Annotated in this window: 48 protein-coding genes and 1 riboswitch (2 of these 49 cut by a window edge); of the genes, 22 read left to right on the top strand and 26 right to left on the bottom strand. The window is 43.6% G+C overall.

Going from position 1 to position 57,671, the window contains the following annotated elements; translation table 11 throughout:
- The 3 genes from RAH45_RS08115 to pncB form a co-directional block, all read left to right on the top strand.
- Positions 1-34: the end of an ATP-binding cassette domain-containing protein gene (locus tag RAH45_RS08115; protein ID WP_198329178.1), read on the top strand. The gene continues 878 nt to the left of window position 1, outside the view; 34 of the gene's 912 nt are visible here — the last part of the coding sequence; its start codon lies beyond the left edge, outside the window; its stop codon occupies positions 32-34.
- Between the two features lie 400 nt (positions 35-434).
- Positions 435-2,285 carry a bifunctional peptide-methionine (S)-S-oxide reductase MsrA/peptide-methionine (R)-S-oxide reductase MsrB gene (msrAB, locus tag RAH45_RS08110; RefSeq protein ID WP_306495127.1) on the top strand — a complete coding sequence of 617 codons (1,851 nt, stop codon included), beginning with the start codon at positions 435-437 and terminating at the stop codon, positions 2,283-2,285.
- A 427-nt stretch (positions 2,286-2,712) separates the two neighbouring features.
- Positions 2,713-3,954, top strand: coding sequence for a nicotinate phosphoribosyltransferase (pncB, locus tag RAH45_RS08105; protein ID WP_306495126.1), 1,242 nt, complete (start codon positions 2,713-2,715; stop codon positions 3,952-3,954).
- 12 nt (positions 3,955-3,966) lie between these two features.
- Here the strand turns inward: pncB and xseB are convergent, their stop codons facing one another.
- The 3 genes from xseB to RAH45_RS08090 all read right to left on the bottom strand — a co-directional run bounded on the left by xseB (position 3,967) and on the right by RAH45_RS08090 (position 6,506).
- The gene (gene xseB, locus RAH45_RS08100) at positions 3,967-4,212 is read right to left on the bottom strand and encodes an exodeoxyribonuclease VII small subunit (protein ID WP_144297620.1); all 246 of its coding nucleotides are present in this window, start codon (positions 4,210-4,212) and stop codon (positions 3,967-3,969) included.
- A gap of 196 nt (positions 4,213-4,408) precedes the next feature.
- A complete protein-coding gene (gene xseA / locus RAH45_RS08095) occupies positions 4,409-5,935 on the bottom strand; it encodes an exodeoxyribonuclease VII large subunit (RefSeq protein WP_193030599.1) in 1,527 nt (508 codons plus the stop codon).
- Positions 5,936-6,137: 202 nt separating this feature from the next.
- Positions 6,138-6,506, bottom strand: a complete 369-nt coding sequence (locus tag RAH45_RS08090) for a hypothetical protein (RefSeq protein WP_144297622.1) — start codon at positions 6,504-6,506, stop codon at positions 6,138-6,140.
- Between the two features lie 184 nt (positions 6,507-6,690).
- Between RAH45_RS08090 and RAH45_RS08085 the strand changes: the two genes are divergently transcribed.
- From RAH45_RS08085 to purF, 11 genes are all read left to right on the top strand, one after another.
- Positions 6,691-7,356: an alpha/beta hydrolase gene (locus tag RAH45_RS08085; protein WP_201541388.1), complete on the top strand. Its 666-nt coding sequence runs from the start codon at positions 6,691-6,693 to the stop codon at positions 7,354-7,356.
- Between the two features lie 74 nt (positions 7,357-7,430).
- A complete protein-coding gene (gene zapE, locus RAH45_RS08080; protein WP_191692056.1) occupies positions 7,431-8,537 on the top strand; it encodes a cell division protein ZapE in 1,107 nt (368 codons plus the stop codon).
- 45 nt (positions 8,538-8,582) lie between these two features.
- Positions 8,583-9,257: a nitroreductase family protein gene (locus RAH45_RS08075; RefSeq protein WP_198328780.1), complete on the top strand. Its 675-nt coding sequence runs from the start codon at positions 8,583-8,585 to the stop codon at positions 9,255-9,257.
- A 213-nt stretch (positions 9,258-9,470) separates the two neighbouring features.
- Complete coding sequence (locus tag RAH45_RS08070; RefSeq protein WP_198328781.1) at positions 9,471-10,757, top strand: NAD(P)H-dependent glycerol-3-phosphate dehydrogenase; 1,287 nt, start codon at positions 9,471-9,473, stop codon at positions 10,755-10,757.
- Between the two features lie 90 nt (positions 10,758-10,847).
- Positions 10,848-11,306 carry a SixA phosphatase family protein gene (locus RAH45_RS08065; protein ID WP_193030591.1) on the top strand — a complete coding sequence of 153 codons (459 nt, stop codon included), beginning with the start codon at positions 10,848-10,850 and terminating at the stop codon, positions 11,304-11,306.
- A 120-nt stretch (positions 11,307-11,426) separates the two neighbouring features.
- On the top strand, positions 11,427-12,719 hold the full coding sequence (gene gspL / locus RAH45_RS08060; protein WP_193030589.1) for a type II secretion system protein GspL: 1,293 nt from the start codon (positions 11,427-11,429) through the stop codon (positions 12,717-12,719).
- A gap of 2 nt (positions 12,720-12,721) precedes the next feature.
- Complete coding sequence (gene gspM / locus RAH45_RS08055; protein ID WP_306495125.1) at positions 12,722-13,285, top strand: type II secretion system protein GspM; 564 nt, start codon at positions 12,722-12,724, stop codon at positions 13,283-13,285.
- A 127-nt stretch (positions 13,286-13,412) separates the two neighbouring features.
- A complete protein-coding gene (locus tag RAH45_RS08050; protein ID WP_102076389.1) occupies positions 13,413-13,838 on the top strand; it encodes a DUF4870 family protein in 426 nt (141 codons plus the stop codon).
- A 239-nt stretch (positions 13,839-14,077) separates the two neighbouring features.
- A complete protein-coding gene (locus tag RAH45_RS08045) occupies positions 14,078-15,112 on the top strand; it encodes a quinone-dependent dihydroorotate dehydrogenase (RefSeq protein ID WP_102076526.1) in 1,035 nt (344 codons plus the stop codon).
- A 70-nt stretch (positions 15,113-15,182) separates the two neighbouring features.
- Complete coding sequence (locus RAH45_RS08040) at positions 15,183-15,680, top strand: CvpA family protein (protein ID WP_068408192.1); 498 nt, start codon at positions 15,183-15,185, stop codon at positions 15,678-15,680.
- 245 nt (positions 15,681-15,925) lie between these two features.
- Positions 15,926-17,461, top strand: a complete 1,536-nt coding sequence (purF, locus tag RAH45_RS08035; RefSeq protein WP_200661945.1) for an amidophosphoribosyltransferase — start codon at positions 15,926-15,928, stop codon at positions 17,459-17,461.
- Between the two features lie 243 nt (positions 17,462-17,704).
- Here the strand turns inward: purF and RAH45_RS08030 are convergent, their stop codons facing one another.
- The 6 genes from RAH45_RS08030 to yajC form a co-directional block, all read right to left on the bottom strand.
- Complete coding sequence (locus RAH45_RS08030) at positions 17,705-18,076, bottom strand: branched-chain amino acid transport AzlD family protein (RefSeq protein WP_306495124.1); 372 nt, start codon at positions 18,074-18,076, stop codon at positions 17,705-17,707.
- A complete protein-coding gene (locus RAH45_RS08025) occupies positions 18,066-18,797 on the bottom strand; it encodes an AzlC family ABC transporter permease (RefSeq protein ID WP_306495123.1) in 732 nt (243 codons plus the stop codon). Before RAH45_RS08025 ends, RAH45_RS08030 begins: the two co-directional genes overlap by 11 nt.
- A gap of 108 nt (positions 18,798-18,905) precedes the next feature.
- Entirely contained in the window at positions 18,906-20,300 is a 1,395-nt protein-coding gene (locus tag RAH45_RS08020; protein WP_306495122.1) for an MATE family efflux transporter, read from the bottom strand.
- A 183-nt stretch (positions 20,301-20,483) separates the two neighbouring features.
- Positions 20,484-21,746, bottom strand: coding sequence for a protein translocase subunit SecF (gene secF / locus RAH45_RS08015; RefSeq protein ID WP_193030585.1), 1,263 nt, complete (start codon positions 21,744-21,746; stop codon positions 20,484-20,486).
- 9 nt (positions 21,747-21,755) lie between these two features.
- On the bottom strand, positions 21,756-23,633 hold the full coding sequence (secD, locus tag RAH45_RS08010) for a protein translocase subunit SecD (protein WP_102076529.1): 1,878 nt from the start codon (positions 23,631-23,633) through the stop codon (positions 21,756-21,758).
- A 309-nt stretch (positions 23,634-23,942) separates the two neighbouring features.
- The gene (gene yajC / locus RAH45_RS08005) at positions 23,943-24,272 is read right to left on the bottom strand and encodes a preprotein translocase subunit YajC (RefSeq protein WP_068408182.1); all 330 of its coding nucleotides are present in this window, start codon (positions 24,270-24,272) and stop codon (positions 23,943-23,945) included.
- A gap of 512 nt (positions 24,273-24,784) precedes the next feature.
- Here yajC and RAH45_RS08000 point away from each other — a divergent pair.
- The 3 genes from RAH45_RS08000 to RAH45_RS07990 all read left to right on the top strand — a co-directional run bounded on the left by RAH45_RS08000 (position 24,785) and on the right by RAH45_RS07990 (position 30,089).
- Positions 24,785-26,095 (top strand): hemolysin family protein, encoded by a 1,311-nt coding sequence (locus RAH45_RS08000; RefSeq protein ID WP_193030583.1) that lies wholly within the window; start codon positions 24,785-24,787, stop codon positions 26,093-26,095.
- Positions 26,096-26,381: 286 nt separating this feature from the next.
- A complete protein-coding gene (locus tag RAH45_RS07995; RefSeq protein WP_191692031.1) occupies positions 26,382-26,876 on the top strand; it encodes a nuclear transport factor 2 family protein in 495 nt (164 codons plus the stop codon).
- 171 nt (positions 26,877-27,047) lie between these two features.
- A complete protein-coding gene (locus tag RAH45_RS07990; protein WP_306495121.1) occupies positions 27,048-30,089 on the top strand; it encodes a LysM peptidoglycan-binding domain-containing protein in 3,042 nt (1,013 codons plus the stop codon).
- Positions 30,090-30,226: 137 nt separating this feature from the next.
- Here the strand turns inward: RAH45_RS07990 and RAH45_RS07985 are convergent, their stop codons facing one another.
- Both RAH45_RS07985 and RAH45_RS07980 read right to left on the bottom strand, forming a co-directional pair.
- Entirely contained in the window at positions 30,227-31,450 is a 1,224-nt protein-coding gene (locus RAH45_RS07985; protein WP_306495120.1) for a transglycosylase SLT domain-containing protein, read from the bottom strand.
- Positions 31,451-32,512: 1,062 nt separating this feature from the next.
- A complete protein-coding gene (locus tag RAH45_RS07980; RefSeq protein ID WP_306495119.1) occupies positions 32,513-33,394 on the bottom strand; it encodes a Nif3-like dinuclear metal center hexameric protein in 882 nt (293 codons plus the stop codon).
- 416 nt (positions 33,395-33,810) lie between these two features.
- On the opposite strand from RAH45_RS07980, the gene RAH45_RS07975 reads away from it, so the two are divergent.
- A complete protein-coding gene (locus tag RAH45_RS07975) occupies positions 33,811-35,145 on the top strand; it encodes a S1C family serine protease (protein ID WP_306495118.1) in 1,335 nt (444 codons plus the stop codon).
- Positions 35,146-35,263: 118 nt separating this feature from the next.
- Here the strand turns inward: RAH45_RS07975 and yfaE are convergent, their stop codons facing one another.
- The 15 genes from yfaE to RAH45_RS07900 form a co-directional block, all read right to left on the bottom strand.
- Complete coding sequence (gene yfaE, locus RAH45_RS07970) at positions 35,264-35,530, bottom strand: class I ribonucleotide reductase maintenance protein YfaE (RefSeq protein ID WP_068408173.1); 267 nt, start codon at positions 35,528-35,530, stop codon at positions 35,264-35,266.
- Positions 35,531-35,691: 161 nt separating this feature from the next.
- Entirely contained in the window at positions 35,692-36,825 is a 1,134-nt protein-coding gene (gene nrdB / locus RAH45_RS07965) for a class Ia ribonucleoside-diphosphate reductase subunit beta (protein WP_144296877.1), read from the bottom strand.
- 77 nt (positions 36,826-36,902) lie between these two features.
- Positions 36,903-37,274 (bottom strand): hypothetical protein, encoded by a 372-nt coding sequence (locus RAH45_RS07960; protein WP_306495117.1) that lies wholly within the window; start codon positions 37,272-37,274, stop codon positions 36,903-36,905.
- A 22-nt stretch (positions 37,275-37,296) separates the two neighbouring features.
- Positions 37,297-37,584 carry a type II toxin-antitoxin system RelE family toxin gene (locus tag RAH45_RS07955; RefSeq protein ID WP_306495116.1) on the bottom strand — a complete coding sequence of 96 codons (288 nt, stop codon included), beginning with the start codon at positions 37,582-37,584 and terminating at the stop codon, positions 37,297-37,299.
- Positions 37,574-37,825, bottom strand: a complete 252-nt coding sequence (locus RAH45_RS07950; RefSeq protein ID WP_306495115.1) for a type II toxin-antitoxin system Phd/YefM family antitoxin — start codon at positions 37,823-37,825, stop codon at positions 37,574-37,576. The genes RAH45_RS07955 and RAH45_RS07950 overlap by 11 nt, the downstream gene beginning before the upstream one ends.
- Positions 37,826-38,070: 245 nt before the next feature.
- Positions 38,071-38,940: a DUF2806 domain-containing protein gene (locus RAH45_RS07945; protein WP_289048418.1), complete on the bottom strand. Its 870-nt coding sequence runs from the start codon at positions 38,938-38,940 to the stop codon at positions 38,071-38,073.
- A gap of 93 nt (positions 38,941-39,033) precedes the next feature.
- Positions 39,034-41,310 carry a class 1a ribonucleoside-diphosphate reductase subunit alpha gene (gene nrdA / locus RAH45_RS07940; RefSeq protein ID WP_306495114.1) on the bottom strand — a complete coding sequence of 759 codons (2,277 nt, stop codon included), beginning with the start codon at positions 41,308-41,310 and terminating at the stop codon, positions 39,034-39,036.
- Between the two features lie 551 nt (positions 41,311-41,861).
- On the bottom strand, positions 41,862-42,173 hold the full coding sequence (locus tag RAH45_RS07935; protein WP_286797783.1) for a YbeD family protein: 312 nt from the start codon (positions 42,171-42,173) through the stop codon (positions 41,862-41,864).
- A gap of 221 nt (positions 42,174-42,394) precedes the next feature.
- The gene (locus RAH45_RS07930; RefSeq protein WP_306495113.1) at positions 42,395-43,093 is read right to left on the bottom strand and encodes a class I SAM-dependent DNA methyltransferase; all 699 of its coding nucleotides are present in this window, start codon (positions 43,091-43,093) and stop codon (positions 42,395-42,397) included.
- Between the two features lie 86 nt (positions 43,094-43,179).
- Positions 43,180-43,827, bottom strand: a complete 648-nt coding sequence (gene tenA, locus RAH45_RS07925) for a thiaminase II (protein WP_306495112.1) — start codon at positions 43,825-43,827, stop codon at positions 43,180-43,182.
- 122 nt (positions 43,828-43,949) lie between these two features.
- Positions 43,950-44,067: riboswitch (TPP riboswitch) on the bottom strand.
- 125 nt (positions 44,068-44,192) lie between these two features.
- The gene (locus tag RAH45_RS07920) at positions 44,193-44,783 is read right to left on the bottom strand and encodes a TetR/AcrR family transcriptional regulator (RefSeq protein ID WP_306495111.1); all 591 of its coding nucleotides are present in this window, start codon (positions 44,781-44,783) and stop codon (positions 44,193-44,195) included.
- On the bottom strand, positions 44,770-46,017 hold the full coding sequence (locus tag RAH45_RS07915) for a multidrug effflux MFS transporter (RefSeq protein WP_306495110.1): 1,248 nt from the start codon (positions 46,015-46,017) through the stop codon (positions 44,770-44,772). The genes RAH45_RS07920 and RAH45_RS07915 overlap by 14 nt, the downstream gene beginning before the upstream one ends.
- Positions 46,018-46,281: 264 nt before the next feature.
- The gene (rpoD, locus tag RAH45_RS07910) at positions 46,282-48,201 is read right to left on the bottom strand and encodes an RNA polymerase sigma factor RpoD (protein WP_193029956.1); all 1,920 of its coding nucleotides are present in this window, start codon (positions 48,199-48,201) and stop codon (positions 46,282-46,284) included.
- 619 nt (positions 48,202-48,820) lie between these two features.
- On the bottom strand, positions 48,821-51,010 hold the full coding sequence (locus tag RAH45_RS07905) for a DNA primase (protein WP_198328797.1): 2,190 nt from the start codon (positions 51,008-51,010) through the stop codon (positions 48,821-48,823).
- Positions 51,011-51,185: 175 nt separating this feature from the next.
- Positions 51,186-52,349, bottom strand: coding sequence for an outer membrane protein assembly factor BamD (locus RAH45_RS07900; protein ID WP_198328798.1), 1,164 nt, complete (start codon positions 52,347-52,349; stop codon positions 51,186-51,188).
- A gap of 745 nt (positions 52,350-53,094) precedes the next feature.
- Here RAH45_RS07900 and RAH45_RS07895 point away from each other — a divergent pair.
- The 4 genes from RAH45_RS07895 to RAH45_RS07880 form a co-directional block, all read left to right on the top strand.
- A complete protein-coding gene (locus RAH45_RS07895) occupies positions 53,095-54,303 on the top strand; it encodes an RluA family pseudouridine synthase (protein WP_227678251.1) in 1,209 nt (402 codons plus the stop codon).
- Between the two features lie 91 nt (positions 54,304-54,394).
- A complete protein-coding gene (locus RAH45_RS07890) occupies positions 54,395-55,267 on the top strand; it encodes a purine nucleoside phosphorylase YfiH/LACC1 family protein (RefSeq protein ID WP_227678250.1) in 873 nt (290 codons plus the stop codon).
- A gap of 57 nt (positions 55,268-55,324) precedes the next feature.
- A complete protein-coding gene (locus RAH45_RS07885) occupies positions 55,325-55,954 on the top strand; it encodes a flavodoxin family protein (protein WP_198328800.1) in 630 nt (209 codons plus the stop codon).
- 1,062 nt (positions 55,955-57,016) lie between these two features.
- Positions 57,017-57,671 carry the 5' end (the start) of a cytochrome c gene (locus tag RAH45_RS07880; protein WP_305935576.1) on the top strand. It continues 800 nt past the right edge of the window, so only the first 655 of its 1,455 coding nucleotides appear in the window; it begins with the start codon at positions 57,017-57,019; its stop codon lies beyond the right edge, outside the window.

Below are 57,671 nucleotides of genomic sequence, written 5' to 3'. Positions count from 1 at the left end.
TTATGTGGCGCAATTTATGGGTGCTAAAAGTTAACTACCTTATATTCTTAACCTAACTGATATTGACTATTAAATGTCTTATTAAGTGATTGATTAGTTTCGTAATATTGATTTTTTATTATTTTATCCTCATATGAATATAATCGCCCATTAATAATTGCTCACATCATTTCTTTGTGCTCACTTGTGTATATCATTACTCTTACGACGTTGTTAAAGAAGTGTAGCAACCGCTTATTTACTATTAAAGTAGACTCCACTAGCTATGTATACTATTAAGATAGTCTAATGTCTTTGTCATTCTTTTTATTTTCATATATCTCGCAATCTATTTGCTTTCACTAACATTCATTCTGCTTTATTGATTTTGAATACGCTTGACAATTATTAATCATTAAGCGGGTGCACGTAATATTTTGTGAAAAGGATACTTCATGCTACCTGATAAACAAGATAATAAGTCTTATCATACAAATCGCTCTGATAAGGGCAGCAACCCTCATGATTTAGCGACACAGTCCCCACGAACAGCTGCGCGTTGGTTAAAAAGCGTCAGTGCTTTTGGGGTAACGACGGTGTTAAGTGCAGGGATTTTGGTTGCTTGCGGGCAAATGAGTAGCGCAGAAAATAATGCTAAGAACAATGCTAAGAGCAATGCTAATGCCAGTAGCCAAAACAGCGGTGTAAAAAATTTACGGGATATGCTGCCATCTGACATGCTCGGGCAAATGCAAGCGTTGCCGCAATTGACCAAGGGTTTGGGCGATACAGGCGCGGCCGTCATTGACCCGAATAAACCTACCTTAATTAAATTTTGGGCAAGCTGGTGCCCGTTATGTCTAGGCACGCTTGCAGAAACCGAAGAGTGGCGTACCGATCCTAAGTTTGCCGGTTTAAACCTTGTCACCGTTGCCAGTCCCGGTCATCTCAATGAAAAAGCAGAGAGCGACTTCAGGACTTGGTATGCAGGTGTGCAAGCTGATTATCCTAAACTACCCGTATTATTAGACGCTTCAGGCGAGGTGATTAATAAGCTTGGCGTGCAAGTGTATCCAAGCTGGGCGATACTCGATAAAAAAGGCAATTTGGTGCACTTAGTAAAAGGAAATATATCAGCAGAGCAAGCCTATGCCCTTGCTGAAAATGCTGATAATGACTTTGCCGAGCTAAAAGCGGGTAATGCCAAACCGGCAAACGCCCAAGCATTGAATAACAACAGTAAAATTGAAACCATCAAACAAAAAGATGGCGTTTATTATAACGATAAAGGTAAGGCGATTAATACGCGCTCAATCTATTTAGCAGGTGGCTGCTTCTGGGGCGTTGAAGCTTATATGGAGCGTGTCGAAGGTGTGGTCGATGCAGTCTCAGGCTATGCCAATGGCGACACGGCCAATCCAAGCTATGAGCAAGTGATTCGCGGCTCAGGTCATGCCGAGACGGTTAAGGTTACTTACGATGCCGATAAAACCGATCTTGTTACGATTCTAAAATACTACTTGCGCGTGATAGATCCAACTAGCCTCAATGAGCAAGGCAATGATCGCGGCGTCCAGTATCGTTCGGGCGTTTATTACACTGATAAAGCAGACAAAGCGGTGATTGATGCGGCGCTCAAACGTATCCAAAGCCAGTATAAACAAAAAGTCGTGGTAGAAAATAAGCCTTTAGATAACTTTTATCTGGCTGAGATGTATCATCAAGATTATTTGGCAAAAAATCCAAATGGCTATTGTCATGTCGATTTAAGCTTGGCCGATGATAAACCAGAAGGCACGGCGCGAACCAAGCTTGCACCGGTCAGCACGGTTGCTGAAACTTTAGATCCCAAACGCTATGCAAACTTTGATAAAGGTGCGCTAAAAAACACTCTAACCAAAGCCCAGTACAATATCACTCAAGAGGCGGCGACAGAACGTGCGTTTAGTCATGAGTATGATAATTTATTTGCGCCAGGGATTTACGTCGATGTGGTGAGCGGTGAGCCGTTATTTTTATCCACCGATAAATACCAATCTGGCTGCGGTTGGCCAAGTTTCACCAAGCCGATCGATAAACAGGTGATTACTCAGCATGAGGATACTGCCTTTAACATGGTGCGTACTGAGATTCGCTCACGGGTAGCAGACTCGCATTTGGGGCATGTATTCCCTGATGGCCCAAAAGACCGCGGCGGACTGCGCTATTGTATTAATGGCGGTGCACTACAGTTTATCCCAGTTGATGTGATGCCACAGTCTGGCTATGGGCCGTTGGTAAAATTGGTAAAGCCTGCAAAATCTTAATGATTAACATTGATGATTAAACTCATAAAGAAACGTTAAGCTGATGCTTGGCGTCTTTTTTATGGCTGTTATTCCAAACCTATAGGTCAGAGTAAAAGGATGAATACGTTTATTATCGTTGTATTTTTGCTGTTATAAGCGTTGAGTTATGAAAAACAAGGCAAACTTCGTTATACTCAAAATCTGAACCTTTTCTATTATTAAACGCCAATCTCAACTTATCGTAGGCTTTTGATTTTTATAGAATTTAAAATTCTAATTGTTTTAACTGAAATTTTAAAAACTAAGTAAACCAATACCTTAGAAAAATAAGTTGAGAGTGGGGTTTATTAACATTTTGATAACTTTGGCATCTTGATAACTATTGCTACCTATTTCGTCGCTATATTTTTTAGCGGCTTTTCATTTTTGCATTTAAGGCTGTAACATGACCGTTACTCAAACTTCTAAACCTTTTGAACCTATTATTACCTCGTTATTGGATAACGACTTATATAAATTTACCATGCTACAAGCCATGCTGCATCAGTTTCCGCAGACACATGGCGTGTACCGTTTTCGCTGCCGCAATAACGAAGATACGCTGTATCCATTGGCGGATATCAAAGACGATTTAGAGCAACAGCTAGACAGCTTGTGTGAATTGCGATTCTTAGAAGATGAGCTGGAGTATTTACGCGGATTGCGCTTTATGCGTTCAGACTTCGTTGATTATCTAGAACTATTTAAGCTAAAGCGCCGTTTTATAACCGTTAGCACCGACGAAAAAGGTCGCTTGTTTATTGATATCGAAGGGCCGATGATTCAGGCAATGTTTTTTGAAGTATTTGTCCTATCCATTGTTAATGAGCTATATTTTAGTGCCTTATCTAATGCCAGCGTCATTGAGGAAGGGCAGCGTAGGCTAGATGAGAAAGTTGAGTTATTACACCAATATGCCGTAAAGCAGGAAAGATATGATAATAATATACCGCCACTTATCGTAGCCGATTTTGGTACTCGTAGACGTTTTAGCAAAGTCTGGCAAGCGCATGTGGTTGAGACTTTACATAACGCTGAACCGAAAATCGTTAGCGGTACATCAAACGTTTATTTAGCAAAAAAACTCGGCATGACGCCGATAGGAACGATGGCACATGAGTTTATGCAGGCATTTCAGGCATTGGATGTGCGTTTGCGTGATTCACAAAAAGCGGCACTTGAAGCGTGGGTACATGAATATCGTGGTGATTTGGGTATTGCGCTGACCGACGTCGTTGGGATGGATGCATTTTTACGCGACTTTGATTTGTATTTTGCCAAGCTGTTCGATGGTCTGCGTCATGACAGCGGCGACCCGTATGTTTGGGGCGATAAGGCCATTGCGCATTATAAGAAATTAAAAATAGACCCAAGAACCAAGATTTTGACCTTTAGTGATGGATTGGATTTAAATAAGGCGTGGAATTTACATCAATATTTTAAAGGTCAAATAAGAACCAGCTTTGGCATTGGCACCAATTTGACCAACGATATGGGTATCACCCCGATTAATATCGTCCTAAAATTGGTTGAGTGCAATGGGCAGCCGGTTGCCAAATTGTCAGACAGCCCAGGCAAGACCATGATCAATAATGATACCTATCTTGCCTATTTGCGCCAAGTCTTTGAAGTCGATGAGCCAGAGTAAAATTGGTTTAACTTAAATGTCGCTTTTCTCGATGCTATCTTCTTCGGCGAAAGCGGCATCTAATGCTTGCTGCACGGCATTAATACGAGTTTCGCAAACACGATAAGCGGCAATCGACTCTTCCACTGTCGTCATCAGATTATCGATATCAGGCTCGTCTTGTTGCTGTAGTTCAGCGGCATTGGTTTTTAAAATATCATAAGCTGCCTTAAAGGTCTTTGGGGCGGCTTTTTTACGTTTACGAGTAGGGGTTGTCATAAGGTTTCCTAATATTCACATTAGTTTAAGAAAAAATCATAGAAAGAAAAGTAGGTAAAAAGTTATTAAATGTTTTAGTTTCAGAAGTCTGCTGCTGGTATAAATTTTCCTTGCTTGCTGTGTGACTTCGTCACTGTTCGAGGCTACGCAAAATTTATCTCAGCAGCTGTGTATTTTTATGGCAAATAGACTATAACTAATTGGTCTTCACATCAATAATCTGTGCTTTTGCTTTACCATCTTTTAAGACGATATGTAGCGTTTGCTCAGCATAAAGTTGCATACTGCTGGTTAGTATTTTTTTATCTTTTGCATCAGTCAGCATGGTATAGCCTTGCTTAAGCACACGAGAAGGACGATGCAAGAGTACAATATCGCGCAGATATTCGCTATCACGTCGTGCTTGTAGCAACTGCTGCTGGGCACTATGTATAATCGTCTTTTTTTGGTTTTGGCTATAACTTGATGCAATGGTTAATTGCTGATAAGCAGAGTTTTGAGTTTGGACTCGCAGCTCACTGGTTCGTCTGGCTGCTTGTTTGACTTGGCGCTGGGCACTTTGCTGAATACTCTGCCAAGCATAATCACTGTCTTTTTGCAGGGCGGTCAATTGACCAATCGTTTGCGACTGAATGTGACTCAACTGGCGTGACGTTTGTTGCTCAGCGATATTCAGTTGACGCTGCGCTGCTTGTTTGATTTGCGCTTGGTATTGCAGGGTTTGCGTGACGAGCTGGGCCAAATGCGTCATGATAGCAGCAATCACTTTTGATGGTGTATCAAAGCTGCTATGCGCCACTTCATCTAAAATTACTTTATCACGCTCATGACCGATACCAACCCAGACAGGGATAGGTTGCTCGGCAACAAGAGCGGCAAGCTCGTAATCATTGAGATATGCTAAATCACCAACGGCGCCACCGCCACGGATAATGACTAACAAATCTGGCAGGCGCTGATAGGTGTCATAAAATTGCTGCTGGGCGTTAACGATAGCTTGACGGATTTCGCTTGGTGCGTGATTGCCCTGAAAGGTGGCGTGATGATAATGAAAATGACAGGCACCTGTACGAGCTAAGCGGTCCGCATCGGCTTGAAAATCGCCCAATCCCGCCGCTTTTTCAGGGGCAATGACTAAGACATGCTCGATATCAAATGGGGCGGGTAGCTGCTGATTTAGGTTTAATAAGCCTTCGCCCGTCAAGCGGTCGACCATCTCCGCATATTGCCGTGCCAAGTCGCCTAAAGTGTAGCTTGGGTCAATATCTTCAATCGTCAGTGAGAAACCGTATTGTGCATGAAAGCCTGCCGATACTTTGAGTAAGACGGTCAAATCACGGTCAAGCGGCATGCCGGTTGCGCGCTCAAACTTTGCTAAGACGCGCGCCGCTTTAAAGCGCCAAAGATTACCACGGCAGCTGGCAATAACTTTGCCGTCGTCATCTTTTTCTGCTAGCTCAAAGTAATAATGCCCACTTTTACTTGATAGGTTGCGAATCTCAGCTTTTACCCATACGCGGTGATTAAAGGTCTGTTTGATGACCATATCGACCGCCGATAAGTAATCACTTAGGCGCAAAACCGTATCTTCTAAACTGACTTCCAGACTGTTTTCTTGCTCAGCCAGTTCCGCCTCCAAGGTCGCTAAATCTTTGGCAGGCACCAATACTTTGTCTTTTTTGGAGCTGACTTGTTTCATATTTGCTAGATTGGGTTTGCGCATAAGAGGAGACCAAAGGTAATCGAGGCTGAAAGGCTGGTGGCGTTAGATTAACTCATCAAAGTAAAGGTTGCAGGTATAAAAGACCAGACAGGATAGTTTACCCCAAAAGTGCCGCGACAAAAAGTAAAGCCAATAAGCTGCGATGAATATAATAGCTATCTCGCAAACTTATTGGCTAAGAGCTTTGTTAAATTATCATTTTTTATTGGCAACGAAAATTAATCATATACTCATAATCATCTTTACGTGATAAATCTGGCGTGCCCGTCCCAAAGATTGAACCGATGACCGCGCCTGCTTGTCCGACCATACGACCCGTTTGCTCATTTAAAATACCGTTATATTTTACTTTGTCATCAACGATAATCACTTGTTTTCTTCCACAGGTTTTTTGCGCACTGTCTATTGCATTTTGCTGAGCTTTGACCTTGCTCTCAGCGATGCCCGTCGTTTCATAAATCGAGTTAGCGCGCTGAATCACCGGTGAAGAAGGCGTGCTTTGACAGGCACTCAAAGCCAGAGCCGAAGCCAGTGTTGCTGTTAAAGTAGCGGTTTTATTAAAAATATTCATAATAGTTTCCTTTTTCCTATAAGTTCAATATATTACTCGACAACTTGTATGAATCTAACGTATTGCGACAAGTAGTGTCTAGGCGGTTATTGTGTGCAACGTTGCAGGTACACAGCAAATTACTTGAAATATAAACCATATCTAGGATAATTGAGGTATTCACTTTTAACCAATAAGTAAATTTATGCAACTGATTCCTGCTCCTGCTGGCGTGCTCGAAGTCGACGCGCTATGGCAACAAGACAATCCTAAAGATGCGAATACCGATACAGTGGCGCTGCTTTGTCATCCTAATCCGTTATTTGAAGGCACAATGAACAATAAAGTGGTCACGACCATGTATCGTTTTGCGCGTGATAGCGGCATGCATGTGGTACGTTTTAACTTTCGCGGCGTCGGCCAGTCAACCGGCGAGCACGACTACGCAGATGGGGAGGTAGTCGATGCGATGACCGTGCTACAATGGATTGCAGAGCAAACCAACGCTCGTAAGCTATGGCTAGGTGGCTTCTCCTTTGGTGGTTATGTGATAGCGCGCGTCGCTGAGCAAATCATGTTATCGCCACACATTTGGGGATTGAGTGATTTTGAAATAGCAAACGTTGCTCTTATCGCACCCTCCGTTGAAAAAAACGCCACCGATGATTTGAGCTTACCGATTGAGAAAACCTTTGAGATATATGGCAATGAAGACAATGTGGTTGCGCCTGCTAGCATGCAGGAGTTTGCTGAGCGTCTCGGACTGCCGGTTAGTATCGTTGATGGCGCTGGGCACTTTTTTCACGGACGTTTATCTGAGCTAAAAGGTTTGTTGGAAGAGCATAGTTTTGGGTCTAAAGATTCGCACTAAAAGCATTGTCAGCCCGTTTAGCTAACAATGCTTTTAGTTTTTTATATTTATTTTGTCTAATGATGAGTCGTATTATGAGTTTATCTCCCTTGCAACGTTATGAGCAGGCCATTAGCACTGATGAGTTTACTCGAGATGAGCAGCAATATCAGGCGATGAGCTATTTAGATGGGTTGTATCATCAGCTCAATGATAGCGTGGCACAAAAAAAAGGCTTTTTTAGCTTTTTAAAGTCGAAACCTGCAGCGCCCAAAGGTTTGTATATGTGGGGCGGGGTAGGACGCGGTAAAACATGGATGATGGATATGTTTTACGACTCTTTGACCATTGAGCGTAAGATGCGCCAGCATTTTCACCACTTTATGCAGCGCGTCCATCAAGAATTAAATAATCTGCAAGGTCAAAGCGATCCGCTAGAAAAAGTCGCGGATATCATTTATGCAGAAGCAGTGATTATTTGTTTTGATGAGTTTTTTGTCTCCAACGTCTCAGATGCGATGATTTTGGGTGATTTGTTTACCATGCTATTTAATCGCGGCGTGACTTTGGTCGCCACATCAAACATTGAACCAGCAGGGCTTTATAAAGATGGTCTACACCGTGATCGCTTTATGCCAGCTATCGCCGAAGTTGAGCGTCACACCACAGTGATGAATATTGACTCTGGTATTGATTATCGCCTGCGTGTCTTACAGCAAGCGGAGTTATATGAGTCGCCGTTGACTAAGGCCAATCACCACTGGCTTGCCAACCGTTTCGCTAGCTTGTCTAACAATCAAAAAATCAGCAACGCGCCTATTACCATCAATGGTCGCGAAATCAAAATCAATGCCCGTACCGAAGATATTTTATTTTGTGACTTCCGTCATTTGTGTATGGAGCCACGCTCAGCGTCTGATTTTATCGAGATTGCCAAAGAATTTAGCACGGTGTTAATCAATTCTGTGCCCGCTTTAGATGATGATTTGCGCGATCCGACCCGCCGTTTTATTTATCTGGTTGATGAGTTTTATGATCGCCGTGTCAAACTGTTGGTAAGAGCAGAGCAGCCAATTCTCGAGCTCTATCAAGGACAAAAATTGGCCTTTGAGATTGAGCGGACGCGCTCACGCCTGCTTGAGATGCAGTCAGAAGATTATTTGCGCATGGACCATCGCATCGAAGGCTCAGAAGCGGCGTAAGGCATATCGCTAATGCATTTACATAATAATAAATAAGGATAAAATATGAATAGTTCTGAAGATAATATGGATAATAGCAACGAACTGAACAGTGATAGTGAAGAAAATCAAGCCGAAAGCCCGAGAGGGGCAAACGCGCAAGTAACCGATGAGCAACTGATTAACTGGATTAAATCAAGACGTAGTATCGGCAATTTGAGCATTCCTGCACCGACAGAAAGCCAGATTAGAGCAGCTATTGATTGTGCGGTTACCGCGCCTGATCATAAAAAACTGCGTCCGTGGCGCTTTATCGTTACCCAAGGTAATGCGCGTCACGACTTGGGCCGTGCTTTTTTAGCAGCTGCTGAAGCACAAGCGGCGCAAGAGGGCGAAGAGCTGTCTGAGAAATCACGCAAGAAAACCTACAATATGCCGCTGCGTGCGCCCGTTATTATTACAGTCGTCACCCACATGCAAGTGCATAAAAAAGTGCCACCTTTTGAGCAAATGCTCAGTGCAGGTGCAGCAGTGCAAAACCTTATTTTGGCACTACAAGCTCAGGGCTTTAGTACGGTTTGGCGTACGGGATTATTGGCCAATGAGCCTGCCGTCAAAGCCTATTTTGACGTTGGCACAGATGATTATGTCACGGCTTTTGTTTATACTGGCAGCAGTCCTTGCGATATGCCAACGCGCAAGCCGATTGATATTGAGCCATTACTGCGTTTTGAGTCATAGCGTCGAGACAGGTCTATGATTACGGCGATGTTTCAATAAGGTAATGGCTGTCATAACGCGACACAGCAAAGCAAAACAATGACCAAACTGGTCACGTTATTTCAATAAAATAACGGTTCTATATCAATAATTGTTGAAACATACCGTCAATCTCACTGTATACTCAGCACAAATTCTAATCATAATTCAGTCAGTCAATACGGATAAAATAATATGACCAGCGCTAATGATAAAAAGACAGATGCAAATATAGAGGACAGTCAAACAGATGACAAAGGGGCTGAAAAACAAAACAGTTTGCTATCCGGTATCATTGAGCGTGCCACCAAATCTGGGCTTGGACGTAAGAAGTTAAATCCTAGCGCGGTTGAATCTGCGGTGGCAAAAAATATGGCAGAAATCCATAACAATCCAACCAAATTGCGTTTGGCATTTTTAGGTGGCGGTAGCTTTGGTACGGCGATGGCAAACTTGGCTGCTCGTAATGGCTGTGATACCACGCTGTGGGTACGCAATAAACGTACTGTTAAGGCTATGGCAAAGACGCAGACCAATAAAAAATATCTGCCCGGTTATAAGCTTGATGATCGCCTCAAATACAGCCACGATTTACAAGCGGCGGTCAAAGATACCGATATTATTTTTATCGCTGTCCCAGGCCTCGCGTTTCGCGAAACCCTTAAAAGCATCGCGCCCTTTATTAGCGGGCAATCTATTGTCTCTTTAACCAAGGGTATGGAAAAAGATACCTTTGCTTTGATGAGTGATATTATTAAAGATGAGCTGCCGGAAGTAAATTTTGGCGTGATGTCAGGGCCAAATCTCGCCATTGAGATCATGAAAAATATGCCGTCTGCTACGGTCATTGCCAGTGACTCTGAGCCACTACGCCATGCGGTACAAGCAGCATTACATAGTGCTTTCTTTAGAGTGTTTGCCAGTGATGATGTTCGCGGTGTTGAGCTTGGTGGCGCGCTAAAAAATATTTATGCCATTGCCATGGGAATGGCGGCAGCTTATGAAGTCGGTGAAAATACCAAAGCCATGATATTAACGCGCGGTTTAGCGGAAATGAGCCGTTTTGGTGTCCATGCCGGTGCCAATCCGCTGACCTTTTTAGGTCTGTCGGGTGTCGGTGATTTATATGCCACTTGTAGCTCAGAGCTGAGCCGCAATTACCGTATTGGTAATATGCTCGGTCGCGGTATGACCATTGATGCGGCGGTCAAAAAATTGGGTCAAACCGCTGAAGGCGTCAACACCATTCAGCAAGTACATGAAAAAGCCACCAAAGAAGGCATTTATATGCCGATTACCCATGCGCTTCATGCAGTCATTTATGAAGACAAAGCGGCACTTGGCGTTGCTTTACATCTTATGGAAGCGGGCTTCCGTAGTGATGTTGAGTTTGTCATGGAGCATGACCATAGTAATGCGGCACTAACGGCGCAAATGCAAACAGCAAGCAAGACTAAGCATAAAAAAGACGAAAATAAGTAAAGCGTTTAGCAGAATGTAGCTATTTCATTGTTAACATTACTTTATCATCAAAATAGTCAGGTAAACGTAACACACAAGGTGGTTAAGATTATGAAAATTATCTTAGTACGTCATGGTCAAGCAGAAGATGGGACGCGCCCAGACAGTGCACGGCAGTTGACAGATTTTGGTCAGAAACAAGCGGCGGAAACGGCAGAATATATTACCACTCATTATCAACCTGATTGTTTTGTTGTGAGCCCTTATAAGCGGGCGCAGCAGACGCTGGCAGAATTACAGTTGCGCGCTCCTAACGTGCCCTCACAAATACAAGAGAATATCACGCCATCCGACGATGCCCATCAGGCGCTCATCGATATTGGTAATGTTGAAGCGGAGTGTCTGGTGGTCGTCTGTCATATGTCTATCGTTGCTCACATCGCAGGCCTGCTAACGGGTGATTATCCTGAATCCTTCTCTTTGGCAGAAGCGCGCGTGTTTGAGATGGATTTTGTGATGATGGGTATGGCAACCGAGATCGACCGCTTTGTCCCAGAACAACCTTATTAGTATCAATCATACACATGCTCATAAGACATTTAAATGCTTGCTAGACCATAGCTTTAATAAATGACAGCTTTAATCAGCAATGACTCTAAACAACAGCTTGGATAATTAAGGACACATTTGGTGTTACATGTTTGGTTAAGAGCGCAGCACAGTCCTCTAGCGGTCTGGCACGAAGATATAAAACAATGGCAATTGGTCGATGGCTGGCAACAGCTGCATGATATCTATGGTAGCTATAAAACCAATAGCCAAAAATCGGTTTGCCTGTATTTCCCATCAAGCCATGTCTTACAAGTAGAGTCTGAGCTAAATACGGCTCAGCTTAAACAATTAGGTATGAGCGGTAAGCAGTATTTATTTGAAGAAACTTCTCTGACGCCGGTTGAACAATTAGCCATTCGCCAAATGACTGAAAATACCAGCCATCATCTCTATGCTTTGGCTCAAAGCGATATCGAAGCATGGCAGCAAAGCGCTAAGCTTGTTGGCATGAACATCGTAGCGTTATTGCCTGATTTTTTATTACTGCCAACGCCAGAAGAGGGCGCAGGTCAGCAACTTGTATTGTACCAAGATAACCACACCATGCTACTGCGCCAATCCTTACATCAAGGCATGGCCGTCAGTTATCTGCCTTTAATCTTTGAGCGTTTTCCACATTTAAGCGAAGTGCTGCTATTACCAGCTATTGATGACGCCTTTGTAGATTCGAGCCACGCTACTGATATGGTTAATGAGCCTGCGTTCGATGATATTGATTTAACCAAGCATGAAACTACCGTCAAAGTAACTACTCAAACGGCGGCAATGATTGCCGAGCATCAATTACTATTAACCACGCTACCAGTTGCTCCTAAACCGCTTGAAATTCCTGAGCGTCATGCGCTGAACTTTTTTATTAAATCGACCGATTCGCAATTATCACCATATCTGCGGGTGGCGATGATGGTGGCGCTGTCAGCACTGATATTACAGATGGCGACCGATGGGGTACAATTCTACCAGTATCAGGCGGCAGCAGCAGCGACCAAAACTGAGATTGCCACCCAGTACCAGTCTTGGTTTCCTAATGAGCCGCTTAGTACGCGCACGAAATTGCAAGTGCAGTTGCAACCAAAACTGCGTAGTGATAGCCAAGCGCCTAACGCTCACATAGCGGTATTATCACGTATATCACCGCTGATTAAACAGTCGTCATTACGCGCGCAGGCGTTAGTCATGCAGCCAACTGCACTTAGCTTTACACTGATTGCACCAGACCGCGGCAGTCTTGATCAATTTACCAATACGCTAGTTGCTCAAGGATTAAATGCTAAGTTGGAACAAGTGAACGGCAATGAGCAAGGGCAGTTTAGTGGTCAAGTGACCGTTGATGTGGTAGAAAACAATAGTAGCGTTAGCAATAAAGGGTAACCATGAAAAGATTACAACGCCTTGCCAAACGCAGCACTATGGTGACTGACCCTAAAAGCAGCGCATTATCAACGCGCATGAGTAGCTATCAAAATATTTTAATGACACGTTGGCAAACATTGTCTGCGCGTGACCAATTAGCCTTACTGCTATTGTCGGCGTTTTTGCTGTTATTTGTCGGTGGTTATGGCGGCTATAGCGTCCATCAAGCAGCAAAAGCGAGAAAAAATGAGTATCAAGAGCAGGTTGCTGACTATTTTTGGTTGCGTGCCCAAGCTGGTAATATTGATAGCAATGCGTTAAATGCTACCAATTCAGCAGATGGCGCTGAAGCGATGCCGCCGGCTAGCCGTATCAGTGCGCTGTTAAATAACTCAGGGATTGCTGATGCGCAGGTCATTGCAGCAGGCGATGCGGTGCAGCTGAGCTTTACCCATCCAAGCCAAGCGGTGGTGAGCGGGGCGCTGGGTAATCTTGAGCAGCAAGGTTGGCAATTTACTCAACTGTCGATGCAACAAGATTTGGTTACCAAGGCCATTCAAGTACAGGCAACCGTCAGTTCTTAATATTTTTAGTCAATTATGTAAGAAAAATATTTAACCACATTAACGCTTTAAAAATTACCACATTGAAAACCTGATAATTTGCCACAATAAAAATAACTACAGACCACAGAACATAACGAGTGACAGCATGATAAATAATTCTAATAATACGATGAGTGATGATAAACGCCGCTCTTTGACGATGTATAACCACATCACCTATTTGCTCTATGTGCTCAGCTATTTTACCGCTGGGCTATTGTGGATTGTGCCTATCTTTATGAACTATGCCAAACGCCGTGATGCTGACGGTACTTGGCTCGCTACCCATTTTGACTGGCAAATCAAGACGTTTTGGTACAGTATTGTCCTGTTCGTCATTGGGGTGCTTATTGTCACCTTTGCCTTAGGCGGTTTTGGTGTCAGTATGTTCGCTGAAACCAACAACATTGCCATCGGCTCAGTATTAATGGCCATTTTAGGTTTTATGGTGATGGGCTTTACTTTTATTTGGCATCTGTACCGTATTGTGCGTGGTTGGATTGCGCTTGCTGATGGCCGCCCAGTGCCTTAATCTGAAAATATGAATATCAATAAGTGGTAGATGTGAATAAAAATGCTGTCTGATAGGGGTTTCTTTACTAGGTTTAGTCAGTCAATTGACAGTATTAACGCTTACTTATTGGCAGGATATGGCGTAATTTTCCTGATGAAACTTTGGTCTTATTTCAGTTAAGCTGATATAATCGCAGCGCTTGACCGCATTCGTTTTTCTCATTCATTATTTCTTTTTAAGCAGGGTCTGTCATTACTATGTCTTACGCCTTACTTCGCCCTTTTTTGTTTAATATGGACCCCGAGCACGCGCATGAGATGACCTTATCTTTATTGGATAAAGCTCATAAAGCGCGTGTGTTAGGCTTAGTGTATGGTCAGTCAATGCAGCCAACCGACTGTATGGGCTTGCAATTTGCCAATCCTGTTGGGCTTGCCGCCGGTTTGGATAAAAACGGCGATTATATTGATGCATTAGCAGAGTTGGGATTTGGTTTTATCGAAGTAGGTACGGTCACCCCAAAATCGCAAGTTGGCAATGACAGACCTAGACTATTTAGAATCAAGCAAGCCGATGCCATTATTAACCGCATGGGTTTTAATAATGAAGGCGTCGACTACCTGATTGAAAACGTCAAGCGCTGTAAATACCAAGGCAATATCGGCATCAATATCGGTAAAAATGCTGCGACTCCGGTTGAAAATGCGGCTGATGATTATGTCTATTGCTTAGAGCGTGTCTATCCGCATGCGTCTTATATTACGGTTAATATCTCCTCGCCGAATACCAAAAATTTGCGCGACCTACAAAGCGGTGAAGCGTTAACCCAATTATTAGATACCATTAAAAATCGCCACAATCAGCTGGCAACCGAGTATGGTTTTTATGTGCCTTTGGTCCTAAAAGTCGCCCCCGATTTAGAGCCATTACAAGTGGATTACATCTCTAAGCAGTTGCTGGACTTTGAGATTGATGGTTTGATTGCCACCAATACCACGTTGAGCCGCGTAGGTGTCGAAGATTTGCCCGATGGTGAGCAAGCAGGCGGCTTATCCGGTCGTCCGGTCAGCCACATTAGTACGCAAATTCTACAACAATTCTCTGACCAGTTGGGTGGTAAGGTCACGTTGATTGGCGTTGGTGGTATCGATAGCGGTGACAAAGCCGTCAAAAAAATTGAAGCAGGTGCAGATTTGGTGCAGCTATATTCAGGACTTATCTATAAAGGGCCGGGACTGGTACAGTCTTGCATTCAATCTATCGGTGGCTATTACGATGCGATGGAAGGTTAAGATTGTTAAAACTGCAAGCTTTTCACCTTCACTGAAGTACACCAAATAAGATGCAAATGAGGCGATAAACATGAGTGGTTTAGATATTGTAATTGCTGTGGTTGTCCTGATTGGCTTATGGCGTGGTTTTCAGGTAGGTCTGATTAAGACAGCTGTCGGTTTAGTCGGTTGGTTTATCGCACTTATTGCTGCCACGCGTCTGGCAGGTTCGGTCGCGCCGCAATTATCAAGTATGGTAGAGAATCCTGTTTTACAAATGGCGCTGGCGTTTTTAGTGATTGTGATTGCTATTTTAGCCATTATGCATCTGGTTGCGTTTGTGTTTTCTGGCGTACTTAAAACCTTACGTCTTGGCGTCCTTGATAAAATGGCGGGCGGGGTACTTGGCGCGGCAAAAAACGTGCTTATGGTTTTGGTGGTGCTTAGCGTCAGCGCGCCATTGTTGGTACAAATGCCGCAGTGGGAAACCTCAGTGCTCGCGCCTGAATTACTGCCTTATGCGCCCATGGGTAAAGAGCTGGTCTCAGATATGTTTGGGATGGCATGGGATCAGGTCAATCAGTCTTAAATTTTATAGATCCAAAGGCATGCTAAGCACTTAAAAAAACTATTCAAGCGTCTTTAATATTCGTAAAATATACCTCTATTTGTCATCATTAACTTGTCTTATGGATAATTAGCCTTATCTATTGTCCGTAAGACGTTATTCTCAGCAAGATCATCAGCTTTGCGGCAAAAGATAGGCAAACATTTAAGACACGCTTATCAGCCGTTATTGTGTTATCAATGTGTGGTACAAAATAGGATACAACTATGTGTGGAGTCGTTGGGGTCGCAGCTCATGAGCCGGTCAACCAAATTCTTTATGATGCCTTAACCATGTTGCAGCATCGCGGGCAAGATGCGGCAGGTATTGTGACTTTACAGGATGGGCGTCTTTATTTACGTAAAGAAAATGGCATGGTACGTGACGTGTTTATGAACCGTCATATGCTAAAACTGGTGGGTAAGTTTGGTATCGGTCACGTTCGTTACCCGACCGCTGGTACCTCAAGTAGCGCCGAAGCACAGCCTTTTTACGTCAACTCGCCTTATGGTATTACCCTTGCGCACAATGGTAACCTAACCAATGCTGAAGGTCTGGCAAAATCTTTGTATCAAGAAGATCGCCGTCATCTCAATACCGATTCAGATTCTGAGGTGTTGCTAAACGTGCTTGCGCATGAAATGCAAAATATCAATAAAACCCACCCGACGCCTACGGATATCTTTGCAGCAGTGACAGCGGTTTATAGCCGTATTGAAGGCGCTTATGGCGTGGTTGCCATGATTACGGGTCATGGGTTGCTAGCATTCCGTGATCCAAACGGTATCCGTCCGCTGATTTTTGGTAAGCGTATGGCAGCTAACGGTGGCACAGAATATATGGTCGCGTCAGAGTCAGTTGCGTTGACAGGTTCAGGCTTTAGCATTGTCCGTGATGTCAAACCAGGCGAAGCGATCTTTATTGATTTGGACCATAAACTGCATACGCATCAGTGCGTTGAGCAAAAAGAATACACGCCTTGTATCTTTGAATATGTGTATTTTGCCCGTCCAGATTCTATTATGGATAATATCTCGGTTTATAAATCACGCCTACGTATGGGTGAAAAACTGGCTGATAAAATCCTTGCTGAATGGGGTGAGGACCATGATATTGATGTGGTTATTCCTATTCCTGATACCTCGCGTACTTCAGCGATGGAGCTGGCGCTAAAAATGAACGTCAAATATCGTGAAGGGTTTATGAAAAACCGCTATATCGGTCGTACCTTTATCATGCCAGGTCAGCAGCAACGTAAAAAATCTGTGCGTCAAAAGTTAAGTGCGGTACCGCTTGAGTTTAAAGGCAAAAACGTTCTTTTGGTCGATGACTCAATCGTTCGCGGCACGACTTGTCATGAAATTATCCAAATGGCACGTGATGCCGGTGCTCGTAAGGTATTCTTTGCCAGTGCTGCGCCGCCGGTTAAATATCCAAACGTCTATGGTATCGATATGCCAGTGCGTAGCGAGCTGATTGCTTCAGGTCATAGCGTTGAAGAAGTACGCGAGATTATCGGCGCTGACCGCTTGATTTTCCAAGATTTGGACGATTTGATTGAAGCGGTTAAAGATACTAAGCATAGTAAAGTTGAAGGCTTCGATTGCGCGGTATTTAATGGCTGCTACATCACTGGGCAAATCAATGAAGCGTATCTCGATCATCTACAAGAGCAACGTAACGACACCGCCAAAACAAGCAAAAAAGGCGTGCAAATCGTTGCTGATACCCCAGTCGATATGATGGGCGTAGAAGAGTTATAATAGAATAAGTAACTCAAAAATGGTAGTAAGTAAAAAGGCTGGATTCGTAAAGATTCCAGCCTTTTTTATTAGCACAAATAAACGTAGTCAGTATGAAATAAAATGATGAATAAACAGCCATAGGCGGCTGGTATAAATTTTCCTTGTTTGCTGTTATCACAGAGGTTACGAAAAATTCATCCCAGCCGCGCTGTATCTTTTTTAAAATTAATCTACTATATAAAACGAACCTTTAACGTTTAATCAGCCTAAAAAACGCGTAAATAACCACAAAAAGCCATTAATCGCCGCGATACCGACGATCATGCTGACCAGCAATTGACGACTAAGATGATAGATAAGTAGCACCAATAATAACGCGCCAATTTGTGCCATAAATAAATGTACTTCGGCACTATTTAAGCCAGCTTGGAAGCCAGCATTGTCTGACAAACCTTGATAAGAAAGGCTGGTTAAAATCAGCAGTACCATCACCGACAGCGGCAGACTTTCATTTAAGCGATGTAGCCACGGCGTATCTAGCAGCTTTTTAGGTATTAAAGCGGGCAGGGCACGGGTAATAAAGGTCACGGCTGCCATCGCCAGTGTGGCAAGAATCAAATAACTACTGCTCATTGCCGCCTCCTTGTACACTGCGCTGTAACCAAAAACCACGCGCTAAAATCAGCAGCATACAAATCGTAATCGCGACGAGTAACAACCAATTACTGGTAAATAATGAGGCAATCATCAAAGCAATCACAGCAATACCGATGGGGAAGTAACGTTCGATGCTTTGAAACTGCTCATAAGCTAAAATCGCAAACAGACACACCAAAGCAAAATCTAAATGCGGTATTAAATCGCTTAGAGTGCTACCAATCATCACACCAATAGCGCTGGCAAGTACCCACCAGCTTTGGTTAAATAAACTAACCGGCAGTATGAGTGATTGGCGCGACTCGTTTGGCAAACTGGTCATTACCGAAAACGTTTCATCGGTGAGGGCAAATAAACAATAGGTTTTCGCTATTTTATTTTTTGGCAAATACTGCAATAACGGCATACCATAAAAGACGTGACGCAAGTTAATAGCGGCAATGTTGGTAGCAATATTTCCAATCGGTAGCCCAGCACTTAGCATCGGTAGACACGCATATTGCGCCGCGCCTGCATATAATACCACGCTTAGCATAATAGTCGCCCACACTGGTACACCGGCTACTTGTGCGAGCACGCCAAAGGCGATGCCTGCTGGCAGATAACCCATGGCGACTGGCAAGCTTTTTTTAAAGCCTTCTGCCCAATGGTAATAATAGGCTTGATTTTGGTTTATCTCATTTGATTGAGTAGTCACGTGATATCCTAATTTTTCTTAATCTCTAATTTTTCTTACTTTGATGTGTCGTTGATTATCTCTTTTCTTCTTTTTAAAACGCCTCATGTTAGCTAATTACTTTAATGGTCAAGCTTCAGGCTGCAATTTTTCATAGCTGCCTGTTTGATGGGCACGGTATAAAAACCCACCAAGAATCATCAATCTTAATAATAATAAGCACCAAACGCTAAGCCAAATACCGGTCATATCCCATTGCTGGTAGAGTATCCAACTTAAAGGGAAAAAGATAAGCGCCAATATCAGCGCGGCATTACGAATGACGCTACCAGCCGTTAAACCAAAGAATATTCCATCGAGCCAATAAGCGCCAACGCCAACGAGTGGCAATAATACCGCATAAAGGTGATAGTCATAAGCTAGCGCAAAGACGGGTTTGATATTGGTCATAAAATCCAAATAAGTTGGCATCGCCAGCCACCAAATCGCGCTTAGCATCATGGCAAGGCCGTAACTGACCACGCCTGTGCGTTTGACGATAATACGAAAGCGCGGCCAATCGCGTCGTCCTGCTGCTTGTCCGCTTAAGGTTTCTGCCGATACCGCCACGCCGTCAAGGGCGAAGGCTGAGATGCTTAATACCTGCAATAAAATAGCATTGGCGGCCAAAATAACATCGCCGCTTTGGGCAGACAGTCGGGTAATCCAAGCAAAGCTTAAGGTTAAAATAAGCGTACGGATAAAAATATCTTTATTTAACGAAAATAGCCTAAGCATCTTATCTTTAGTAAAATGTTCCTTATTAGCATTAAATAACGCGCGCCAAGAGATTTGCAAATGTCGACGGCTAAGCCACAATGCTAAGACCACCCCAAGCCAAAAGGCAATGGTCGTCCCTAATGCTACCCCAACCAAGCCCATCTGCAGCACATAAACGAAAAATAAGGTCAGAATAATATTAAGCATGGCGATAAAGCCTTGCTGATAAAGCATATAGCGGGTTTTGCCTTGACCAGCAAACCAGCCGATAAAGGCAAAATTCATTAGCTCTGCGATAACGCCCCAAAAACGGACATCTAAATAAGTCTTGGCTGCACGACCGCTATCAGGATTGGCAGAAAGCGCCTGCAAGCCAAAATCAATGAGCCAAGGTTTTGCAATAAGTAGCACTGCGCCAATCATTAACGCAAGTAATAAAGCTCGCTGCAAAATTGATAGCAGCGGCGATTGCGTTTGCTTAGAAGGGTTATTGTTAGCAAGCTGACCGAGTGCTTGTGCAGAAAGACCAGAGGAGGCATATTGCAAAAAGTTAAAGCTGACTAATATCAAAGACAGCAGCTGAATAGCCAAACCCATGCCAGCAAGCTTGGCAGTGTCATTCATATTACCGACAATCGCCGTATCAATGACGCTTTGTAGCGGCATTGCTAGATTGGCTAACAACACAGGCAAGGCAATCGCGATGATACGCGCATAGCGAGTATCAATAGGTGGCATAGCACTTGGCGGCAGGGTAGATGACATAGCGTAGTCGCTTATATAACCATATAATAAGACAGAAAAGTTTAGTGATGACTTATCGAATAACATTAAAAGATGAATAAAAATAGTATAAAGACAAAAGCACCTAGAGTTTAGGTGCTTTTATCGTGATAACGTTTGTGGGCTGAATAACTAAAAGTCTAGTTATTGGCTTCTATACAAGCGTTAGTCTTGCTCATACATTTTTGGATCATTAAACGTGACGATTTCTTCTTCAAACTCAGGTTTTACTTTCACGATAAAGTCGTCACGTGATAAGCCCATTCTTAAAGGAATAGAGCTTGCGATATAAGTTGAAGAATAAGTACCCGCAAGTAAACCAATAAACAGCGCCACTGAGAACCAGTATAGACCATCACCGCCTAAGAATAACATCGCTAGTACAACCAAAAGTACCGTTGAGATGGTCATAATCGTACGGCGTAGCGTCTCTGTTAATGACAAATCAATTGTTTGACGCGGCGTGATACCACGCACGCGGCGGAAGTTTTCGCGGACACGGTCATAAACAACAATCGTATCGTTTAGCGAGTAACCAATCAGCGCCAGTACAGCAGCTAGGACGGTTAAGTCGAACGGAAAGCCAAATAAGGCAAAGACCCCGATGGTTACCACCGCATCATGGAATAGCGACAGTACTGCGCCAAGCGCCAACTTAAACTGGAAGCGTAGGGCGACATAGCCAAGCATACAAGCCAATGCTAGTGCCAACGACATAACTGAGCTTAAGTAGATTTCGTTACCGACTTGGCTACCGATGATATTAACGTTACTGATTTCAACGTTATTATTAGGCAATGCCAATGCTTTACTCAAGCTTGTGCTTAGACCGTCGACGTTATCTGATTGGGGTGGCAAGCGTACTAAAAGCTCTTGGCGCGTACCTAGATACTGTACGACCGCATCGTCAAAGCCATTATCGGCTAGCGCGTTTACCACGTCGGCTTGCTCAGCAGGCTGCTCATAACGCACATCTGCTGACACCCCGCCGGTGAAATCAAGACCTAGGTTCAGTCCATTGACCGCAATCGCGATAATACTACCAATGACCAAAAGCAGCGATAAGATGGCCATCGGCTTTTCTATCTTCATAAAGGGGATGATACGCTGATCCCCAATCGCTTTGATACCACCTTCTGCGTAAGCAGCGGCATCTTCGGCAGAATCACCTAACATCAAATTAGGATCAACCGCTGCTGTGTTACCAGATGCTTGGGTCGCCAAGGCTTGATTTTCTTTCCCACCGCGGCGTGTTTTTGAACCGGTCGATTTAGAGCTTCTAGGATTATTGGTTTGCGTATTACTGCCTTTGCCATCACGGCGCGGTTTTTTACGGCGGCGCGTACCAGTAGTATTTGCTTCACCGTTTGAGCCATTTCGATCTGGGTTATTTTCTTGTTCTAGCGGATTGTTATTATCGATAGCCATAGTTTTCTCCTAACCGATGCTCAGACGTTTGATAGATTTGCGCTTGCCGTAAGCAATTTGTATCAGCGCACGCGTCACCAAAATGGCGGTAAATAGCGAGCTGACAATACCAATCGCGAGGGTAATCGCAAAGCCTTTAATCGGACCTGTACCTATCGCAAATAAGATAAAGGCGACCAGTAAGGTTGTGATATTGGCATCGAAAATACTACTAAAAGCACGGTCAAAACCTGCGACGATGGCGGATTTTGGCCGGACACCATTTGCCAGCTCCTCACGTATCCGCTCAAAGATCAGCACGTTGGCATCGACCGCCATACCAATGGTCAAGACAATACCAGCAATACCCGGTAGGGTGAGTGATGAGCCTAAGATTGACATGATGGCAATGATAATAATGACGTTAATTGCTAGGGCCACGTTGGCAATGACACCAAATAAGCGATAAAAAACAATCATAAACGCGAAAACTAATAAATAACCAACTTGGGTAGAGAATAAGCCTTTTTCAATGTTTTCTTGACCGAGTGATGGACCAATCGTCCGCTCTTCCACGAAATACATCGGAGCTGCTAATGCACCTGAACGTAGTAAAAGAGCAAGCTCAGCCGCTTCAGCGCTACTATCAAGTCCAGTAATACGGAATGATGAGCCCAGTACCGCTTGGATATTGGCACGGTTAATCACTTTGGTCTCTGCATACGGTGTACGTACTTCAACCGTCTCACCAGTCGCTGGGTCTTCTTTATAAGCGATACGTTGTTTGTTTTCAATAAACAGCACCGCCATTTGTTTACCGACAGCAGTACGGGTAGCATTTTGCATGAGCTTACCACCAGCACTATCTAGAGTAATACTGACTTCAGGCGAGCCATTTTCATCGATGCCTGTCTGAGCATTGGTGACTTTATCACCGGTGACAATCGCTTGACGCTCAAGCAATACTGGCGGACCATCGAGTGTTTCAAAGGGAAACGCTTCAGTGCCAGCAGGCGGAATACCGCCCATATAGTTTTCAGCACCTTCAGCAACCATACGGAACTCAAGGTTGGCCGTACGACCAAGGACACGTTTTGCCTCAGCGGTATCTTGTACGCCCGGGAGCTCAACGACGATACGGCTAGCACCCTGCGATTGTACCAAAGCTTCAGTCACCCCAAGCTCAGCAATACGATTACGTAGGGTGGTCAAGTTTTGGTTGACGGCGTAGCTATTGATTTCATCTAAAGTGGCATCGTTATACGCTAAAATTAGCGCTGGGCCTTGCTCATCAATCGAAGACTGTAGCGTGAAAGTATTACCCATCGAGCCTTGTAAGATGTTTTGCGCGCGGTTACGGGTATCAGTATCAGCGAAATGCAGCACCACGCCACGTTTTTCGGTTTTGATACCTTTAACCGCAATACGCTCAGCACGTAAGTCACGGCGCATATCACGACTGGCGCTGGTCAAACGCTGCTCGAGCGCTTTATCCATATCCACTTCTAGTACAAAACGTACACCGCCGCGCAAATCAAGCCCGAGTTTCATCGGTTTTGCACCGATATCACGCAACCACTCTGGGGTCGTTTGTGCCAAGTTTAGCGCGACCACATAGTCCTCGCCCAAATTCTGACGCAGCACTTCCTGAGCTTTTAGCTGATCGACTGGATTGTCGAGACGCACCAGCGCACTGTTGCCCTCAAAGGTGCCATCATGATTATTGATGCCAGCCTCTTCAAGTAAGCGTTTAGACTCAGTTAAGATGCCTTCAGACAGCTGCGTACCTGCTGCGGCACTGGTAATCTGTACGGCAGGTTCATCAGGATAGAGGTTAGGGGCCGCATATAGACCGGCAATGATAAGCACGACGGCGATGAGTAAGTATTTCCAAGCGGGATATTGCATAATCACTTCTTTAAGTTGATAAACTACTGGCGACGCAGGCCACAAGTTAGCAGATGGGAAGTTAGCGATAACAATGGCAGGTGATTAAATGGAGAGCTACTGTTGTATAGTAGTAGTCGTACTAAATTCTGCACCACTGCGATCATCCGCGATGATAGTAAAGCAAAAAACGGTTAAGCGTAAACAGTTAATCGAAAAATGACCGTACATTATTTACGGTCATTTTACAGTCATTACAACCAATAATTGATAACTAGTAGCAATTAAGCTCAATAAAAGTTTGTCAATTATTAAATTTCTAAATGACAATTAAACGCTTTCAATCGTGCCAGCTGGCAATACTGAAATCACTGACGCACGTTGTACTTTAACGTCGGTATGGTTGTTTAAGCTCACAACCGCATAATCGCCTTCCAATGCCTTGATACGGCCCATAAGACCACCAGCAAAAATGATTTCGCTGCCAACGGTCAAGGCGTTAACCATCGCGCGGTGCTCTTTGGTACGCTTAGACTGTGGGCGAATCACCAAAAAGTAAAAAATGGCAAAAAAGGCAACCGGCAACAAGATTTGACCAAACATTGACGCAGCGCCGGCAGTTTCTGGTGCCGCATGGGCCGCTTGAATGAATAAGCTCATAATTTCTCTCAGTAAGTCATAGATAAGAATAAATTTACACGCATAGTAACAAAAAATCTCAGGCTTGGTAACTGTTAATCATAGGCTGAGAGCGTTTTTGTTAAAACTCACGGACTAACCATGACCGTTATAATGGTGGGCGTTTTCTTATTATAAAGGATATAAGGATAAGTTACTGAGCAGACAAAAAAGCCAAATGTTAAGTTAACATAAAGCTATGATAAATTTATATTAACTTTATCAGTTTAAAATTTCGTGGGCATAAATTTATAAGTAACTGATAAGTATGGTAATTTATTGCGAAACACTATTATTAACATTGATATTAAACAAGCTCTTATCATAAACCAAATGGCTGTATAATAGAGTTGTTTGAGCGCGTTTTTAGTGATTGGATAGAAATGCATTCGCATTTATCGGCTATTATTTTCTATCTGCTGGCGCTTGCGCATGATATATTGTGATTTCCTTTTTCTTCTTTGTTTAGGTTACCTAACTTGTTTACCTTTTTTATGTCTGTACCTCGCTTATACCGTCCGCGCGCTTGCCGCAAAGACGCTTCTGCTGAACCTCCCCCGACGATGGGTGGCAATGGTCGCTCTTATGTGATCAGATTTAATAGTAAATCGTTTTTCGCGTTTATTCTATTGCTAACCTCTTTGCTACCACAAGCGGTTTGGGCGGCGGGCGAGGTAGCAAATCCTACTGCTAGTAGCGTTCTACTGCTTATTTTATTTGTGCTCATTGCCATTGGCATCTCGTTCATTTGTTCGCTCGCCGAGGCGGCATTATTGAGTATGACGCCGTCATATATTGCTGACTTGCAAGAAACGAACCCAAAAAAATCCAACATGCTAAAACGCCTAAAGGTCGATAATATCGATCAGTCGTTAGCAGCTATCTTAACGTTAAATACCGTGGCGCATACTTTAGGCTCGATTGGGGCGGGTGCGCAGGCGACGATTGTCTTTGGTAGTGCTTGGTTTGGACTTTTTTCGGCGTTCATGACCTTGGCTATTTTGTTTTTATCCGAAATCATGCCAAAAACCCTAGGCACTATTTATTGGCGTCAATTGGGCGGCATGGTTGCTTATTTTGTCCGCGGTATTATTTTGCTGCTCTATCCTTTGATTTGGTTCTCAGAAAAATTAACCAAACTACTGGTACGCGGTAAAGAGCCGCAAGCGTTTAGCCGCCGTGAATTCGCGGCACTCGCGAGCATTGGCGAAGAATCAGGACAAATCGATCCCTTAGAGTCACGTATTATTCGTAATCTATTGGCATTTGGGGCGATTAAAGTTGAAGATATCATGACTCCGCGTTCGGTAATGCTTGCATTTGAAGAGCATAAAACCGTCGCTGATTTATTGGTTGATCGGCCAAAACTGACCTTTTCGCGTTTGCCAATTTATGATGGCGATTTGGACAATATCACCGGTTTTGTCTTAAAAACTGACATGCTTTTGGCAAAATTTAATCATGCTGCTCATAAACCGCTGACCCAGTTTAAACGCGACATTACCTTTGTATTTTCAAAGATGAAACTGTTTGATTTATTAGAGCTGATGCTAAAAAACCGTATTCATATTGCTATCACCGTTGGTGAGTACGGCGAAGTTAAAGGCTTGGTAACTTTAGAAGATGTGTTTGAAACTTTATTAGGGCTTGAAATTGTCGATGAGATAGATCGCGTCGAAGACATGCAAGCCTTAGCTCGGCAGATGATGGACAGACGCGTTGAGCGTTTAGGCATGAAGCTCAGCGATGATGAAAGTTATGAAGACGGCCATAATGAACACAAGCATGAGAAAAATGGTCATTAAAAATTGGACTGAGCAGATAAATGCACAGCACTGTTTTGCGTGAGATTCGCAATAATCACACAGGGTGTCACATAGCTGTGAGAATTGGGTGATAGGCTAAAACTAACATAACAATGTGTCGTTAATTAACCTAAGTTTTACACACAAATAGCCTTAAAACAAAAGAATTATAAGCGCCTGATAAATTTAGGTCTTAAGTCAATGTATGACCATAATCTATCGCCATAACATTATTTGGCTTTAACGACACACGACGATAATGATAATAGTATTACTAAGGAATATCATGAAACGACTATGGGGAAAAGGGCTAATTGCTCTATTGATAAAAAGTGCTGGCGTGACAGCGGTAGTGGCCGCTGCTGGCGCTATTAGTATCAACGCGCAAGCGGCGACCATGAGCAATGCGCTGGTACAAAACTACGCCGCTGCCATGAAATCAGCTGCCAATAGCCAAAACACCAATCAAGTTGCGCGCTTGGTGTCTGATGATGCACTGATTTCGATGTCCAGAAAAGGCAAAACCACCAGCCTTGATAAAGACGCTTATCTGCAACTGCTGCAAAGAAGCTGGCGTGATACGTCAAATTATCGCTACGATATTACGGTGGATAACATTGTGATTACGGGCGACCAAGCCAAAGCCAATGTCACCACCAATGAAAGCTGGGTAAAAGACGGTCAAAAAGTTTCATTTGTCACTTCATCGCGGGTCACACTGACTTTATCTACAGGTAATGCGGTGCTTTTACGCGCGGTCTCACAAGTGACCATCAACTAAAAATTAGTCATATATCAAGTTCTGTATAATGAAGTAAGCCATCAAAAGATAGGACGGATGACTTTTTGCGCATTATCTTTACGATTAGGCTGGTTTTTGTCTGATATTGCGTACTATACTGTCGATTAACTTTATTTTATCACTTATTGTTGTTAGGAAACTTCCACTATCATGTCTACTGTGTCATCAAAATCTCGCTCCTTTATCGCTTTACCATTGACGCTGGCGGTGTCGACTTTACTTATCAGTGCTTGTAGTAATACCTCAGCGGTAAAAAAGACGGGTGCGACCGGCAGCTCAGCTGTGGTTAACAAACGTCCCGCTACTCAAGTGACTAAACCAAGCACGGGCGCTGATTATTCAACGGCTTTTTTGGATGCTGAGAGCTTAGATGAGCTGGCAGATTTATTAGAAGCGACTGATATGACGATGGTTGAAGGCAATAAACTTGCTATTCAACAATATGGTGATTTGTGGAATCGCTTGCGTGCAGGCTACCGTATGAATGGTGGACGCCCTGTTTATAATCAGCGTATTGAAGCGCAAAAAGGTTGGTTTACCAGTCGCCAAGACTATCTAAACCGTTTAACCGCCCGTGCCAGTCGCTACCTTTACCATACGGTGCGAGAAGCTGAGCGCCGTAATATTCCAACCGAACTTGCGTTATTGCCAGTGATTGAGAGCTCCTACGATCCAAGTGGTACCAGTAGTGCCGCCGCCGCAGGTTTATGGCAGTTTATTCCAAGTACTGGGCGTATCTATGGTCTAAATCAAAGTAGTACCTATGATGGTCGCCGTGATGTGATTGAATCAACGCGTGCCGCTTACGACTTTTTGACTGCGCTGCATAATCAATTTGGCAGTTGGGAGCTGGCACTAGCTGCTTATAACGCCGGTCCTGGTCGCGTACAAAAAGCCATTGATGCCAATGCGGCGCGCGGTTTGCCGACCGATTATTGGTCGCTCAGACTACCGACTGAAACCATGAACTATGTACCGCGCTTTTTGGCGGTTGCCGAAATCGTTGCCAAGCCTGAGCAATATGGCGTCTATCTGCCTGCTATTGCTAACCGTCAGCATTTCCGTAGTGTACCGGTCAATTATGGTGTAAGCCTAGCTGAAGTGTCGCAAGTGACAGGGGTCAGTTACGATGAGTTAGAAAGGCTGAATACGGCGCTGACATCAGCGCGCGTCGACGCATCAGGCCCGCAGCGTATTATCATTCCAAACGATGTCAGCTTGACGACAGATGCTAAGCTTAGCTCGTTAAGAGGTAATGGTAGTAGTAATGTCATTGCTTCTAGCAATACCAGTATTAGCACGACGCCTAGCTATTCAGGCTCAACCACACCAAGCTACAATAATAAACCATACACCAGTAGTGGCTCATTACCGACTACCGGCAGCGCCCTTGCAGAGTATGCCGCGAGCGCAAGCGTACCGCAGCAGACCACCAGTTATATTCCGCCGACGGCTTCACCGACCAGCAGCTCCGTTTATAGTAACAACAATACCGTCCGTACTGAGCCACCGCTGACGTCTGCTGAAACCAAAAAGATTAACGCTGAACTAAAGAGCAGTAACAGCTTACCGACCACATCGGCGCAAATTACGCAAAACAATACCATCATTCAAGAGCCGCCATTAAGTAAAGCGGAACGTGATTACATTGCCAATCAGATTCGTATTAGTACGCCTGAAACCAATATCGTCAATGCCGATGGTAATATCAACCTATCAGCTGTTCAGACGCAGCAGTCGATTTTAGAAGCGACTGGGCAAGAGAAGAAACTGAGCTTCCCGAAAAAATCGGCTAGCAAACCAAAACCACAAGGCACGCGTAGCACTTATACCGTCAAGCGCGGCGATACCTTGGCGAATATTGCTAGTCGTGCTGGTGTTAGCTGGCGTGATATCGCTGAATGGAATCAGATAGATGCGAGTGCCAATCTGCTAGCAGGCAGCACATTATACTTATATAACGCCAAATCTATCGAGCCATTGAGTAGTGCGAGCAATACCGCCGCAAGCCAGCCTGAAAGCTATATCGTTCAAGGCGGTGATACGCTAATCGGTACCGCCAATCGCTTTGGTTTGTCAGTGACTCAGCTAGCCACCTACAATAATCTGAGCAGTAGAGCAGACTTGCTACGTGGGCAAAAACTGTGGTTGGTACCTGGTAAAGTCATCGCGCCTGCGGCCACGCCTGCTGCGCCATCGACCAAACCTAGTAAATCCAGTACGGCTACCAAAAATTATAAAGTCAAACCGGGCGATGGTTTGATTGCGCTATCTCGTCAATTTAATGTACCGACCACCACCTTGGCAAATTTAAATAATATGGGTACGATGGACTCACTATACGTCGGTCAAATCTTAAAAGTGCCTGCCAATGTAGACTTTACTGCCGCAAATACTAGCTCTAGCAGCGCTAGCAATCCTGTGAAAACCAATAGTCCTACAAGCACAGTGGCAACGACTAACTATAAGGTTAAATCGGGTGATACTTTAATTGGTATTGCAAATAGTGTTGGTATCAGTCCTGAAGAGCTAGCAGCCGTCAACCCTAACTTTGATGCCAAAGCGCGCTTACAGCGTGGTCAGACAATCAAAGTGCCTGTCACCAAAGATTTGGTCGATCGTCAGCTTAATGACAAAGCGGTTAGCTATAAAGTAAAATCAGGCGATACGTTAACGGGCGTTGCTCAGCGTTACAATATTGGCTTAAGTGATTTGGCCGCTGCCAATAATTTAAAAACCAATTCTAATCTGATATTGGGTCGGACGATTACCATTCCTGCAAACGGTACGGTCAGTGTTGCTAGCACGTCTAACAATACTAGTAACAATAGTAAGAGCAGCACCGCAAGTACAGAAACAGCCAGTAGCACCAGCGCTGGTAAAAAACTTGGTAATACCGAAAGCTATAAAGTAAAAGCGGGCGATGGTCTGATTGCGCTAGCGCGTCAGTTTGGGATATCGGTAGAGGATTTGGCGGCGACCAATAATTTGGCGACCAACGCCCAGTTACAACGTGGGCAGACCATCAAAGTACCAAAAGCAACGGTCAGCTATACCGTGGGCTCGGGCGATAGTTTGATTGGCCTAGCACGTAAGTATGGCGTATCCACCAAAGAGCTTGCCGATATGAACAATATCGCTGTCGATACCATGCTACAACGCGGTCAACGTTTAACCGTACCGAATCGCTAATGTAGAATGTAATCGCATTTGACAAATTTTAAGCATTAAAAAAAGCTGCTCTTTTATAAGAGCAGCTTTTTTATTGGCATTACTTTGTTCAAGATTTAAGACTTTATTCAAGGTTTAGAGCCTTTAGCACGACCATATTAAACCGTTTGGGTTTTAATGGTTTCAAGATAACTTCTAATATTACTCACATAATGCATTGCCTGACCATAACGGCTGTTCGACGCTCTATTTTCCGACAAATAAGCATATATGTTTGCCCAGCTTTTATCATCGATGCCATTGGCGCTTAATTTACGCTGGATACTTTTTATAGCATTTGGACCCATATTATAAGCGGCGAGGGCAAACCAGATGCGATCGGTTTTTGGCACATCAGCGAAATCGGCTTTCATTTGCTCCAGATAACGCGCGCCGCCGCCAATACTTTGATAAGGGTCAACGCGATCAGAGACGCCCATGGCCTTAGCGGTATTATTGGTCAGCATCATGATACCGCGCACGCCAGTCGGAGAGACGGCATTGGCATTTAAATGCGACTCTTGATAGCCCATGGCGACCAGTAGCTCCCAGTCGTGATTATAATTACGCGCTTGCTCTTGAAACGATGACTGATAGTCAGGCAACTTTTCTGTCAAGGTCTTTTTAAAATGGTCTTGGCTATAAGCATCTTTTAATAAGTTCTGATTATAAAACGCCGCCAATTTTTGCGTGTGTTCAAGCTTAATACTATCACATAAAAAGTAACTGGCTTTTTGTGATAACGGGTCATTAGCGGAATTAAACGTCCAACTAACTTTAGGGTGTAAACCGTTCTTAGTTAAGCTGGCATCATAGCCGCAGCTCACATTAATCGAGGCTAAATCTAGCTGGCTTTTTAGCTGGGTGCTGGCGGTGGTCAAAGCCATATCGGCATCGCCTGATTTTAAGGCTCTGAGCGCGGCCTCTTCGCTAGCATAGGCTTTGAGATTGATGTTGACGCCAAGCCCATCTGCATAGCTACGCACTAAATCATAGCCAAAACCGTGCTGAAAACCGTCGGTTGCAAAGTAGGTACTATCACCCGGTACAGCAGCAACCGTTAGAGTGTTTTCTAACATAACATGTGCATAGGCGGGCACGGGCGCGTTCATCGTGGTCAAGCTCTCAGCCGGTAAAGAGAGCAGAGCGATGCTTGATACTTGTGCCAATTTCTTGGTTTTGGAAAATTTGGTTTTGGCGAAACCAGTCACTTTGATAGGTGCAACTGCTGGAACGAAGTTACTTTTGGTGTGCAGTAAGCGCTTAGATGGACGCAGTAAATAAGAAATACGGCGTTTGGCCCCTTGCACAGATACTTTCACACGGTAAGTAATACGCTGCATGGATGTCTCCTGATTTTAGCCATCCTGCATACCATAAAAATGCTTGATCAATTTATGCGGCTTATATAGTTATAAAAAGCGTATGGCTATATAAGTGGCATAAACTGGCGTTACATTCTAGATCACATCAGCCTGATAAATAGCATAAGGTCGCTGTCATCTTGTTTACATATGGCGCTGCTAACATCAAATATATAACCGTTAGCGCAACCGTCTTTTTATCATTTAACGCATAGGTAGCTATTTTTTAGAAGATAAAACACGCACTTCAAAAATCATTCTAGAAAAAAGACGCACCACAGCGCGAAGGCTATAAATCGGATGATTCCTTCATCGCTATAAAACGAGTTATTGATTAAAAGACTGCCTATAAAACCATATGAAACATAGGTAAGGTCATGAATAAATTATTGAGACAAATACGCAGCATAAGCGCCGTACAACTGCACTTAATCGTTGCTGCATTTATATTAATCACGAGCTACTCTTTAAATCGATTGTAGTAGAGGAACTGGCTAATAATATGGTTTGCTCAGCGATAAAGATGAGTAATATCCCTTGTCTGCTAGCGAGTAAGAAAACACCATCAGAGAGATTTTGCTCTAATCTTATCGCGACGCTAAAATAAAAATACTGTTTCAAAACCACTGTCGCATCAGCTAAATAAGGCAAAGAGAGTATTTAAATGATCACCGTTAAAAACCTTATTAATTCATTAAAAAATAGAGCTTTAAGCGATGAAACAAATTTTAGCGCCATAACCGGAAGCTATAAAAATGGGAAGTCTCATGACAAGACATTCTTTCTTCAGGAACTAATATGCGGATATTCATTATATTATTCAAGTGTAGTTAATAAATTAGCGATAAAACTTAACAATAGCACTATAAACGGTAAAAAACGCCCTTGTTTTGGCTGAGCCAGTGACAAAAAGCGCTATAAGAAAAGATTGCGCTTAAGCAGCATTTTCTGTATTTAATGAAAAACTCTAAAATTAGCGCTTAAAATAGTAAGAGAATAATTGCAAGTAGATAAAACCGCTTAATTATTAGGCATTAATGATTAGGCTGGGTTGTCAATATCAATAAAAGTCACTGGCAGGCCAAATTGCTCAGCCAGCAGTTCGCCCAACGCTTGAATACCGCCGCGCTCGGTCGCATGGTGACCGCAGGCAAAATAATCAATGCCAAGCTCGCGGGCGCTATGGGTAGTGCGCTCTGATATTTCACCAGAAATATAAGCATCACAGCCCATCAGCGCTGCTTGCTCAATCATATCTTGCGCGCCGCCTGTACAGATACCCACGCGTTCAATCAATCTGCTGTCCGCTTGCGTAGGCTCAGCGTTGGGTGCGGCGTTGTAGGCAGCGGGAATATGTAACGGTATTCGTCCGAGGGCAGCGGTAATCTGGGTAATAAGGTTTTGAGCGCTTTGCGGCTGGCAGCTGGCAATATTGCCAACCGGATGCGACTCATGCGGATAAAGCGCGCCGATGATATTCATATCGAGTAACTCAGCAAGTTTGGCATTATTGCCAATAATAGGATGGGCATCGAGTGGCAGGTGGTAGCCAATCAAAGAGATGCCATGCTGCATCAGTTTGCGGATACGCTGTCCTTTCATGCCTGTGATGGTCTCAGGCTCGCCTTTCCAAAAATAGCCGTGATGCACCACGATAGCATTGGCGTTATCAGCAATCGCGGCGTCAATCAACGCCTCACAGGCGGTGACACCAGTAACAATACGCCCGATAGGTCGCCCGCCATCTACTTGCAAGCCATTTGGCGCATAGTCTTTAAAGGCTGCTGCTGATAAGTAGTCGTCACAAAAATCCGTCAAAGCTTGCGCGCTAATCGTCTTATTTGACGTTTGGCTTAAAAACTGACTTGAGAACTGATTTGAAAGCTGGTTTAAGGTTTCGGTCGAGCTATTGTGTTCGGTCATGGTCTTTCCTTATAATTGTTGCCGTTACGGACAGTTCTTGATTGTTGGTTATTTACAAATTTCAAGCGTTCAATGTGGTAAGTATTGCCGCTAAATAAGCAAAATATCTGTTTATAATTAACTTTGCTCTAAGTCGTTAGGGTGTTTAATTGCGCCATTTTAGCATGGCGCTGTAAAAGAGTAGATGACGTGGATAACTGAAACGGTACACGATACGTTACTATTTATCGATGTTGCCAGTTATAATTTGCATACCTGAATCTATAGAATCCGTAGCGCTTATATTATTCAATCTTGTCTTAGGTATTATTAGGCATCATTGCCCAACTAGAAGCGTTTGCGTATAGTCATCATTCAGTCACTGTTTTTACCAAACTGTTTTCACAAAACTATTTTTAAAATAGAGAGGTTTTTATATGTCGTCATCTCGGAATACCAATAACAATAACAAGGCCGGCGCGTTAACGTGGTTGCCTTGGGTTTTGTTGCTGATAGTGGTTGCAGCGTTTATTTGGTTGTTTACGAGTATGAAGACGGCATCAGAGCAAGCATGGGAGCCGCCTAGAACGACGCCTGCCGAGCAGCAAGCGTCAGTGCCAGCGTCCGATACACCAGCACCGATTGCTTCTTATCATAATGGCGTTGCTCGCGCGTCACAATCCGTCGTCAATATCTATACTACGCAGACGATGGCCGAACACCCTTATATGAACGATCCAGTATTGCGCCGATTTTTTGAGTTTCATGGTGGCCCGTCCCAAGAGCAGGGCAATACCAACTTGGGTTCTGGGGTCATTGTTTCAGAAGATGGTTATATCGTGACCAACGCTCATGTCCTTGAAAAAGCTGATGAAATTACGGTTGCCTTTAATGATGGGCGCAAGAGTCGTGCGAAATTGATTGGTACCGATCCAGACAGTGATTTGGCGGTGATTAAAGTTGATATGACTGATTTAGCGCCCCTTGGTTTCCGTAAAGACCCTATTCGTGTTGGCGATGTGGCATTGGCGATTGGTAATCCATTCGGGGTTGGTCAGACGGTGACACAAGGTATTATCTCGGCGACAGGGCGAACAGGACTTGGCGTTAATAAGTTTGAAGACTTTATCCAAACCGATGCGGCGATCAATCCGGGTAACTCAGGTGGCGCGCTGGTTGATGCTTACGGCGAGCTCATTGGTATTAATACCGCTATTTACTCGCGCTCTGGCGGTTCGATGGGTATTGGTTTTGCCATTCCTACTGCCATCGTTGAGCAAGTGATGAATGCGATTATTAAAGATGGAAAGGTTAGCCGTGGTTGGCTCGGTATCGAAATCCAATCACAGCTGCGCGACCCCACCCAGCTTGAAACTTCAACAGGTGTCGAAGTATTTAATGTCGTTCCTAAAAGTCCAGCGGCTAAGAGTGGCTTACGCATTGGCGATATTATTTTGTCAATTGACGGTATTGAGATGACAGATGCCAATACCTTAATCCAATATGTCGCTCGTAAGGCACCAAATACCACGCTTAACGCTCAAGTCTTACGCCAAGGCAAAAACAAGCAAGTAAAAATCCTGCTAGAAGAGCGTCCAGCGCAAGAACCTATGGCGCGCCCTGTTATCATTCACGATGAAACGCTAGGTGGTATGGGCGATCCTAGTCTACAAAATGATGGAGAAGAAGTGCCAATGATGTCAGAAGCGGAGCGTGACCGTATGCGCGAAGAGCTATTGCAGTTATTTGAAAGAGATGGCGCACCTTTATAAAAGTATGGTTTACACATATTACTGTGGAATTTAAAAAATAAAAAAAGCGCGCTATTTTGAAGATAGCGCGCTTTTTTATTAGCATGTTTTTTTAATCATAACTCTATGAATTTGGCAGCTACTTTTCTATTAGCTCGTGATTGATATAAATGACGCCCTGCACGCGACAGCAGCAGGGCAAGATTTCGTCCTCTTCAATCATAGCAAGCGGCTCAAACGGATAATCAATAACGTGTGAGCTGGCGATGCGCTTGATGCGGCAACTGCCACAATAGCCTTCCTTACACTGATAATTGATATCATGTCCGGTGCGTAGCAATCCATCGAGCAGACTTTCGTCATCATGCAAGTAGAATTGCTTCTTACTCGTCATTACCCAAGTCATAATTCAACCTTATCTTAATTTTCCCATCGCATATAAAGTGCCTTTAATGGTACTTTTTAATCATAAAATCTTACTAAAACGGTAGTGGCCTAACCTTAAAATAGTAAGATTAAGCCATGACAATCATGTACTTAAAGCCAAACGTTTAAAGCTCAAAGCTCTTAAAGTTCAAAATCATCAAAGTCGCTATTGGATAAATCTGAATCAATTTGACCGACCAAGTACGAGCTGATTTCTGTCTCTTGCGGCGCAACTTGCACGTTATCAGACGACAACCACGTATTGATCCATGGAATCGGGTTTGATTTTGAGTTCGGGAACGCTACTGGTAAGCCAACCGCTTCCATACGTAAATTGGTGATATATTCGATATATTGGCAAAGGATGTCTTTATTTAAGCCGATCATTGAGCCGTCTTTAAACAGATAACCCGCCCATTCTTTTTCTTGCTGCGCCGCTTTGGTAAAGATTTCGATGCTTTCTGCATAGCACTCATTGGCAATCTCAACCATTTCTGGATCGTCACGACCATTACGCATCAAGTTTAGGATATGCTGCGTACCTGTTAAATGCAGCGCTTCATCACGGGCGATTAATTTAATAATCTTAGCGTTACCTTCCATTAACTTACGCTCAGCAAAGGCAAACGAGCAGGCAAATGACACATAAAAACGAATGGCTTCTAAGACGTTAACCGCCATCAAGCATAAATACAGCTGCTTTTTCAGCGATTTTAAGCTAACGGTCACTTCTTTGCCATTGACGGTATGCGTGCCTGCGCCATACATATTATAAAGCTGTGAGTCGTAGTACAAATCATCGTAATACTTGGCGATATCAGAGGCGCGCTCTAAGATGTGCTCATTTTGCATAATATCATCGAAGACCACGCCGGGATCATTGACGATATTACGAATGATATGGGTGTAGCTGCGCGAGTGAATGGTCTCAGAAAACGTCCACGTCTCAATCCACGTCTCAAGCTCAGGAATTGACACCAGCGGCAATAGCACCACGTTTGGGCTACGACCTTGGATAGAGTCGAGTAGGGTCTGATACTTTAGGTTACTGATAAAAATATGCTGCTCATGCGACGACAGGTTGCCATAATCGATACGGTCTTTTGAAACGTCGACTTCTTCTGGACGCCAAAAGAACGACAGCTGCTTTTCAATCAACTGCTCAAAGATAGGGTGTTTTTGTTGGTCATAACGCGCCACGTTGACCGGTTGACCAAAAAACATCGGCTCTGTTAGCGCATTGTTTGGCGTTTGAGAAAAAATCGAGTAAGTCATAGTTCCACCTTTATAAGTGCTACAGTTGTGAATCAAAAGTTTGAAAATGCCGCCTGAAAAATACTTTCAAAAGGGCGTTATAAGTTCTCTAAAGATATTTGGGTCGGTTCTTGTCCATCATTCATATACGCTTTAAAAATCTCGCTAAGCTCACTATCGTCTAAGCCTTCTAGCTCATCGATAGCGCTTTTACGCAGCGTACTTAATTCTACCTCTGCGGCTTTCTGAACTTCTTTTTTTGTCTGCTTTTTAACGGATTTTTTTGCTGGTCTTGGCGCGTCCATCTTTTCTACTGCGCTACTATCTAATTGCTGACGAACTTCGTCGATATCGACTGCTACCTGCACGATATGCGAGTTACCATCATTTAGGTCGGAAAATACATTAGGGATAAATAAACCACCGTCTTTGATGATTGCGGTATATTGCACGTCTATGACCTCCGTCATTTTTATTCTTTCTGTGTTTTAATTATGGCTGGCGAGTCGCAAGCGCCTCATATACTTTGTTATTTTCTCTTTTGCCTACGGCTAATACATAAACCACGACGACATCATCTTTGACGGTATATACCAGACGATAGCCGATGGTGCGTAGTTTGATTTTATAGGCGTCTGTACGTCCTGAGAGTTTTGACGCAGGCACACGCGGATTTGCTAACCGCTGCTGTAATTTTTTCTTAAACTGCTGCTGAATACTGGGCGCTAGCTTTTTCCATTCTTTTAACGCCAAAGGATGAAATTCAAGATTATAAGTCATCCAATGTAACCTTTACAGGTATTTGCCCGTCATTCATCCGTGTGCTGACCGTTTGGCTTAATGCCATATCGTCCATCGCTTCCATCATGCGCTCATACATATCTGTGGAAACCAAGTAAGCCACGGGTTTGTTGTGGTTTAAAATAGCAATGGATTCACCGTCTGATTGTTTAATCAGGGCTGAAGGGTTGGTCTTTAACTCTGAGATACTGGCTGTCTGTGTTGCAAATATTGGTTGCATGATTTATTCTCCGCTAATATTACGCTCTAAATATAGGGCTAATATTAGCACGAAAATTAGGTCTTAATTGTTAATCTATTTGCGCGTAATTTGTAGGGTGTGCCTTGCGCACCTTTAAACACAATTTTCATATCATCGGTGCGCTGGGCGCAACCTACATCACGAGCAAACATAAGCTATAAAGTTGGATATTTTTGTGTAGGTTGGTGTCGCAAGCTCCATTCAACCCACACTGGCTATGTTTGCTATAGATTTGCTGTAATATCTTTCACAACAATACCTTTTTCTTCATAAATTTTAAATATGTTATTTAAATATTCTACATTAGATTGAGGTTTGCAAATTTTGAATAACTCCATGCCCGCCTCAGTCAAAAGACAAGCACCAACTGGTAATTTATTATTCATTTCCTCTGGAACTTCAAACAGCATTGTTTTATTGAAATACTTATAAGTTAGCTTTTTGTTAATTATATTTACTATATAGCTCTCCGAAGAACTTATTGTAATCAGGCCAATTGCTTGTAAATGATTCAAATCAGAGAAAAGTATATCGTTTTCAAGAAGTATTTTGTCTTCATTGATATTAAAAACAATAGGACATGGAAAGCCTAAATTCCAAACAAACTGACAAAACCTACTAAAGGTTTCAGCTTCTGCTTTACTTATATTTGATACTATACCGATAGTTCTTTTTGAGAATGCTCCAGGCCTAGAAGCCTCGTCAGTAAGTATTTTCGACCACATGGTTTGCATTACTTCATCCGAAATATTCTCACATTTATCAAAAAAGTTTGCCAACCAGTCTTCATTAAGACTATCAACCTGAGCATCTTCAGGTAGTTCTTCAACTGTTTTTTGAATGATATTTTCGATATTATTCTGTTTTCTTGTTTCTTGAACTAGCATACGTTGCATAGCTCTATGCTCTACTTCATTCTGTAAATCTAAACCTGCAAGTACCGTGATACGATGCGCTTCTACTTCCGCCTTAGCATTCCTTCTTATTTTAGTTGGTTCGTAGATAACACCAATAGCATTAGATATTTTTTCAATTAATGTGGTCACAGGTTGCGATAAATCGCCTAAGTTTATTAAAGAATTACCAGTAGTCATAATCTGCTTTCCATAATCAAGTATTCGACTAGTAATAGCAGCAACTTGAGTTTAACTTTGTTAAATTCAAGTTGCTCTATATTTTATATAACTCTAGATCTTACATGCACCGCCAGCACAATCATCTTCCATATCCGCTTGCGCATCATTCGCACCATCACGAGTGTTGTGATAATACAACGTTTTCACGCCAAGCTTATACGCGTTTAGCAGATCTTTAAGCAATATCTTCATTGGTACACGGCCACCTTCATAACGAACAGGATCGTAGTTGGTATTGGCAGAGATACTTTGATCGACGAATTTTTGCATGATAGCGACCAGCTTTAGGTAACCGTCATTATTCGGCATTTGCCATAGTAGCTCGTACTGATCTTTTAGCTTATCAATCTCAGGCACGACTTGTTTTAGGATGCCATCTTTTGACGCTTTGATAGACACCAAACCGCGTGGTGGCTCGATACCGTTAGTCGCGTTGGCAATCTGGCTAGAGGTCTCAGACGGCATCAAGGCAGTTAGGGTAGAGTTGCGCAGACCATGAGTGGTAATCTCAGTGCGTAGCGTTTCCCAATCGAGATGTAGCGGCTCTTGGCAGATTTGATCCAAGTCTTTTTTATAGGTATCAATCGGTAAGATACCTTGCGAGTAGGTGGTCTCATTAAAGGCAGGGCATGCGCCTTGCTCTTTGGCCAGTTTGTTCGAGGCTTTTAAGAGATAAAATTGCAACGCTTCAAAGGTTTGATGCGTTAGACCATGCGCGCTGCCATCTGAATAGCGTACGCCATTCTTCGCTAAGTAATACGCATAGTTAATCACGCCAACGCCTAAGGTACGACGACGCATACTGCCGTTTTCAGCCGCTTTCACTGGATAGTCTTGATAGTCGAGCAGGGCATCAAGGGCGCGGACGATTAGTTCGGCTGGCTCTTCGATATCGCTAACATTTTCAACTTTGCCTAAGTTGACTGCTGATAACGTACAAAGGGCAATCTCGCCAGTTTCGTCATTGATATTATCAAGTGGCTTGGTCGGTAGCGCGATTTCCATACATAGATTTGACTGGCGAATCGGTGCAACTGTGGCGTCAAATGGGCTATGGGTGTTGCAATGGTCGACGTTTTGGATATAGATACGACCAGTGCTGGCGCGCTCTTGCATCATTAAGCTAAACAATTCCGTTGCTGGAATTTGACGGCTACGAATGTTAGGGTCATTCTCGTACTTGGTATATAGCGCTTCAAATTTATCTTGATCTTCAAAGAATGCATCATATAAGCCTGGAACATCAGACGGTGAAAACAGCGAGATATCTTGACCTTTAATCAAACGGGTATACATGGTTTTATTTAGCTGGACGCCGTAGTCCATATGACGGACACGGTTGTCTTCGACGCCGCGGTTGTTTTTTAGCACCAATAATGACTCAACTTCTAAATGCCATAATGGGTAGAATAACGTCGCTGCACCGCCGCGTACGCCGCCTTGTGAGCAGCATTTCACCGCCGTTTGGAACAGTTTGTAGAATGGAATACAGCCAGTATGCTGTGCTTCGCCGCCACGGATAGGGCTACCAAGGGCGCGGATACGACCAGCGTTGATGCCGATGCCAGCACGCTGCGACACATAACGGACGATGGCACTGGTGGTGGCGTTGATAGAGTCTAGGCTATCACCACATTCGATTAGGACGCACGAGCTAAACTGGCGCGACGGCGTACGTACACCTGACATGATGGGCGTTGGTAGCGAGATTTTAAATTGTGAGGTCGCATCATAAAAGCGTTTGACATAGCTTAAGCGCTCGCCCTTGTCATAATTGGCAAACAAACACATGCCAACGAGCATATATAAGAACTGCGGGCTCTCGTAAACGGTTTTGGTCACGCGGTCTTGGACAAGGTATTTGCCCGCCATTTGCTCAACGGCAGCATAAGCCAAATTCATATCGCGCCAGTGGTCGAGGTATGCTTCTAATTCATTAAATTCTGCGCGGCTATAGTCGGCTAGGATATGTTCGTCATATTTACCAGCATCGGTCAACGTTTTGACATGGTCATACAGATGCGGCGGGGTAAATTTGTTATAAGCAATTTTACGTAAATGGAAGATGGCCAAGCGCGCGGCTAAATACTGATAGTCAGGCGTGGTTTCAGAGATAAGGTCGGCGGCTGACTTGATGATGGTTTCGTGAATATCACGCGTTCTGATGCCATCATAAAACTGAATATGCGACTTTAGCTCAACTTGCGATACCGACACATTATCTAAATCATGAGCTGCCCACTCGATAACCTTATGAATTTTGTCTAAATCAATGGGCTCTAAACGTCCATCACGTTTGGTTACTTTGATATTATCGATATGTGTCATGCTGACCTCGTAAGTTGATTGCTAGGTAGTTATTTATAATGTTGCTTTATAGGCTGCTGCGCGGTTAAATCTGGCAGACATGCTTTGTCACGCTATCTTTCAGACGCTATCTGTTTTAAGACAAGATATCCTGTCATGGCAGATGTTTTTTTAGGCAAAACGATGCCGCAGCTCATAGTGACGATTCAAATCACTGAGCACTACATATAGCGTATTTGTTAGTAGGTGGGCACAATATAGCGGGAAAATTTTGAAAATGCTATATTGATTTTAAGGGCAAACTATGTTGATGCGAGGGTAAAGCGTGTCCAAATTTTGGCAAAGGACGATGGGATAAGGGTTAGATGCCGATAAGAAAAATAATAAAAGTTTTGTAAAAAATGGCGCGGATTTACTTTTTATTGTTGGCTAAATTTATAAAGGCCAATTGTCTAAATAGCAGTTATATTTCGGGTGGAGATTGTACCGCAGACAATAAAAAATCGCCACCCATATGAGTGACGATTCGGATGAAAAACGGGCTAGATTTTATAAAATTAACAAAACTGACTTTAAACCACCATACGTACGGTTCTTGCATTATCAAGCGCCGCATAAAGCGTGTTCACTTGCTCAACGGTGGTTAAGTATAAATTGGCACGTACCGAATGGAAGCGTCCTGTTTTTGAGGGTTTGACTTCCATAGAGGCCAAATCAAACTCAGGGAATTGGCTACCCAAGATAAGCTTCACTTCATTAAGCAAGCTTTCGTGCTCACCTTCATGACCGATGATGCTCATTGGATAGTTCATTGGGAACTCCCACAGCTCAGGGTTTTGCACATCGGTTTTTTTGCCTTTTAAGATACCGTCATTAGCGACCAATTCTGTCACTTTAACTTCTCTTTTCGACGTTGGACTAGCATTGCTGCCTTGACTTTCGGTGCTCGAGTTGTCAGTGTTTGGAGTAGTGGTGTCTTTTGGATCATCAGTCATGATGTGGTCCTTATTTTTTATTGAAATATGATAAGCGCTTTATGCACCATTTATAAGGGCGTTCGGCGTATTATTCAAGTGTCAGCCAGCGATAACGCACATTAAAACCGTTATTTTTTATAACCACAAATTGCCACGTAGTCGCCGCGATCATAGCCTTCGATGACCTCTTGGACTTTGTCGTTGGCATACATAGGATGGGTCAATAAAGTCTGCGCATATTCAAAATCAACGAAACCATTGGCTTGCATTAAGGCGAGTTTTTCATCAGAGGTACGCCAGTTAGCTGACTTCACCAGCTCGATAGGATAAGGATCAGCAGGCGAGATGTGCGCAAGTAGTGGATGCTCCCACGTATCTACCGCGCTGGCAAGGTTATATAAGCTGGCAAAGCCACTTTCTTTTGGCACATCAATCAGGATAAGTTTGCCGCCCGTTTTTAGAGCGCCAAAGGCTTTTTTTATACAGGCATCTAAATCGCTGATATAGCTGACGCTGCCGTTAAACATGATGATGTCAAACTTATTGGGCTCAATCTCGCAGGTTTCGGCAGGGCTGATATCTACTTGTAAGCCGCGCTTCTCAGCGACTTCAGCCATATCTTTTGACGGCTCGATACCATATTTGATATGAATGTCATAGTCTTTTGCCAGTAGAGACTCAAACAGTCCGCTACCACAGCCGACAGACAATATCTCACTGTCTTTATCTAAGAAGTGAGCGACCAGCTTTAGCTCGCTGGTCAGCAGATTTTGATTGTCAAAAAACCAACTGTCATACGCGCTTGCGTGTTCATCGAATGCTGCCATGATGTTTCTCCTTGTGGATCGTTATTATTGATCATTATTTTTGATTCTAGAGGGCTTTTTTAGAACCAAGCCAGATTGTTTATAAATTAAGACAAATCTAACGCCTGCTGCCAAAAATTGACTTCCATACGCGCTGCGGCATTAAATAAGTATTGGAACTTGGCTGCTTGAGCAGGGCTGGCATCGGCTAATAGCGTATTAATTTGTGCTTCGTTTTGTGCGGTAATTACTTGAAACTCCTGACTGGAAAACACGTCAATCCATGGCTGATACGGATTATCAGCGATAGATCCTTGTTCTTTTATAGACTTACCAATTTCCCCATAACCCATCAAGCAAGGTGCAATTGCAGCATAGAGCTCAGCTAGCGAGCCTGACATTGCCGCATCTAAGATATAACGGCTGTAGGCAATGGTGGCTGGCGATTCAGGAGCGTTTTCAACTTCCTCAAGCGCGATTCCCCACTGCTGACAAAAGTCTAAATACATGCCAATTTCCAAATCAAGCATGGCGTTGATACCGGCTTGACCGACGCGCATTTGTGCCAGCGTGTCGCTCTTATATACGCTCAGTGCCATCACGCGGGTATAGTGAATTAAGTATAAATAGTCTTGCACAAGGTAATGGCGAAAGCTGTCAGGGGCGAGCGTTCCTGCTGCCAGTTGATTGACAAAATCATGTCCAATATAAGCATCCCAAGTCGGACAGTTATTGCGTAGTGTTTGGTAATCCATAGTTTTCACTTACTGTTATAAAGTGCAGTAAGCAAATGGCAGAAAAAAAGAGATAATAAGGCACAATAAATTTGCCAGTCTAGGTTAAATAGATTGGCAAAACATAAAGTAATTGTGACTTATATATCGACACGCTTGTTTCCTACGTCAGTGCTAACTGCATCAGGTTCGCGGGTAACTCTCAGCCATGATTTTGATTGTAGTTAAAGCGTCAAAATCAAAGCACCCCGACAAGGTTTTTATGATTCAAATGTTGGTCTTTATGGTTATAAGATGACCAAGCGTCCCTATGATAGGCGAGAACAGTCATCATTAGCAAGCGATGCTCAAACAACCATATATAAAAGTAACGTACATTTAGAAAGTTATTTTTTAGTAAGCTGCGCAATGGCAGTGTGGTAGAGCATCAGCATGGCTTTAAAACGGCGCTCATATAAGCCTTCTGCATATAGTAGCTCCACACTTAAGCTATCGATAACGCCTAAATAGGCGTCGGTATAAAGCGCTAGTTGCGCAGAGTCGAGCTCATAAGGCTTCAGAGCCAGCTGTATTTGCTCAGTCAACACCTTTATATAGACATTAAAAGTCGCCGCGCTGGTATTAGTCAAATGCACAGGTGCGGCATAGGCCATGCGAATTAAAAACCGTAAGGTAATTGCGCTTTCATAACGTACTTCAAACGCTCGGCAATACGCTTCACCGGGAGCAGGGAATTCACTAACCGTCGCAAAGCATGATTCAATAAATGCACATTCTAACTCGAGCGCATCTTGTAGTAATTCTAAGTATATCGCTTCTTTACTGGCAAAATGCGTATAGAGAGAGGCTTTGCGGATGCCCACAGCCTTGGCAATATCACTGAGTGATGCGCCCTCATAGCCGTGCATAAAAAAAGGCTCAAACGCGGCATCAATAATACGTTGCTTAGCGCTTGAGCGTGGTTTATGACTTTGCATAGGCCTCCTCTAATGATGGTGTGGCGACAGTGCTATCAGGTTTTAAACTTCTAGAACTAAAATAAACCAACGCCAAAATAATCGGCCCCATAACACCTAGCAAGATTAACCAATATAAAGTGTTTATTTCGACCAATTGTCCCGCGATGGGCGTGGCAGTAGATGAGAGTAACATAGGAATGGCGCCCAATAAAGCCGCGCTTGAGCCCAAAGCGCTGCGCTGCGAGTCCATTGCAATTGCCATCAACGTCGCCTCCAATACGCCAAGACCAAATAATCCCAAGGCAATGCCAGTGACAATACCGACCAAACCCATTGATAGTAGATAAGCGACGATGCAGACGGCACTACCGAGCATCATGACACCGGCACCGATTAAAGCCAAATGTGACGCTGATATTTTTTTGACCAAATAAGCGGTGGAAGAAGCACCTAAAATTAGACTGATGCTGGTCAAGCCAAAGACAAAACCAAATTGCTCTAGGCTAAGACCGTAGCCGGTTTGATAGACATAAGCAGAACCACCGATGTAGGCAAACAAAAAGAAATACACCGCAGATAGCGCAAATAGATTAAAGACAAAGGTTTTGTTTTTTAATATAGCGATATAAATGCCTGTAATATTTTTTATATTTAATTGAATGCGCTTGTCTTTTGGCAAAGTTTCTTTGATATTCAACAGCGTATTAATCAGCACAATCATACCTAACGCCGCCAAAATAAACATGACGCCGCGCCAACCATAATGCGCACCGACGATACCACCGATTGCTGGCGCGACGATTGGACCTAATGCCACAATGGTATTTAATAAAGCATAAATTTGTGCCGCTTTTGGTCCATCGACTAAGTCGCGTACCATGCTCATCACCACCACGATAGCCATCGAGGCGCCAAGACCTTGCAAGATACGGGCAAAGATTAGGCTTTCAATACTTTGTGACCACATCGCCCATACGGAAGCGCCAATATATGCCAGTAAGCCTGCAAATAATGGTGTGATGCGCCCGATGGCGTCAGATACGGGACCAAAGACCAGTTGCCCTAAGCCCATAAAGATAAGAAAGACGGTCAAGGTGATTTGTGTGGTGGCGTAGGAGGTATTGAGGTCTGTTGCCATGTTTGGCATTGAGGCTAAATACATGTCAATCGCTGCAGGGCCAAGCGCCACAATGATGGCAAGAGAGATGACGGCTTTGAGATTGATGTGTTTTACATTGGTTTGTTTATTCATAAGAGTGCACTACTAACTATTTATCTATTTAACTTTGTATAACTACCGAACGGTAGGTAGTTATACTCGCTATTTTAAATAAAGGCAATATTTTTATGAGTCAATTGCTTATGTAATGCTATAGCGGCTTAATATTCAATAGATAAAAGCTAATAATTAACTACTAACTACCATTAAATAACAGGCACAAAAAAGCTGAGACATGCTCAGCTTTTTTGATGTAATTTTAAGAAACTTTTAGACAATGAAGCATGTCTAGATAAATTAGTCATTTTCTAAGAACGAGCGCAGATGCTCAGAACGTGAAGGATGACGCAATTTACGTAGCGCTTTTGCCTCAATCTGACGGATACGCTCACGCGTGACATCAAACTGCTTACCGACTTCCTCTAACGTATGATCGGTTGGCATATCGATACCAAAGCGCATTTTAAGGACGCGTGCTTCACGCTCAGTCAGATTGCTCAAGACATCACGCGTGGCTTCTTGTAGACCAGCCGCCGTCGCATCGTCAACTGGGCTTGAAATCGTACCATCTTCGATGAAATCACCTAGGTGTGAATCTTCATCATCACCAATAGGTGTCTCCATTGAGATAGGCTCTTTGGCAATTTTGAGCACTTTGCGGACTTTGACTTCGTCCATCTCTAAGCGTTCGCCCAATTCCTCAGGTGTCGGCTCACGTCCCATTTCTTGTAGCAACTGACGAGAGACACGGTTTATCTTATTAATAGTCTCAATCATATGCACAGGGATACGGATGGTACGCGCTTGGTCAGCGATAGAGCGGGTGATTGCCTGACGAATCCACCATGTCGCATAAGTTGAGAACTTATAACCACGGCGATATTCAAATTTATCGACTGCTTTCATCAGACCGATGTTACCTTCTTGGATTAAGTCCAAGAATTGCAGGCCACGGTTGGTATATTTTTTAGCGATAGAGATAACAAGACGTAAGTTAGCTTCGACCATTTCTTTTTTGGCGCGGCGTGCTTTAGCTTCACCGACAGCCATACGGCGTGCGACGTCTTTCATATCATGGATTTTCATATCGAGCTGCTGCTCGTAGTCACGAATGCGGCGCTGCAATAAAATCACATCGTCGGCGACTTTTTCTAGCGTGCCAGCAAACGCAGGCTTACCTTTAATACGTTCAATCAGCCAATCGACGTTGGTTTCATTGCTTGGGAAAGTCTTACGGAACTCGTCACGCGGCATACGGCCACGGCGAATCACCAAACGCATGATTTGACGCTCATGCTTACGCACATCGTCATAGACATCATGCATGATTGCCATGACTTGGTCTGATAAGCGATTATTGAGCTTGAGCATCATAAAGCGCTCAGCAAGCAGGGCATAAGCTGCTTCCGCTTCTACGCTACCACGGCCATAATCAAGCAAAGCTTGCTTGGCTTTGATAAACAGGTTCTCAATCTCTTCTAAACGCAGACGAACTTCTTCTGGGTCGATACCGCCGGTTTCTTCTTCGGCTTCTTCTTCAACCTCTTCTTCGTCTTCATCATCATCGTCAAGCGCCAATTTGGCATTGGCTTTTGCTTTGATGACAGGCGGATTTTCTTTTTCTTCTTTGATACGCTCGCGCTCTTCTTTTGCTGCGTCTTTGGCTTCTTGTGCGGCGATTTTATCTTCTTCGGTTTCAGGGTCTAAAAAGCCTGTGATAACGTCGGACAGTTTTTTCTCGCCGTCTTGTACCTTTTCGTACTCATCAAGGACAAACTGTACCGTACCCGGCCAGTAAGCCATGGCATGCTGTACGTCACGAATACCTTCTTCGATACGCTTAGCAATGGCAATCTCGCCTTCGCGGGTTAAAAGGTCAACCGTACCCATCTCACGCATATACATACGCACAGGGTCAGTGGTGCGACCCGGCTCGGTCTCAACCGAGGCCAATACTGCTGCGGCCTCATCGGCTGCCATGTCATCATCGCTTGAATCATCGTTCATCAAGATGTCATCAGCGTCGGGCGCAGATTCAAAAATTTTAATGCCAACGTCCGTTAGCATTTGCACGATATCTTCAATCTGATCACTTTCAGTAATAGAGTCGGGCAGTTGGTCATTCACCTCGGCATAGGTTAAATACCCTTGCTCTTTACCCATTTGGATTAAGGTGGCCAGTTGAGATGTGGACTTAGAAACTGACTTATCGTTCATAAATACTCGCTTGCTTGTATCGGACATTTTTATATTGTGACTCGCTAACGCTTACGGGTGCGTTGATATAATCAATCGATTCATCAAAATATGGCGTAAAGGTTGTCAATAATAACAAAAATGAGTGGATATGAATAAAGGCTCAAAATACGACAATTACAATACTAAAAAACCGCTAAAAATTGTTCCTGCATAAATACGTCAAAACACGCTCACCTAAAAAAATACCGTTACTTAAACTTGCTTAAAATGGCGGTTTAAAATCTAAAAGCATTTAAAGTGAATAGTCTAAAAAACGCTTTAAAAGTTGTTCGCTAGAATTGCGCTTGCACCAAAGATGCTACTCAATAATATGGGCGTATTGTTATCTATTAAATTGGGCTAGAAATATACAGCGACACAGTTTAACACAGACCAGCCTCATCAAGCACAAGCTAGTGAATCTCGCAGGCATTTATTATCTGTATTGATGATTATTTCTTAGCCATGACGTTTTTATCATTTTTTAACCAGCGCTTGCTTTGGCGCTCAATATGCAACTGGGCATAATCATTAATAGTGGGGGCAACTGCTGTGCTTTTAAAGGGCCACCGATGATAAATAAAATTTTGCCTAGCTGTTAAGATTTCACCGTGGCCATTTGTGCTGAGCGTTCCGCGTGCTGTTCGCGTAGCCAATCATTCAATAACTGTGATTGCTTACGGACAATTGCCAGTTTTATGTTGTCTGGGTTTTTAACCAAGTCTTGAATTTTTTTCTTCATATGACGCTCAAGAAGTTGACTGACCAGCTCTTCGACCAAGCCATCTAAACTTAAAATATTACGAGCAGTAAGGGCTTTATAAAAAGCGCCCCAATCACCGCTAAGCGTTTCTTGGGTGCTTGGTTTGACATTGGATAAAATAAAGTGCGCCGCAGCATTGGCGTCTTTTGGCAGATAATTAAGACAGCGCTTAATGGTGCTGACGATATCGAGCAGAGCATTATCTTGCAAATCTTCCCATGCCAGTGGACGCAATATATCAGCAGAGGCTTTTTGTTTAATATGCGCTGGTAGCTGCAGCTCATGAATACCTGCCTGCTGCCAAATGGCTTCGATAGGGTCATCGATTAAGGTGCGCGGCTGGAATAAAAAACACAGCTGCAGCTGCTGACTGATGGTCATCTCACCATCGAAATCTAACAGCGCATCTCTTGCGTCTTTGTTTTGATTGCGCCTGCCGCCAAGCTTTTGATAAATATCATTGTTCAACAGATAGCGAAAGCTGCTACCTTTCGGCAGGGCAGTGGTCAAGGCGCGCACTTGTGACATCAGCTTGGCTTTGCCTTCGACCAGACTTAAGTCATAACGCTCACTCAAATAAGCAAAGATATATTGCGATAGCGGCATGGCATTGGCGATTTGCTCGCGCATGGCGTCCGCGCCCTGACTTTTGATAAAGGTATCAGGGTCATGGTTATTCGGTAGGGTTAAAAACCGCAGCTCTTTATCATCGCCAAGCACAGGCAGCGCGACTTCAAGCGTACGCCAAGCGGCTTTTTGCCCTGCGCTATCTCCATCGAAACTCAATGTCAGGGTAGGGTTTAATGTCAATAGCCGTGATATTTGGCTCTCATTAATCGCCGTACCCATCGACGCCACCGCACCATAAATGCCGGCTTGATACAGGGCAATGACATCCATATAGCCTTCGACTACTAACCATTTATCAGCGCGCTGCTGGCGAGATTCATAGTAGCCATATAGGACGTGCTGCTTATGAAAAACGGGCGAGTCAGAGGAGTTAATATATTTGGGTTTTACTTCGTCATCAAGCGCGCGACCGCCAAAACCAATGGTGCGACCTTGGTTATCGCGAATTGGGAAAATTACCCTGTCACGCAGTAGGTCATAGTCGCGCCCAGATTCTGATTGGCGTACCAAGCCTAGCGCTTTAAGCCCCTCGATATCTTGCGGGAATTGATGCTCAAGATGCTGCCAACCAAAGGGCGCATAGCCGAGACCAAAAGCCTCAAAAATATCTTCGGTGATACCGCGCGATAAAAAGTAATGCTTGGCATGCGGATGAGTGGTGAGATTATGCTGATAAAACTGCTGGATTTGCTCTAATAACTCGTAAAGGTTGCCGTCTTTATCAGAGACGCTAGTTTCATCATAAAGAGCAGTAGTATCAGCAGCACTACCACCACTGGTCAACCATGCAGGCGGATAACTATTATCGTCTTGATCGTTAGCACCTTGATAATGAGTATCGTAGTCATCGGCTGTATAAGGCATCGAATCATACGCGTCTAATGGCGGATAATTTTCATAATTATCATTATAAGTTGGCGGCTGCATATCAGCAGTTGGCAAGTTTGTGGACGTTAAATTGTCAGCTACGGGCTGGCTATGAAACGCTTGCGGTTGCATTGCCGCTGCCGATGTTGTTGGCTGAATAGCGAGTCTTGGCTTGGTTACCGGCTTAGCTTTTGGTTTAACGGGCGCGCGCTGATAGCTGACGTTTTGCTGCTCTTCTTTTGGCACTTCGATGCCCGTTTGTTTGGACAGCTCATTAACCGCTTCGATAAAGGTTAAGTTTTCATAGTCACGTAAAAAACTGATGGCATTACCACCAACGCTACAGCCAAAGCAGTGGTAGATGTTTTTTTGTGGATTGACATAAAAAGACGGCGATTTTTCGCCATGAAACGGGCAGCAGCCTTTGTACTCACTACCCGCACGTTTGAGCGTGGTATGACGCCCAATGATACTGATTAAGTCAGCTTGGCTATTTAATTGTTCGAGAATATGGTTAGGAATGCTCATACAAAAAACAGTTTACCATAGGACGATTATATTAAGCATCGACAATCAGCTACAAAAAACTGACAGTAGATAAAAATTATAAGAAGTAAAAACAGAAAAATAAGGCCAACAGAACGTTGACCTTATTTTTGATGATAGGTACTAAGCGTCTAAAATAGACGCGAGCCGTATCAATTTACTCAGCAGGTAATGTAGTACGGCGTACAGGATTCATGTTTTGTGGGTCGACATCGGCTTCTCTAGCAGTATCGCCAGTGCTCGATTGGCTCGTCACGCGCTCGGTCGATGCTTCAGGCAAACCTAAGCCTACATTGATACCACTATTGGCACGCTTAGGAGACATATTTAACGGTGCGTTAGCATTTGCTGCAGCCGCATTATCACTCGGCAATCTTAATTGATTGGCATTGCGAATCACTTGGGTTTTGGTGGCGCCATTGTAGTTACCTGACGCAACCGAGGTATCTTTATTAAAGCGGTTTAATTGTCCAAAGGTGAGTTTATTAAATAAAGTACGCTCACGTTTGGTATTGAGCTTGACGCGTCCATCAGCGCTGAGCATGTTTGGATAGTTGATTTGCAATAGCGTCTTATACTCATTTGCTAAGTCATTAAGACCGAGCTTTTCATGGCTATAAGCCAATACGGCGAGGGCATCAGGCACAGATTCACTTAATGGATAATATTGGAATACCCATTTAGCTCGGTTGACCGCAGCGACATAGGCTTCACGCTCGACATACCAGTTGGCTGCACTCATCTCGCTTTCGGCAAACTGATTATAGATAAAGGTCATACGCTGAGCAGCATCGGGCGCGTAAGGACTGTTTGGGTATTTATTGATAAGCTCTTGGAAGTTAGCAAAGGCAATACGCAAATAGGCGGTATCACGCTCAGCTTGATTGAGCTTAAACAATTTTAGACCTTCAGACGAGCCTTGCATATTGGCCACGCCGCGCACGTAGTAAGCATAGCTGACTTGCGGATTAGAAGGATATAGGCTAATAAATTGCTCAGCGCTGGCCGCAGCCGCCTCGAACTTCCCACTTTCGTATTGGGCGTACATCACATCAAGCAAGGCTTGTTCGGCATATTGTCCCGTTGGATAAAAAGTGCGCAGATTGTTCAAATCTTCGATAGCTTGCGTATAGCGACCCTTATCAATCTGAGCGATGGCGTCATTATAATAACCTTGCTCAGACTTCTCAGCAGTGGCAACCGCATCCACGTCTTTACCGCCAGTTAGGTTTTTAAACGTTTGACAACCCACCAAGTTGACGCTTAACGCCAGTAAGGTGATTGAGGACAGTTTGATAAACGTATTGCCAACAGCTTGCATACTTCTTCTCCGACACAAGACGCGTAATAGCAGCGACGCTATTAGGCTAAATTATAAAAGGGTAATAAGGGTAATAATAAAAAACGATGCTGGCGGCATCCATTAACGGTCGGCTACTAAGTAAGCGCTAGCAATTAGCGCACTTATTATCCACATCGTTTTATCAAATGCAGTTTTGCCAATATTAATAAAATAAATTATTTTAAAAGTTCTTATTTTAAAAATCAGTGCCATAGCATACAGCAAAACAACGCTTACTTTATAGAATAACGCATGCTTCGTCTATTTTTTCGTTATCTATTTTGTAGTTAAAGGCCTAATGCTTTATCTGTGTTAGCTTCGGTCTGTAGTTTAGCATGAGCCGTCGTCACGAGCGATATTGAATATGGCTGACAAGGACAAATATACAGTAAATTACAGCCATGTCATATTTTAGAGAGCTAATCTACCAAACAATGCCATCGGCTGGCGGCTTAACTTTTATCACTTTTCATAGATTTTTAACACGGCTCACCACCTTTGAAAAGAAGGTAACGATAAAATCGCAGATAACACGCAGCTTCTGTAGGGCTTAGGCGCTTGGCATGTTACACTATGACGATATAACTGCTGCTTTTTTCGACCGTCCTTATTTTTGCTGGTCTGTAAGCGCCAGTCCACTTTCTTATCTCGTTTTCTTATGAAGTCGGCTTATAAAGCTGTAAGTGACTTTGCCCTATATCAATCCGCTATGAATAATGATGCTATGACGACCAATTCCCTTAAGAAACAACCGTTAGATACCGATATATCAGCACAAGAGTTACCAATGCCAAATGAATTATTAAATGACCATCAGCGCGCGCTTGATGAGCAAACGCCGGACATATCCAATGATGAGTTGGATGAATTGGTCGATGACGATATTGTCGACGATGAAGATGAATACGAAGACGAATACGAAGACGAAGACAGTGAGGATTCAGTCGTAGTTGCTGGGCAAGCGGTTCCGGTCGTTATTGATGTCACGCATACCGTCATAGAAGACGAAGCGGGCTTACGTATTGATAAACTGGCATCAAAAGTATTTGCCGATTTCTCGCGTGCCCAGCTGCAAGGCTGGATTACTGATGGCAGCTTGCTTTATAACGGGACGGTACAAAAACCGAAAATTCGTGTCAAAGCAGGTGATGTCTTGCATTTATCGACGACACTGCAGCAGCATAGCGAAGATCAGCCAGAAAATATCGATATCGAAGTTGTCTATGAAGATGATGATGTCCTAGTGATTAACAAACCTGTCGGTATGGTTGTCCATCCGGGCGCTGGCAATCAGACCGGCACTTTGGTCAATGCGCTTCTCTATCATTATCCGCAGCAGCACCACTTGCCGCGGGCTGGATTGGTACACCGCATTGACAAAGACACCTCGGGACTGCTGTTAATTGGTAAAACCAAGCCTACGCAAATGGCTTTAATGGAGCAGTTAAAGGACAAATCTGTCTATCGTCATTACCAATGTGTGGTTGCAGGGGATGCGGCAAGTTTACTGCGTCATCGCCGTATTGACGCGCCGATTGGTCGCCATCGCAATCAACGTACCAAAATGACGGTGATGACGGCAGGGCGTGAAGCGGTTACGCATTTATTGAATGTCACACCGCTGAACGATAACTATTGCCTATTAGACGTCGGTCTTGAAACGGGGCGTACCCATCAGATTCGTGTGCATCTAAGCCACATTACCTATCCGATAGTCGGTGACCGTGTCTACGGTGGGCGTCGTCAATTGCGAGCAGGCTTAACAGAAGCGCAGCGTCAGGCAATCAATAATTTCCCGCGTCAAGCATTGCATGCTTATACTTTAGGTTTCGTGCATCCAACGACTGGTGAAGATATCGAAGTTACCACGCCAATCCCTGAAGACATGCAGCAATTGATGGCGGTGTTAAGCGAAGGTTATGACGAAGAATAAAATCTGATGAGCTCTATTAAATAATGACATTCGTCTGGTAACAATCTGGCTGTAATGCTCTAATAATAACGATAAGACTGGTGCACTGACCATGCCTAACATAACAAACAATCTGCCTGTCACCTTAGTTGCTCAGCTTGATGACGTGACGGTTTTTCAAACGGCAGCTTTTAGCAGCGATGATAGTGAAGCGGCTAATGAGGTAGATAATCAGGCAAATTATGGTGCGCTAAATTTAGGCTTGCATGTCAATGATAACGCCAAAACAGTCTTAAACAATCGCATGCGTCTATTAACGGCGATTAATGAGCAATTAGCGGCGGGGCAGCGTGCGCCAATTAATAGCTTGCACTGGCTCAATCAAGTTCATGGGCAGCAGGTTTATGATGTCGATGCGACGGCGCTACCTATACGCCCGCTAGATGCCGATGCCATGGTCAGTCAGCAGGCGGACTTGGGGCTTGCGATTATGACCGCCGATTGCGTACCGTTAGTTTTATACCAGCCCGCAACGGGGCAGATAGCTGCTATCCATGCAGGCTGGCAAGGGCTGGCGTGCGGCGTCATAAAGGCAACCGCCGAGCGCTTTGATGCTGATAAACCAATCACGGCATGGATTGGCGTCTGTATCAGTCAAGAAAATTATGAAGTCGGCAGCCAAGTACGAGATAAGTTGCTCGCAGGCTGTGTAGATAATCAAGTCTTGTCATCACAGCATCTTGAAAGCTTTGAACAACGTTATGTCTTAGCATCTGTAGCGGACAAGATTAAACTGAACCTGCCAAAGCTTGCCGCTGACCAATTAAGTGCAGCAGGCATTACCGTTAGCAATCAATCCGAAATACCTTGCAGCTATGCGGATTCGCATTATTATTCTTATCGACGTCAAACGCATCTTGGCCAGCCTGCAACCGGACGTATGGCATTGATTATTACCCGTAGCGCTTCTAGAGAGTTGGCTTGATTCAGCTCTTGAGCTTCTATTTTTATTTCATTTTTAATTGTCATTATTAGAGTTCGTATGAATACACCTGACACACCGCCTGCCATTTTAGAGCATGAGAACAATCTCGCTAATATATCGATGGCGGTTATTTATCATAGTAATTATGGGCATACCAAACGCGTTGCCGAAGCAGTGGTGACGGGCGCGCGTCAACAATTACCAGATTCGCAGGTTAAAGCGGTCGATGTGCATGACGTTGATTGGGATTTTGTCGATCAGGCGGATTTATTGGTGTTTGGTAGTGCTGTGTATATGGGCAGCGTGACCGCAGGCTTTAAGACTTTTATGGATGAGACTTCTAAGCGTTGGTATCACCGTAAATGGGAAGGCAAGTGGGCCGCAGGTTTTGCCAATTCGGGCGGTCTGAGTGGTGATAAGCTTGCCGTCCTGCAGCAGATTTGTCTTTATGCCATGCAGCACGGAATGAATTGGATCGGTTTACCACTGATGCCAACAGGACATGAAGCGCATGATTTAAATCGTCTTTCGAGCTTTCTGGGTTTGATGACGCAGTCGCTAGATGGACCGCCTGAAGTCACGCCTGGCGCAGGCGATATTGATACCGCCATTTGGTTTGGCGATCATTTGGCCAAGACCATTATCAAGCATCAGCCCAAACAACAAATAGTCATTGCAGAAGATTAAAGTTACGCCAATCTCAACTTATCGTAGGCTTTTGATTTTTATAGAATTTAAAATTCTAATTGTTTTAACTGAAATTTTAAAAACTAAGTAAACCAATACCTTAGAAAAACAAGTTGAGAGTGGGGTTAAAGTTAAATATTTCTATTGATTATTAATAAGTTACAAAAGCAGCTATCAGACCGATAGCTGCTTTTTTTATTGGCCATTATTTGTAGTAGAAGAGATTTGAATAGAAATAGCGTTAGCGGGTCGGCGCGCGTTGGATAAATTTTCCACAATAAGCGTTTTAGAAGACACCCTTTTAGAAGAAACAGTTTTAACAGGTATCGGACTTTCGACGAACTGAAAAGATTGGCAACCTGTTACAGGAATTGTCGCTGCCAACGTAAATATAAAGAAGAGTGATTTCATAAGGACATCTCGAGCGTTATTGGCAACATGGCAATGGTTGGCGATATTAAACAGCATTTATCATAAATAAAATGCTGCATCAGTTAAAAGGGTTTTTGCGAGTAGGGTAACGCTTATTTGGAATGTAAGGTGGATGACAAACGGTCGCTATGTATCCATTATGTACGCTTAAAACCTGTAATAACAAGTACAGAAGTCCTTTTTTACTATATATAGCGATTTATCTCCACGCTTTAATAATGGATTTCATAAATTTTCTAGGTTTAGTAATTGTTTTTTAAAGGATTAATTATCTTGCCCAAATTCATAATATGAAAATATATAGTGATTAAATATAAATTAAATCTCTTAAGAGGTTTTTTAACTTTTGTAAAAGTGTGCGGTGAATGAGTTACTATTTAAGTAATAGTGGCGAAATAGTTTTACATTAGTGGGGTGAGCAGACATTGTTTAGAAACTATCTCTATTAAGTTGTTTTATCACGCCACTTTATTAAGCATTTTACTGGACGATTTGCTAAATCATGTAATGGATTATCCGTTGAGTACTGACGCCATTGTCAATAATTTTACTCAATATCAAATGTCTTATCCTGACCAATCGTTCTAATAATAATTACAACACCCTAGGTGCCAGCTATATGAGGATATTATGAAGCCACTTTCTGTGATGTTATCGATGCTTGTCATTGGTATTACCTCCAGCGCCGCGATGGCTGAAGGTGCTAACCTTCCTAATGCCAATTTACCCGATGCTAGCTTACCTAATGTAGGCCCCGCCAATAGTGAGCTTGTCAACCGCGGTGCCTATATTGCCCGTGCCGCTGACTGTATGGCTTGTCATGGCGAAAATTATACGGGCGGCACAGCGATTGAAACCCCTATGGGGAAAATTTATTCAACCAATATTACCCCTTCTAAACGTTACGGTATCGGCAATTATACCGAAGCAGATTTAAAGAACGCTTTACAAAAAGGCCGAGCGCCAGACCATATGCTGTATCCTGCCATGCCCTATCCTTCTTATAGCGGCATGAAAGAAGAGGATATCAGCGCCTTGTTTGCTTATCTACAAACCGTACCGGCTGTCGATGAAGCGCCTAAGCAAGAAACCAAACTACCCTTTCCCTTTAATTTCCGTAGCTTAATGATCGGTTGGAACTTGCTCAATATACCCTCTACTGAAAAGCGCGACGGTCTAAATGAGACCCAAAAACGTGGCGAGTATTTGGTCAACAATCTCGAGCATTGCGGCACTTGTCATACGCCGCGTAACAGCACCATGGGCTTTGATAAAAAAATGTATT

It is taken from the genome of Psychrobacter sp. van23A (assembly GCF_030845275.1).
Taxonomy (GTDB): Bacteria; Pseudomonadota; Gammaproteobacteria; order Pseudomonadales; family Moraxellaceae; genus Psychrobacter; species Psychrobacter faecalis.
The sequence above is the reverse complement of the archived record's forward strand: the minus strand, read 5'-3'. Positions and strand labels throughout refer to the sequence as shown.

Coding starts and splice junctions, on each gene's coding strand:
- msrAB (WP_306495127.1), top strand. CDS start 435: ATGCTACCTGATAAACAAGATAATAAGTCTTATCATACAAATCGCTCT.
- pncB (WP_306495126.1), top strand. CDS start 2,713: ATGACCGTTACTCAAACTTCTAAACCTTTTGAACCTATTATTACCTCG.
- xseB (WP_144297620.1), bottom strand. CDS start 4,212: ATGACAACCCCTACTCGTAAACGTAAAAAAGCCGCCCCAAAGACCTTT.
- xseA (WP_193030599.1), bottom strand. CDS start 5,935: ATGCGCAAACCCAATCTAGCAAATATGAAACAAGTCAGCTCCAAAAAA.
- RAH45_RS08090 (WP_144297622.1), bottom strand. CDS start 6,506: ATGAATATTTTTAATAAAACCGCTACTTTAACAGCAACACTGGCTTCG.
- RAH45_RS08085 (WP_201541388.1), top strand. CDS start 6,691: ATGCAACTGATTCCTGCTCCTGCTGGCGTGCTCGAAGTCGACGCGCTA.
- zapE (WP_191692056.1), top strand. CDS start 7,431: ATGAGTTTATCTCCCTTGCAACGTTATGAGCAGGCCATTAGCACTGAT.
- RAH45_RS08075 (WP_198328780.1), top strand. CDS start 8,583: ATGAATAGTTCTGAAGATAATATGGATAATAGCAACGAACTGAACAGT.
- RAH45_RS08070 (WP_198328781.1), top strand. CDS start 9,471: ATGACCAGCGCTAATGATAAAAAGACAGATGCAAATATAGAGGACAGT.
- RAH45_RS08065 (WP_193030591.1), top strand. CDS start 10,848: ATGAAAATTATCTTAGTACGTCATGGTCAAGCAGAAGATGGGACGCGC.
- gspM (WP_306495125.1), top strand. CDS start 12,722: ATGAAAAGATTACAACGCCTTGCCAAACGCAGCACTATGGTGACTGAC.
- RAH45_RS08050 (WP_102076389.1), top strand. CDS start 13,413: ATGATAAATAATTCTAATAATACGATGAGTGATGATAAACGCCGCTCT.
- RAH45_RS08045 (WP_102076526.1), top strand. CDS start 14,078: ATGTCTTACGCCTTACTTCGCCCTTTTTTGTTTAATATGGACCCCGAG.
- RAH45_RS08040 (WP_068408192.1), top strand. CDS start 15,183: ATGAGTGGTTTAGATATTGTAATTGCTGTGGTTGTCCTGATTGGCTTA.
- purF (WP_200661945.1), top strand. CDS start 15,926: ATGTGTGGAGTCGTTGGGGTCGCAGCTCATGAGCCGGTCAACCAAATT.
- RAH45_RS08030 (WP_306495124.1), bottom strand. CDS start 18,076: ATGAGCAGTAGTTATTTGATTCTTGCCACACTGGCGATGGCAGCCGTG.
- RAH45_RS08020 (WP_306495122.1), bottom strand. CDS start 20,300: ATGTCATCTACCCTGCCGCCAAGTGCTATGCCACCTATTGATACTCGC.
- secF (WP_193030585.1), bottom strand. CDS start 21,746: ATGGCTATCGATAATAACAATCCGCTAGAACAAGAAAATAACCCAGAT.
- secD (WP_102076529.1), bottom strand. CDS start 23,633: ATGCAATATCCCGCTTGGAAATACTTACTCATCGCCGTCGTGCTTATC.
- yajC (WP_068408182.1), bottom strand. CDS start 24,272: ATGAGCTTATTCATTCAAGCGGCCCATGCGGCACCAGAAACTGCCGGC.
- RAH45_RS08000 (WP_193030583.1), top strand. CDS start 24,785: ATGTCTGTACCTCGCTTATACCGTCCGCGCGCTTGCCGCAAAGACGCT.
- RAH45_RS07995 (WP_191692031.1), top strand. CDS start 26,382: ATGAAACGACTATGGGGAAAAGGGCTAATTGCTCTATTGATAAAAAGT.
- RAH45_RS07990 (WP_306495121.1), top strand. CDS start 27,048: ATGTCTACTGTGTCATCAAAATCTCGCTCCTTTATCGCTTTACCATTG.
- RAH45_RS07985 (WP_306495120.1), bottom strand. CDS start 31,450: ATGCAGCGTATTACTTACCGTGTGAAAGTATCTGTGCAAGGGGCCAAA.
- RAH45_RS07980 (WP_306495119.1), bottom strand. CDS start 33,394: ATGACCGAACACAATAGCTCGACCGAAACCTTAAACCAGCTTTCAAAT.
- RAH45_RS07975 (WP_306495118.1), top strand. CDS start 33,811: ATGTCGTCATCTCGGAATACCAATAACAATAACAAGGCCGGCGCGTTA.
- yfaE (WP_068408173.1), bottom strand. CDS start 35,530: ATGACTTGGGTAATGACGAGTAAGAAGCAATTCTACTTGCATGATGAC.
- nrdB (WP_144296877.1), bottom strand. CDS start 36,825: ATGACTTACTCGATTTTTTCTCAAACGCCAAACAATGCGCTAACAGAG.
- RAH45_RS07960 (WP_306495117.1), bottom strand. CDS start 37,274: ATGACGGAGGTCATAGACGTGCAATATACCGCAATCATCAAAGACGGT.
- RAH45_RS07955 (WP_306495116.1), bottom strand. CDS start 37,584: ATGACTTATAATCTTGAATTTCATCCTTTGGCGTTAAAAGAATGGAAA.
- RAH45_RS07950 (WP_306495115.1), bottom strand. CDS start 37,825: ATGCAACCAATATTTGCAACACAGACAGCCAGTATCTCAGAGTTAAAG.
- RAH45_RS07945 (WP_289048418.1), bottom strand. CDS start 38,940: ATGACTACTGGTAATTCTTTAATAAACTTAGGCGATTTATCGCAACCT.
- nrdA (WP_306495114.1), bottom strand. CDS start 41,310: ATGACACATATCGATAATATCAAAGTAACCAAACGTGATGGACGTTTA.
- RAH45_RS07930 (WP_306495113.1), bottom strand. CDS start 43,093: ATGGCAGCATTCGATGAACACGCAAGCGCGTATGACAGTTGGTTTTTT.
- tenA (WP_306495112.1), bottom strand. CDS start 43,827: ATGGATTACCAAACACTACGCAATAACTGTCCGACTTGGGATGCTTAT.
- RAH45_RS07920 (WP_306495111.1), bottom strand. CDS start 44,783: ATGCAAAGTCATAAACCACGCTCAAGCGCTAAGCAACGTATTATTGAT.
- RAH45_RS07915 (WP_306495110.1), bottom strand. CDS start 46,017: ATGAATAAACAAACCAATGTAAAACACATCAATCTCAAAGCCGTCATC.
- rpoD (WP_193029956.1), bottom strand. CDS start 48,201: ATGAACGATAAGTCAGTTTCTAAGTCCACATCTCAACTGGCCACCTTA.
- RAH45_RS07905 (WP_198328797.1), bottom strand. CDS start 51,010: ATGAGCATTCCTAACCATATTCTCGAACAATTAAATAGCCAAGCTGAC.
- RAH45_RS07900 (WP_198328798.1), bottom strand. CDS start 52,349: ATGCAAGCTGTTGGCAATACGTTTATCAAACTGTCCTCAATCACCTTA.
- RAH45_RS07895 (WP_227678251.1), top strand. CDS start 53,095: ATGACGACCAATTCCCTTAAGAAACAACCGTTAGATACCGATATATCA.
- RAH45_RS07890 (WP_227678250.1), top strand. CDS start 54,395: ATGCCTAACATAACAAACAATCTGCCTGTCACCTTAGTTGCTCAGCTT.
- RAH45_RS07885 (WP_198328800.1), top strand. CDS start 55,325: ATGAATACACCTGACACACCGCCTGCCATTTTAGAGCATGAGAACAAT.